A 57,671-nucleotide genomic window follows, 5' to 3' on the forward strand; every position below is an offset into this window, starting at 1 on the left:
TTTCCTTTTTCGTCGATTAAAAAAGAAAAATTGGTCTCGCTCTTTTTTCATTTAGAAGATCGTTCCGGTACCCTTTCGAAATTGCTAAGTGTTGTTGCTTCGTCAGGCTGTAACTTGTTAACGATTCACCAAACCATCCCGCTCCAGGGCCGGGCGAATGTGACGCTTTCCATGAATACGGGGAACATGATCATGGAAATTGATGAGTTATTAACTGAATTAAAAAAGCTCGAATTTGTAGAGAATGTGGAAGTGCTGGGAACAGGTGCATAAGGGGCAGGAGTGTTCCTTGTGAAAGCTGTTCTCAGCTTTCTTTTATTAGAAATGACAACGAGGGAGTGGAGAAAAAGTGAAGGTAGGTTTCTTAGGACCAAAAGCAACGTTCACTGAAATTGCGGTAATGAGTGTTTTTTCAGAAGATGAGCTTGAACCGTTCCGGACGATTCCGGAATGCATGGATGCGGTTGCCGATGAAAGAGTAGATTTAGCGGTTGTTCCAATTGAAAATGCCCTTGAGGGTTCTGTAAATATTACTTTGGATTATTTAACTCGGGTAGTGGATATCCCGATTGTCGGGGAAATTACCATTCCGATTAAACAGCATTTGATGGTGCATCCTGCGAATCAGGAGCATTGGCAAGATGTATTGCTTATATACAGCCATTCCCATGCCATTGCCCAGTGTCATAAGTTTTTACATACGCAGTTTAAGGGGGTTCCATTTGAAAGTGTAACATCGACGGCTGCCGCGGCAAAAATGGTAATGGACCATCCGGAATGGAAGGCAGCGGCGATTGCCAATGAGTTAGCTGCGAAAGAATACGGACTGCAGATTGTTCAAAGAAACATCCATGATTTTAACTTTAATCAAACGAGCTTTTTTATTCTTTCTAATAAAGATTTGGAATTACCGTTAATGGAAGCTGCGAACGCTACTTACAAAACGACGATCATGGTGACTCTTCCAGCCGACCATGCAGGAGCGCTCCATCAGGTATTATCTGCTTTTGCCTGGAGGAAATTAAACCTTTCGAAAATTGAATCGAGACCGATGAAGACCGGTATCGGCAATTACTTTTTCATTATTGATATCGAAATGAAGCTTGATGAGGTGTTGATTCCTGGAGCGATGGCGGAGTTAGAGGCGCTCGGCTGCGGTGTAAAGGTTTTAGGAAGCTATCCTTCGTTGATGGTGGATTTGGATTAGGTAGCTTGTGAGTTTTCAGAGTTTTAAAAAAAGGATCCGGGAACATGTTTCCGGGTCCTTTTAAGATTCCATTAAAAAGCCTTCTCTTTTTAAGGCTGCTTCTGCTTCGTCAAGTGTCTTTTCACTTGGAGCTGAAATGGTATGAAGATGGATGCCGCCGGTTAATTCCGACAATAATGCTGCTTTGGTCGATTTTAGATTTTCGATAAATTGTTTGACTTCCTTGCGGTTTGAAACCATTACAGATGCCGTTAAATCCCCGTATATCGCATGTTCGATTTTAACATCCTTGACCAATACACCAAGGTCCACCAACAGGTTGAGCTCCTTTTCAGTATCTTCCGGTTTATGAAAAGAGGGAATTGTTCTTTCAAATGCAGGGTTTCCGGCATTTTGATGTAAATATAGGTAGCCTTGGCTTGTGGCGATAATTGGTTCATTTTTTGCCTTGAGAAGGGTAATATCTCCAACGATGACCTGCCTGCTGACGTTTGTCCGGTTAGCTAAATCACTGCCAGTCAGTGGCTCTGTACTGTCTTTAAGCAGTTGAAGGATCAGGGTTCGCCGTTCCTCCCCTAAGATTTTCTTTTGTTCCATACAAGACCTCCTAGAAATTTCAAAGGGTTTACTATTTTGAGTTATTAGTCCTTAAACCTTCAAATAGTAAGCCCATCAACCTAATATCTATCGTTTTTAGCATAACATAATTTACTCTTTTTAAATAACTACCGTGCCTTTATATTCCTTAACAATCCCAACGAGCGCTTCCCCAACCTTCAAAACATCCTCTATGCTGGTTGACCGCCCAAAGGATATCCGAATAAATTCCTTCGCCTGCTCATCGCTAACTCCCAAAGCCTTCATCACCTTCGATGGGGACTGCATCCCCACTTGGCAGGCACTTCCGGTAGAAATTGCAAATCCGAGACGATTACATTCTAACATCATCCATTGTCCCTCAATCCCTGCGATTCGAAGACCTATAATCGAAGGCAACTGAGCACCCTCCGCCTCAAAAAACTGTACCCATTGCTGAATCGGATTAAGTGCTTCTAGTAATGCCTTCCGGAGCTCCACATAATGATGATAAGTTTCCGAAATAGAAGCAAATATTTTTTGAGCAGCTGCCGTCATGGCGGCAATCCCAGGCACGTTAACCGTTCCCGGTCTTAACCCTTTCTCATGTGAGCCCCCTGGGAAAAAGGGTTGCCAAAAAATGCTGGGATCAATATAAACGCCCCCGACTCCTTTTGGACCATAAATTTTATGACCGGAAAATGAAAAGCTGCTGACTTGCGGTGCCAACGTACTAATATTGATTTTTCCAAATGACTGAACAAAATCGCTATGAAAATGAATATTTTTTTCCTTGCAAATTTGAGCAATTTTTTCAATTGGCTGGATCGTACCAATTTCTGAATTTACATGCTGGATCGTGATTAACACTGTATCTGGCCTGATTGCATCTACGAGTTTCTCGTGATCAACCAATCCAGAGGTATGAAAGGGAAGGAAGGTTATTTCATACCCTAATGCCTTGAGACGATTTAAAGCACCATGAATCGATGAATGTTCTGCCATACCTGAAATAATATGTTTTCCTTGTTTTTTAGGAGCGGACAATAAAGCTTCGATTGCTAAAAAATTGCTTTCCGATCCGCCGCTGGTAAAAAATAACCCGTGTTTATCGACATTTACTAGATTGGCCAACTCTTCCCGGCAGTTTTCAAGTAGTGCAGAGGAGTTTCCGCCGATGTCATGGAGGCTGCTGGAATTCCCAAAAAACTCTGTAGCTGCTTGAACGTAAACCTCGGCTGCTTTCGGATCGATAGGCGTTGTCGCTGCATAATCAAAATAAATCATTCTCGGATTCTCCTAACCTTAAAAAATACTTGATATTAGTGTAAATCTGTGTAAATATATATGTCAAGACACCTGTAAAACCAGGAGGGTCAAAATATGACTTATACTGATGTGTTAATTATTGGAAGCGGAGTAGCAGCTTTACAGCTGGCAGTCCGTTTAAATAAGGAATTAAATGTGAGAATTATCACAAAGTCAAAAATTAGGACAGCGAATTCTTACTTGGCCCAAGGGGGGATTGCAGCTGCACTTGGTGACAACGACCATCCTGACAAGCATTTTATGGACACGCTTGAAGCGGGAAGATTTCACAATCATCCGGAAACGGTGCAAGAAATCATCAACGCTGCTCCCAAGTTGATTAGAAATCTTTCAAGTCAAAGTGATGTATTTGACAGGGATCAAAATGGTGAGTTACTGCTAGGAATGGAAGGGGCCCACTGTGAAAAAAGAATTGTTCACGGTGGCGGGGATGCAACAGGAAAAAACGTCATGGAACATCTTATCAGCAAGGTAAAAGAAAATGTCCAAATTGAAGAAAATACCTTCGCATTTGAATTAATCATAAAAAATAAACGTTGTATGGGTGTCAAAGCGAAAAAATTAAATGGATACATTGAGCATTACTACGCCAGCCATGTAATCCTGGCAACGGGAGGCTGCGGTCAGCTTTACCCGTACACTTCGAATGCTGAAACCGTCAGCGGCGATGGGATTGCTATGGCGTATTTAGCGGGTGCTGAAATTGTAGATATGGAATTTATCCAGTTTCATCCCACGCTTTTATATATCAATGGGGAAACAAAAGGGTTAATATCTGAAGCCGTACGTGGTGAAGGTGCCATCTTGGTTACAGAAGATGGAAGTCCCATCATGGAAGGAATTCATCCATTAAAAGACCTGGCACCAAGGCATGTTGTTTCGCAAACCATTTATAGCTATCTCAAACAGGGAGTGAAAATTTATTTAGATATAAGTAAAATTAGCAATTTCAAAAATAGATTTCCAACCATTACTTCGAATTGTGAGGAAAACGGAATTGCCATTTCTGAAGGTAGAATCCCAGTGGCACCGGGAAGTCATTTTTTAATGGGAGGCATCAAAACCGATCTCATTGGACGTACTTCGATTGATGGTCTCTATGCCATTGGCGAAGCGGCTTGTACCGGTCTTCATGGAGCGAACCGTTTAGCAAGCAATTCTTTGTTAGAAGGGTTATTTCAAGGGGAAAAACTTTCAGCTTGGCTGAATAAGGCAAAAATGGAGATGAGGTTGCCTGACCCAAATTACTCGCATTATTCAACAACAAACCCAGAGAGGGTAAAACTTCCGGATGTCCGGATCTTAAAAGAACGGATGATGGAACGAGTCGGGATTGTCCGTAATGAACTCGATTTGAAAAAACAAAAAGATTGGCTGAATCAATGGGAAACGGTTGATCAATTAGACTCATACAGCATGGAAGACATAAACAAAATGTTTATGCTGACGATTGCAAAACTCATCACGGACTCGGCATTAAGAAGAACGGAAAGCCGCGGCGGTCACTACCGAAGTGATTACCCTTATGAGGATGAAATAAATTGGTTAAAGAAATCAATCATTCAAAAACGGGAAGTGGAGAAGAAAAATGAACATATTGAAACTGCGGTCGCAACTTGAACAATTTTTTATAGAAGATATTGGAGAACAGGACATCACAACCGATTTAATTTTTCCGAACGATACCAATGGGGAAATTGTCTTCTTATCAAAAGATAACGGAATTTTTTGCGGAGAAGAAATCATCCGAACCGGCTTTCAGGTATTAAACCCGCAACTCACGACTCAAGTTTTTGTAAGGGATGGCGAGGCCATTGAAAAAGGGCAGCAGCTCGCAACTGTCACCGGAAAAATTGCAGACCTATTAAAAGGGGAGAGGGTTGTTCTAAATTTGCTCCAGCGGATGAGTGGAATTGCCACCTTAACAAAGAATGCAGTCACAACACTGGGCAGCACTCATACAAAACTATGTGACACAAGAAAAACAACACCGGGACTTAGAATGTTTGAAAAATATGCGGTTCGCTGTGGCGGCGGCTACAATCACCGCTATGGATTATACGACGGAATCATGATCAAAGATAACCATATTTCCTTTGCAGGCTCGATCACAAAGGCTGTTGAAGTAGCAAGAGAAAAAGCCGGTCATATGGTAAAAATCGAAGTCGAGGTAGAAACGGAAGAACAGGTAATCGAAGCGGTAAATGCTAAGGCGGATATCATTATGTTTGATAACCGTACACCTGAAGAAATCAAGGAATTAATTAAATTGGTACCGCCTGGAATCATCACCGAAGCTTCCGGTGGAATTCAATTAAGTAACCTGGCATCCTATCAGGATACTGGTGTGGATTATATTTCTTTGGGCTTTTTAACCCATTCGTATAAAGCGCTTGATATCAGTGTAAAAGTAAAATGGAATTAAGGGGTGGAAGAAGATGAGCATTCTAGCAGCCTTACAAAAAAACCGAATGATACCGGAGATCTATAAACAAATGTCAAGAGAAGCATTGGAAGAGCGGGTACGGGAAGTAAAAAATAGACTTGGGTCAAAACTGTTTATCCCAGGACATCATTATCAAAAGGATGAGGTTATTCAGTTTGCTGATGCCACTGGAGATTCCTTAAAGCTGGCGCAGCTCTCGGCTGAAAATAAGGAAGCAGAGTTTATTGTATTTTGCGGAGTCCATTTTATGGCGGAAACTGCCGATATTTTGACAAGCGAGCAGCAAAAGGTACTTTTACCGGATATGCGTGCCGGCTGTTCGATGGCGGATATGGCGGATCTTCAGCAAACGGAACGTGCCTGGGATATGCTTAAAGAAATGTTTGGAGACACAATTCTTCCATTAACTTATGTAAATTCAACGGCAGCAATCAAATCCTTTGTTGGGGCACATGGCGGGGCAACCGTTACCTCTTCGAATGCACATACTATGGTAAAATGGGCATTCACCCAAAAGGAACGGATTCTTTTCCTTCCAGACCAGCATCTAGGGAGAAATACGGCTGTCGATTTAGGTGTCGGCTTGGACGAAATGGCTGTTTGGAACCCCATCACAAACACGTTGGAATATGATGGTGATTTTTCAACGATTAAGGTCATTCTATGGAAAGGTCATTGTTCTGTCCATGAGAATTTCACAGTTCAAAATGTTATTGATGTAAGGTACCAACATCCAAAAATGAAGATTATTGTTCATCCGGAATGCCGAAGAGAAGTTGTGGAACTATCAGATATGGCCGGATCGACAAGTTATATAATCAAAGCTATTGAAAATGCAGAACCTGGAAGCGAATGGGCAATTGGGACGGAAATGAATCTTGTAAACCGAATTATTCATGACCATCCGGATAAAAAAATAATTTCGCTTAATCCTCATATGTGTCCGTGTCTTACAATGAATCGGATTGATTTGCCACATTTAGTCTGGAGCCTTGATACCTTAGAGGATGCATCTAATCATAATCTTATTAAGGTGGATGCAGAAATTGCCGAGAATGCAAAATTAGCTTTAGAAAGAATGCTAGCAAATTCATAAATAACAGTTAAAAGGGATGCATTTTTAAAATGTATCTCTTTTTTTATATAGAAGAAGATTTTATCAGCGGATTGAAGAGATTTATCAGCGAATCAAGCCACTTTATCAGCGAATTGTAGAGATTTATCAGCGAATCGAGCCACTTTATCAGCGAATCGAAAAAATCGATCAAATCAACATCTATAAAAATAATTCATCAGGGTCCAATTCATATTTTTCCAAAAAAAAGCATATGTTTTTGTGAAGAATAATAGCACTTTGCCCATTTCCACATAGACTATATGGACTTATGCATAGGAGGGAAATCAGAGTGAAGATCCATATCGTACAGAAAGGGGATACTCTTTGGAAGATCGCCAAGAAGTACGGCGTGAATTTTGAAGAGCTGAAAAAGATGAATTCCCAGCTCAGCAACCCTGATATGATTATGCCCGGTATGAAAGTGAAAGTCCCGACAACAGGGGGAATGGTAAAGAAAGAAGCACCTGTAGGGAAACCGGAAGCTGCCATCAATTTAGGAGCTAAGAAGGAAATGCCGCTTGTTGAACACCCATTTGCCAAGGAAAAGCCTATTGTGAAAGAAATGCCAGTGAAAGAAATGCCAATTAAAGAAATGCCGATTAAGGAAGTTCCAATAAAAGAACAGCCAATCATTAAGGAAGCACCAAAAGTACCTTATACTCCAAAAATGCCTCTCCCAGTTGTCCCAGAAATCGATATTAATAATTATTATATGACAAACATGACAAATATGACGGTAAAACCGGAGCTGCCGCCAAAACCGGCAAATATTTTACCTGAAATAAAGGAAGTACCGAAAAAAGAAGTACCTGTACCTCCACCTGTGGAGGCACCAGTTGAGCAGCCATGTGTTCCGATCACACCTGTAATGCCGGGACCAGGATTCTGTCCGCCAATGGAATACTACCCACAGCCATATATGATGCCGTATTCTCATGGTGGCGGCTACCCGGGTATGCAAGGCGGCTATCCAGGTATGGCAGGGGGGTATCCAGGAAATCCGGGAGCTTATCCAGGAGCACCTGGAGCAGGAGCCTATCCGGGCGCTTTCCCAGTACCTGGTATGGCACCAACTGTTGCAGGAGCATCCTTTGCACCGCATTTTGCTGATGAATCCTCATCCTTTATGCCGCAAATGCCGGTTATGAACCCGGGCTTTAATCCGGGTGCAGTGATGGGGGCACAAAATCCTGCCCAATACCCGGGAGGAGGTTACCCGCTTGCAGGACCCGCAGCGCCAACGGGTTATCCAGATGGGTTTCCGGGAGCAGCAGGATACCCGGCTTCTCCGGCAGGATATCAAGGGGGCATACCTGCAGGATATGAAGGTTATCCGGGAGGAATGCCTGGAGGATACCAAGGAGCACCTGCAGGATATGAGAGTTACCCGGGAGGAATGCCTGGAGGATACCAGGGAGCACCAGTAGGATATCCTGAGGGGTACCCAGGAGGAATGCCGCCGGGATACCATGGAGGACCAGCGGGATATCCTGAGGGGTACCCAGGGGGAATGCAAGCCGGTTACCCGCAAGCCGCCGGATACCCAGGTGGGCCACAGATGGGCTTTCTAGGAGAATATCCGACCGCACCGGGAGCTGTTAACCCCGCTACAGGAGGAACACCATACGGCCCAGGATCGCCTTATGGGCAAACCCCTTACGGTTACCCGCCAATGGGATCTGCTTTTGAATCACCGGAAATGACAGGAGCGGCAGGTGGATTTCCTGTCGGAACAGGAGCAGGAGGGGATTGTGGATGCGGCGGACCAGCTAAGGGAGCAGTTTCAAATTTCGTCCCAACTACTCCACCTATCTATAGCGCACCCTATACTGGACCAGTCAATGTCGCGCAACCACCGTATATGAACCCTTATGGGATTGGACCAGAAGGAGCAGGTGCCTACGGGATGCCCCGTTTTGATGATGAGAGCAATGGCGAGAACTAACAAAATGGGAGACGATGCTTATTTGGATCGTCTCCTCTCTTATTTTCAATCAAAGTTCCATGAAAAAATTAAGCAATTTGTTCCTATTCGAAAGAAAGTCTTTTACGTAAAAACGAAAAAAAATATTTATATCATCAAAGGTTATCGTTCAAATAGAAGACTGAAGCTACAGGAAACCTTTGCAACAACTTTAAAAAATGAGGGCTTTAGCAAAACGTATCTGTTTGTCCAGCCTGTCAAAGAACCCCTTTATTTTGAAGGGACTCATTATGGTGTGATCGAGTATATTGAGCCCCATAAAACGGCTTTTTCGTACAATTCGAAAGAAAACATTGTCGAGGGTTTAAAGTTGTTAGAAGAATTTCACAAAGTCACCGCAGCCTTCGAGACACGCTATCGGACTTTAATTTCAAAAGGCGACCTGATTGGGAAATTTCAGGAGCGTTCCGCTATTTTTATGAATAATCTTCCCATTTTAGAGTATTTTATCAACCAAACCTATCTTACTGAAATGTTAGAATGGGCAAACTGGGCCTTGGATGGGATTACCGCAAATCATACTTTTTTTGAAAAAGAACCTTTTGTCATCCTTCATGGGGATGTAGCGCATCATAATTTCTTACGCGATGCCTCCGGGGCTTTAAATTTAATTGATTTTGATTTAATTCAAGTTGGTCCTGATGCCTTAGACTATTTACAATACGCTAACAGGATTTTGCCCTACTTGGACTGGTCCTTCGAGCGGCTTTATGAGTTTGATCCATTCCAAAAGTTTTTAAAGGAAAAAGCCTTTTTATATGCATTGGCATACCCATCCGATATTTTTCGTGAATGGAACCGTTTAATCAGAGAAAATTCTCATACAAAACCTTCAAAGACAAAGTATGTGATGGAATTGACGATCAACCAATTTCATTTACGAAGAAAGTTTTTCAACGAGCTGAAAAAAATGGTCAAATAAGATGCTTCCGCTTTCTGGCAGAATGAAAATCCCTTCTGAGAACAACCTAAGAATGAGCATTTTTTCTATGCTCATGATGTTCTTCGAGGGGGTTTTTCGCTTGAACAAGAAACCGTGGATGATTCCTCTTTCTGCCCTGTGTATCATGGGGCTGGCAGGTTGTGCAAATTCAGATCGAGCTGGTGTAAATAACAACAATGATAATAACGTAGCAAGCCCGATGGGGTATTACTCAAATGAAAAACATCCAAATAATAACAATGGGTTTCTTATCGATAACGACGGACCACTGACCGAAATGATGGATCATACGCTAGGGGACGAGGGGAATTACCAAAGGGATCAACGGAGACAGCTGCTCCAGACAAGGGATGAAAATGGAAACCCTCCGAATCCAACCAAGCCTCTTGCGAACCATGATCATAATTTTTTCATGAAAGACAATCGATTTAGTACGGGAGATGTGAATTACCACAATCACTTAAATGTGAAGTACAGTGGCAATGATGCTGCACATGATTCAGCAACGCTTGGAAGAATTACCAATCAGATCAAGCAACAGGCCGAATCGGTGAACAACGTCCAAAATGTTCATTCTGTAATCTATGGTAATTCGGTCTTGATTTCGATTGATTTAGTTGATCATAGCCGATCAGCCGAAACGAAAAAAGCGGTTCAAGATGCTGTAAAACCATATGTGAACGGTAAAAAGGTCTCGGTCATCACCGATGAAGGAACGATTAGTCGCGATCGTAACACGACAAATGAACTCCTTGAAGGTAAACAAATACCTTAATGAAAAAGGGTAAAGCTACGGCTTTACCCTTTTTATTTTTTAAGGATAAAAAGGCAAAAAAAGGCTAAACTAGGACTGAATGAATAAAAAGAAGAGGTGATTTGCATGAAGTTCAAATGGATGGTAATGGCTGGTTTTCTCGCTATTATTTTGGGAATGGCCCCTGGTATGGACATGACAGGATCCGCCGCACAACAAGATCGCCATCTTGAACAGCAAAAGACGGTGCCTCTGAAATTACAGGTTACATTACAAAGGGTTTATTTGGATGGCGAGCTAAGCGAGGAAGTAGTTCAGGAAATAAGCTGGTCCCCTGAAAATTTTTGGACGAAATACGATCAATGGCAGCTGATTACAAGAGATGGAGAAAATTTGGTTTTTCGTAAAAACGTAGACGATATTTCACCATTGCTAAAGGCAAACGGTTATTTCGGCATTACCAACGAAGGGGTATTGACTATTTTTAACGGCAGACCGGGCCAATCTAGAATTATCCAATCTTTTTTTCAAATAGATATTAAGAAACTCGAAAGTAAAAAGCAGGAAGAGCTCCTGCATGGCATACCTATCAAAACAAAGGATCGTTACGTAGAAGTTTTAGAAACCTTTAAGCACTACTCGACAGAGGCAGCCTCAAAAAATTAATGATTTGAACATAAATTCAGACTGATGTCATTAAATCAGCCTGTTTTTTTTCGTGAAAATTAAGTTTTGTCATATTAAATGATTTCTATCAGCGAAACGAACCATCCAATTTGCGAAAAATCATTCCCATTCAGCGAAATGGAGCATTCTATCAGCGAAACCAAAATCCCTGCAAAGGAAAACAGGTTAATTTCTTAAACACCCCTAAAATTTTATGTTAAAATGAAATTTAGTCCAACTTGGGGAGAGAAGATCATTGTTTGAATTTATTAAGGGGACCGTTGAATTTGTCGGGCCAGAATATATCGTCATTGAGAATGGCGGAATCGGGTATCAAATATCAACCCCTAACCCGTTTATATACTCCGGCAAAATGGAAACGATGGTAACAGTATATACTTACCATTACGTCCGTGAAGATATCATGGCCTTGTACGGCTTTACTACAAGGGAAGAAAAAAGACTTTTTACAAAATTATTAAATGTTTCCGGGATTGGACCTAAAGGGGCGCTTGCCATACTTGCCTCCGGTGAAGTGCAGCAGGTTGTTTCCGCCGTTGAAAATGAAGACGAAGGCTTTCTTGTTAAATTTCCGGGAGTCGGCAAAAAAACAGCGAGACAGATGATTCTTGATTTAAAAGGGAAATTACAGGATATTGTCCCCGATTACTTTCCAAATTTATTTAATGCCGACCAATTTGCGGCACAGCAGGTACCGGCTGCCAACACCGCCTTGGAAGAAGCAATCCTTGCTCTTAAAGCCCTCGGCTATTCTGAAAAAGAAATCAAAAAGATTTCGCCGGAATTACAAAAAGAAAAACTTTCAACAGACCAATACATTAAAAAAGCCTTGCAGCGGCTTTTAAAATAAGGTGATGATTCATGGAGGAAAGAATTATTTCGAGTGTTGCGGATCAGAGCGAAATAAGTTTGGAACAAAGTCTTCGGCCGCAAAATTTAAAGCAATATATCGGTCAGACCCAGGTAAAAGAAAATCTGGAGGTTTTTATTGAGGCAGCGAGACTCCGAAAAGAAACCCTTGATCACGTTCTCTTATACGGACCACCTGGTTTGGGGAAAACTACGCTTGCAGTCATTATCGCCAATGAAATGGGCGTTAACATCCGGACTACTTCAGGGCCAGCAATCGAACGCCCGGGGGATTTAGCAGCCATCCTTACAGCTCTTGAACCGGGGGATGTGCTTTTTATTGATGAAATTCACCGGCTTCCGCGATCAATTGAAGAGGTGCTTTATCCGGCTATGGAAGATTTTTGCCTTGATATTGTTATCGGCAAAGGACCAAGTGCCCGTTCCGTCCGCCTCGATTTACCGCCTTTTACACTTGTCGGGGCGACCACAAGGGCTGGTTCATTATCCGCGCCTCTCCGGGACCGATTTGGAGTTTTAAGCCGTCTCGAGTATTATAAGGAAGACCAATTAAAAAACATTGTCCTTCGTACTGCAGAGTTATTCCAAACAGAGATTGACGAGCCGTCTGCGATGGAAATTGCAAGGCGGGCAAGAGGGACCCCGAGGATTGCCAACCGGCTGCTCAGAAGGGTTCGAGATTTTGCTCAGGTAAAAGGAAACGGGACGATTCATCTCACACTTGCCATGGAAGCCTTGGACCTACTACAGGTCGACCGGCTTGGACTTGACCATATTGACCATAAATTGCTGAAAGGGATAATAGAAAAATTCCGCGGCGGGCCTGTTGGTCTTGATACCATTGCTGCATCGATAGGGGAAGAGTCAGAAACAATTGAAGATGTGTATGAGCCCTATCTCTTGCAAATTGGTTTTTTACAAAGAACCCCCAGAGGAAGAGTTGTGACCCAGGCTGTATATGATCATTTTGGCATGGAGGTGCCTGAGAAGTGACCGGTCTATCCAAAGCACTAATGATTATCGGTGCGATTATTTTTATTATTGGTTTCCTTATGCCATATTTGCATTTGGGTAAGCTTCCGGGTGACATTGTCTTTAAAAAAGGGAATGCAACCTTCTTTTTCCCGATTGTTTCATCGATTATAGTAAGTATTGTCCTATCATTAATTTTTTACTTCATAGGAAGATTTCGATAAAAGGATGTAATAACAATGAAAGTAGATTTATTTGATTTTCACTTGCCAGAAGAATTGATTGCTCAAGTTCCACTCCAAAATCGGACAGACAGTAGATTGATGGTGTTAAATAAAGAAACAGGCGAAATAAACCATGAGATTTTTAAAAATATTACTGAATATCTGCGTGAAGGGGATTGCCTTGTATTAAATGATACAAAGGTACTTCCAGCACGCCTTTTTGGCATTAAAAAGGACACTGGTGCAAAAATTGAAGTGCTTCTGTTAAAACAGCTTGAAGGAAACAAGTGGGAAACACTTGTGAAACCTGCAAAAAGAGTCAAGGAAGGAACCGAACTTGATTTTGGCGACGGTCTGCTTACTGCTGTTTGTGCAGAAACTTCTGAGCATGGCGGCCGGGTGCTTGATTTCAAGTATGAAGGAATTTTTTATGAGGTGCTGGATCAACTGGGCGAAATGCCGCTTCCCCCATATATTAAGGAGCAGCTAGAAGATCGTGACCGCTATCAAACCGTGTATGCCCGCGAACCGGGATCTGCAGCTGCCCCGACAGCAGGTCTTCATTTTACCGAGAAATTATTAGAGGAAATCAAGAGCAAAGGGGTTCATATCACGTTTATTACCCTGCATGTTGGTCTTGGTACCTTTCGCCCGGTAAATGTTGATGATATTTTGGAGCATGATATGCATTCTGAGTACTATATGGTAACCAAAGAGACTGCTAAGGTTTTGAATGAAGTGAGAAAGAACGGGGGAAGAATTATTACCGTTGGAACTACTTCAACCCGCACACTTGAAACCATTGCCTCCCAAAATGACGGGAAATTTGTTGCAGGCAGCGGCTGGACGAGTATCTTTATTTACCCGGGATATGAATATAAAGCGATTGACGGTTTGATTACAAATTTCCATTTGCCAAAATCAACCTTAATCATGCTTGTTAGTGCCTTGGCGGGGCGGGAAAATATATTGCATGCCTACAATACAGCCGTTGAAGAGAAATATCGTTTCTTTAGCTTTGGCGATGCGATGCTGATTATCTAGTCAGTGGATTAGGAAGGAGAAAAAATTTTGACAGCGATTCGCTATGAATTAATTAAAACATGTAAACAAACTGGGGCACGACTTGGCCGCGTCCATACACCCCATGGTTCTTTTGATACACCTGCATTTATGCCCGTTGGTACACTCGCAACTGTAAAAACGATGTCGCCTGAAGATTTAAAAGAAATGGGTGCAGGAATTATTTTAAGTAATACCTATCATTTATGGCTCCGTCCGGGCCATGAGATTGTTAAGGAAGCCGGCGGCCTTCATAAATTTATGAATTGGGACCGGGCAATTTTAACGGACTCAGGCGGTTTCCAGGTATTCAGCTTAAGTGAATTTCGTAAAATTGAAGAAGAAGGGGTTCATTTCCGCAACCATTTAAATGGAGACAAATTATTTCTGTCACCTGAAAAAGCAATGGAAATCCAAAATGCCCTTGGCTCTGATATTATGATGGCATTTGATGAATGCCCGCCATTTCCGGCGACCTTTGAATACATGAAAAAATCAGTGGAAAGAACTTCAAGATGGGCCGAGCGCTGCTTAAATGCTCATCAACGTCCCGAAGATCAAGGTTTGTTTGGGATTGTTCAAGGGGGAGAATATGAGGACCTAAGGAAGCAAAGTGCGAAAGACCTTGTTTCCCTTGATTTCCCGGGTTATGCAGTCGGCGGGTTGTCGGTTGGTGAACCAAAGGATGTAATGAACCGGGTGTTAGAGTCCACGACACCGTTATTACCAACGAATAAACCGCGTTATTTAATGGGAGTTGGTTCACCTGATTCATTAATAGATGGGGCCATTCGCGGGATTGATATGTTTGATTGCGTCCTGCCAACTAGGATTGCACGAAATGGAACGTTGATGACAAGCGAAGGCAGATTGGTAGTGAAAAATGCAAAATATGCAAGAGATTTTGGTCCGATCGATCCAGATTGTGATTGCTATACATGCCGAAATTACTCGAGAGCCTACATACGTCATTTAATTCGCTGTGAAGAAACGTTTGGAATTCGATTAACTTCTTACCATAATCTCTATTTTCTGTTAAGATTAATGGAGAAGGTCAGACAAGCCATCATGGAAGACAGGCTTGGTGATTTCCGAGAAGAATTTTTTGAACGTTATGGTTTTAATAAACCGGACGCGAAAAATTTCTAATAGATGTTACTTGAAAGGAGGGAAATGTAAATGCAAGGAATTGGTACACTTTTACCATTAATTTTAATGTTTGTGTTGTTTTATTTCTTATTAATTCGCCCGCAGCAAAAGCGTCAGAAAAACGTACAGAATATGCAAAGCAGTTTAAAAAAGGGTGATAAGATTGTCACGATTGGCGGCCTTCATGGCTTTATTGATTCAATCGATGACAATAAAGCAGTTATTAAATGTGGAGACGGCAGCCGTCTTACCTATGACCGCTCAGCGATTCGTGAAGTAACGGAAGCGGGCAAAGAAACTCCAAAAGAAGCTTCAAAAGAAGTTAACCTTGAAAAATAATTGTGTAAAAAAGGAAGCCGATCCATACTAGGCTTCCTTTTTTACATTGAGAAATTTTCATGCTGTTCTGGAATTATTGTTTGTGGCGATATTCACTCCAAGAATGCCGCCCATCATTGCAATCAGTGTATAGCAGGAGTGATAGATAATCTGGTCAAAAGAGAATAGTTTATCATAACCTAAGTATTGAAATAAGAAGACCACGAGAGAATAAATTAGGCCTGTTACTCCCCCGATTAACCATCCTTTTTCCTTTCTTTTCCCTCCGGATAGAAATCCGCCGCCAAATAATGCGATAAAGGATAGGGCGGTGACAATGTATTGGAGTGATACTTCCCGTGTGGAGGTAAATTTAAGAATTAACGAAACAATAAGGCTGCTAATTGCTGCAAAAGTGAAGATAAAAATAAGCCCATATAAAATGGATGTACCAAAGCTTTTTGATTCGATTTCAACTCTCCCCCTTCATTGCCTTATGGCAGTCTATATCATTCCTGTATAAATTCCTTCATTTGGAAGCTATACAGTAACCTTCTTAGTACAAGTTATTCAGAATGACTGGAAAGTAGAATCAAAAAAATCTGCCTATCTTTTTAAATCACTCCCTTTGGGTAATTATTCCACTTGTTATTCCCATTACTTTGCAAATAATAGATTTGAATGTACAAAAAGGGGAGACAAACAGTGGATGTTTATTTGAATATTGCGTTTCGGACTATTTCTTTATATGTTGTGATTCTTGTGATTTTCCGCTTAATGGGCAAACGGGAAATTGGCGAATTAAGTATCTTGGACTTAGTGGTTTTTATTATGATAGGTGAGATGGCAGTCATTTCAATTGAAAATACGAAAGATCCCTTGTCACATACGATGGTTCCAATGGTCCTATTAATGTTAATTCAAATCACCCTTGCTACGATTTCCTTAAAAAGCAAACGATTTCGGAATTTGGTTGATGGGCAGCCGACCATCATTATAAACCGAGGAAAAATCGATGAACATGCAATGAAAAAACAACGGTATAATTTCGATGATTTAATGGCTCAATTAAGAGAAAAGGATATTCGCAGCATCGCGGATGTTGAATTTGCCATTTTAGAGGCTTCAGGGAATTTGTCAGTTATCGAAAAACTACAGGATCCTAATAAACCGAATAAAAATGGGGATATTACAATTCCATTAATTATGGATGGTCAGATTGATGAAGAAAATTTAAAAAGAATTAATAAAACCAATCTTTGGCTAAGACAAGAGCTAAAAAAGAAGGGGCATCATGACATAAAAAAAATTTCCTTTTGCAGCTATGAAAATGGAAAGTTTTTTATTGATTTACAGGATGAATGAGGAAAAGCCACGTAAAACCCGTGGCTTTTATTCATTATCGAAAAACTAAGTTGCCAATGATAGGAATTCGTTTGAGTTCCTCTTTTTTTATCAACCCTAGGACCAAGAGCAGGAGGATATAAAGAATAGAGATTCCTGCAGTAGATATTACCACACGAATGGCTAAAAATTGGTTAATCAGGAAATGTCCAAACAGCCAATAACCGCACCAACCGGAAATCCCCATGGCGATAAACGCTTTTGCATAATCACGAATATAAAAAGAAAAAGCAATTTTCTTTAAGACGGTGGCAAAATGCAGGATCGTTACCAAAACAAAACCAACGATTATTCCTAATGCTGCCCCAGTTATGCCAAAAGAAGGCTGGGAGGCTAGCAAAAAGATAACGGCTGTTTTGACAACAGCTCCGATTAGGCTGTTAATCATCGCAGCTCTTGCTAAATTTAATGCCTGCAAAACGGCTTGAAGCGGACCCTGATAGTAATAAAATAAGAAAAATGGTGCCATTAATCGAATAAAGTATGAACCATTTGATTTACCATACATGATGGTCATTAGTGGGTCAGCTAGTACATATAGGATCACAACTGCAAGACCACCGGATAAAAACGCCAACTTTAATGCCTGCTGCAGACGGTATTCGATTAATTTATGATTGTTTTGCGAATTAGCCTCACTGATGGCTGGGACTAGGGAGGTTGCCAATGAAAACGTAATAAAAGAAGGGAGCATTAATAAAGGCAGCGCATATCCCGTTAAGGCACCATATTGTTTAGTTGCTTCCACTGCCGCCACACCGGCTAGTGCTAAGCTATTGGCCACCACAATCGGTTCAAAAAACCAGGCCACCGAACCAATCATCCTGCTGCCCATCGTCGGTACGGCAATTTCCATTAAATCTTTGAAGGTGTTTTTTCCGGAAAAAACAAATTTAAAAAAATTCCTTCGAAGTCTAAATCGTTTTTTGAGCTTAAATGCAGTCATTAAATAGACAAGGGAAAACAATTCCCCGATTACCGCCGAAACCATTGCTGCTGCTGCGGCATATTGAATTCCATAAGGAATAAACGCTTTTGTCATAACCGCAATCAAGGTAATTCTCACAAGCTGCTCTAGTATTTGGGAGTTAGCAGACGGACGCATGTTCTGTCTCCCTTGAAAATATCCCCGTAAAACGGAAGATACAGCGATAACCGGAACAACCGGTGCAATTGCAACAAGTGGATAGTAGGTTCTCGGATCAGTGAAAAGCGTTGTTGAAAGAGTCGGCGCAAGTAATATTAATGCCGGAGTAAATATAAAAGATAAGGATAGAGTTGTGGCAAGTGAAACAACTAATATTTTTTTTATTTCCTTATGATCGCCCCGTGCTTCTGCTTCAGCAATATTTTTCGATATGGCAACAGGCAGCCCGAACTGAGTGATGGTTACAGCCAGAATGAAAGTCGGAAATGCCATCATATAGAGGCCAACGCCCTCTTCTCCAATACTTCTCGCTATTACAATCCGATTAATAAAGCCCAAAACTCTTGTAATCAGGCCGGCTATTAATAGGATGAAAGTCCCTTTTAAAAACTTCGACATTCAACTTCCCACCTTCTCAAAAAAGAAGAATTCATATACAATTAACTATATGCACCAAGGTGGACAAAGCATGACAAGCAGAATTGTTTTTTTAGAAAAACAAATGAAATGGATGACCTTTATGGAGGAGGCAGTTGGGATGGAGAATAGCCACGCATATGATCATTTTCGTACATTGGTAAAGCCGGCATTAGCAAGTAAACTTTCGGAATTTCAGATTCTTGGTTATGATTCGGTTACGGAAAGCAGCTTGTGGGGATACTTGCAAAAGAAAAAATGGAAAAAGGTAAAGGATGAAATTTTTTTACATGAAATTATCCAGGATATTCTCAAGGTTAAAGTAAGTGATTACATGAGTTTTGCAACGATAGAGGCCTATAAATCACCAGAATTCTCTTTACAGGATAAAAATGAATGGAAGGAACTGCTAAAATAGAACTCCAACCTTGAATCTAGTCTTATTCAGTCTTCATATTTTTGTAAATTGACAGCCTTTCCATCTTATTTCATAATGAAGGCAATGGATTTTTCATTATTGTACTAGGCTTGTACGTTATATTGCTTTGTTCAATGCCCTAAGGAGGAAGAAATACATAATGGTAAAACGCAGTAGAATCGTTGCTTTCCTGCTTATTATTGTACTGTTGGGAAGCACAATGGGTATCACTTCGAAAGATATTTTACACAAAATTAAGCTCGGATTGGACCTACAGGGCGGTTTTGAGGTTTTGTATACGGTTGAGCCTGCCAAGAAAGGACAGATTATTGACAAAAAGGTTTTGGCAGATACGGCTGAAGCTTTGGACCGACGGATCAATGTTCTCGGAGTTAGTGAACCGAGTATTCAAACCGAGGGAAATAATCGAATCCGTGTCCAGCTAGCTGGTGTAAACGATCAAAATAAGGCTCGTGAGATATTGTCCACTCAGGCGAATTTATCTTTCCGTGATGCCAATGACCGCTTGATGATGGATGGGTCCGACCTGAAGCAAGGCGGTGCCAAACAAACCTTTGACGAAAATGGTAAACCCAGTGTTTCTCTAACATTAAAAAGCGCTTCCAAGTTTGCAAAGGTAACAAAAGAAGTTCTTAATATGGCACCAAACAATGTTCTTGTTATTTGGCTGGATTATCAAAAAGGGAAAGATTCCTTTAAAACGGAAGTAACGAAGAAAAACCCTAAATACCTATCTGCTCCAAGAGTTAGCCAGGTATTTAATCAAGATACCGTTTCCATTGTCGGTGATTTTAAAGTCGAAGAAGCACAAACTCTTGCAAAACTTTTAAACGCCGGCGCCCTGCCTGTAAAACTAAAAGAAGTTTATTCCACTTCAGTAGGAGCTAAATTTGGTGAGCAGGCATTGCATGACACCATTTTAGCGGGGATTATCGGGGTTGCGCTGGTCTATCTATTCATGCTTGTTTATTATCGTTTCCCTGGTTTTATTGCGATTCTTTCTTTAAGCATTTATATTTATCTGGTCCTCTTGATTTTCGATTGGATGAATGGGGTCTTAACCCTGCCGGGAATTGCGGCTATTATCCTCGGGGTTGGGATGGCCGTCGATGCGAATATCATTACCTTTGAACGGATAAAGGATGAGCTTAAAGTTGGTAAATCCATTAAAGCAGCATTTAAGGCTGGTGAAAATCATGCATTTAGGACCATTCTTGATGCCAACTTGACAACGATGTTGACAGCAGCTGTTTTATTTTTCTATGGGACAAGCTCAGTCAAAGGGTTTGCTACAATGTTACTTGTGAGTATTTTTATGAGCTTCTTAACTCAAGTTTATGGATCTCGTCTATTATTAGGTCTTTGGATCCATAGCAGTGTACTGAATAAGAAAATAAGCTGGTTTGGTGTGCGTCCGTCTAAAGTTAAGGATCTTGCTGAAAACTATGATACAGTAGATCTCCCAACTAGATATGATAAATTAGATTTCGTAAAAATGAGAAAGAAATTCTTCATTTTATCAGGAGTGCTATTTGTTGTAGGTATAATCGTTCTTTCTGTTTTTAGGTTGAACTTAAGTATTGACTTTACAAGCGGTACCCGTGTTGAGATTCGATCAAATACGCCTTTGACAACTGCACAAGTTGAAAATGCCTTTACTAAACTTCATTTAAAAACAGATGATGTTACCATTTCTGGTGATAAAAAACAAATGGCCGGCGCAAGAATGATAGGTGTTTTATCTAAAAATGAAATTGCCCATTTAAAAGATGAGTTTAAAAAAGAATTTGGCTCGGAGCCAAATGTCAGTACCGTTTCTCCAACAGTTGGTAAAGAGTTGGCGAAAAATGCCTTTTTATCTGTTTTGATTGCATCCATCGGAATTATTCTATATGTTACAATCAGATTTGAAATGTATATGGCGATTGCGGCTGTGATTTCCTTGCTCCACGATGCGTTCTTTATGGTTGCCTTCTTTAGTATCACTAGACTTGAAGTCGATTTAACCTTTATCGCTGCAGTCTTGACGATTGTTGGTTATTCAAATCACGATACAATTGTAACCTTCGACCGGATTCGTGAAAACCTTCATAAGAAAAAACGTCTCAAAACCGTTCAGGAGATCGCTGAAGTAGTGAACGTAAGTATTCGTCAAACATTAACACGTTCCATTAACACTGTTTTAACTGTATTAATTACCACAGCCGCTTTAATGGTTTTTGGTAGTCCATCGATCCGAAATTTCTCCATCGCATTGTTCGTTGGTCTCATTGTTGGGGTGTACTCTTCGCTCTTTATTGCTAGTTCATTATGGTATGTAATGAAATGTAGAGAGTTAAAGAAAAAGGGTGTTATTAAAACAGAAAAAGTAAAGAAAAAGTACACTGATCAACCTCAAGTGTAATAATCGTGAAAAAACCGCAGAAAATCTGCGGTTTTTCTTATATACGCATTTCTGATTGAAACGTTTATTCCACTCCTGTATAATATTAAAGTCTGAGAGGTGACGCTTACGCATGTTAAAGTCAAAAACAAGATGGATTGTTCGAGAGTCCGACCAAGCGAAAACAAAAGAAATCGCAGCTGAATTGAAAATTACACCTCTTGTAGCATCGCTGCTTGTTAACCGCGGATTAGATACCGTCGATTCTGCACGGTTTTTTTTATTTGGCAAGGAACAGTTTCATGACCCTTATCTTTTAAAAGGTATGGACCTTGCTGTAAAAAGAATAAATGAGGCTATAGAAAAACAAGAACCGATCTTAATTTTTGGGGATTATGATGCGGATGGTGTAAGCAGTACGACAGTCTTAATGATCACCCTTCGTGATTTAGGGGCCAATGTTCAATTTTACATTCCAAATCGTTTTACTGAAGGCTATGGCCCGAATGAAAATGCCTTCCGACATGCAGCTGAAATTGGAATAAAATTAATTATAACGGTTGATACAGGAATTTCTGCAATACATGAAGCAAATATAGCAAAAGAACTGGGACTTGATCTCATTATTACTGATCACCATGAACCGGGTCCAATCCTGCCTGAGGCGCTTGCCATAATCCACCCAAAGCTGCCGGATAGCGTTTATCCTTTCCGTGAGCTCGCCGGTGTTGGCGTTGCCTTCAAACTGGCCCATGCACTTTATGGCCGGCTCCCGGAACATTTATTTGAAATTGCAGTAATTGGAACGATTGCTGACTTAGTATCCCTGAAGGACGAAAATCGTCTTATTGCCAAAAAAGGTTTAGAAAACCTTAAAATAACAAATAATATTGGTTTAAAAGCGATTTTTAAATTAGCAGGAGTTGACAATAAGTCGATTAACGAAGAAACGATTGGATTTACTCTGGCGCCGAGAATCAACGCAGTTGGGCGCTTAGAAAATGCCGATTTAGCTGTAGAGCTTCTTCTTTCACAGGATCCTGAAGAGGCTAAAAACTTGGCTGAGGAAATGGATTCTTTAAATAAGTCAAGGCAGTCCATTGTTAATACGATTACAGCTGAAGCCATTGAAGAGGTAGAAAAGAATTATCCGATTGACTCAAATCATGTTCTAGTCATTGGTAAGGAAGGCTGGAATGCCGGTGTAATCGGGATTGTCGCATCGAGATTGGTTGAGAAATATTATCGACCGACGATTGTTTTGAGTTTTGATAAGGAAAAGGGTCTTGCAAAGGGCTCTGCACGAAGCATTTCGGGGTTTGATTTATTTAAAAATCTTTCAACCTGTCGTGAAATACTGCCTCATTTCGGCGGGCATCCAATGGCAGCAGGGATGACCCTTACGATTGATGATGTGGCTGAGCTTCGTTCAAGGCTTAATTCACTGGCTAAGGAGCAGCTTTCTGATGCCGACTTTATTCCAGTTACGTATCTTGACCATGAAGTTAGGCTAGAAGACATCAACCTTTCAGCTTTAGATGAATTGAATTTATTATCACCGTTTGGGATGGACAATCCAAAGCCAAAGGTGTTAATTAATGAAGTGGCCATTTCGACGATGAGAAAAATTGGCAGTGATCAGAATCATCTAAAGGTTCTCGTGAATGAAAATGGTGCGAATCTTGATGGAGTTGGATTCGGATTAGGGACTTTGGTGGACCATATTTCTCCTTCTTCTAAAATTTCATTAATCGGAGAATTATCCATCAATGAGTGGAACAATATCCGAAAACCACAAATTTTCGTCCAAGATATTGCCGTCGGTTCCTGGCAATTATTTGACCATCGCGGCGGAAAACGCTTAAGCCATCTTGCTGGTTCCGTACCGAAGGAAAATAGAAAGTTTATTTTGTTTAAAAAGGAACTTTATGAGAAAATAGATTCTGAACTAATTGACGATGTTGTGATTATAGATCATTCCGAAGCGGCAAAGAATTTGGATCTTACTGAAACGAATACGGTTTTAGTTGATTTCCCGACCTCAAAAGAAATCCTCTTTGATTTATTTAGAGGAAAACAGCCTGCAAGGATTTATGCATATCTTTATAAACAATCAAGTGATTTTTTAAGCACTATTCCAACGCGGGACCATTTTAAATGGTTTTATGCCTTTTTGCTAAAGAAAGGGCCGATTGATTTGAGACGATATGGTGATGAAATTGCGAAACACCGTGGATGGTCGCAGGAAACAGTCACTTTCATGGCAAAGGTATTTTCCGATTTGGAATTTGTTACAATAACCAATGGATTTATTACATTGAATAAACAAGCGCAAAAGCGTGATTTAACTGACTCAATTACCTATCAAACTAAACAGGCACAACTTTTACTTGAGAAGGATTTATTATTTTCATCTTTTCAGCAATTGAAGGACTGGTTCGACCAGGTCATTCATGAGTCGGTTGAAACTGAGGAGGAAAAGACGAATGGATTTAAAACAATTTATTAGTATCGTCGAAGATTACCCAAAACCAGGAATTAAATTTAAGGATATTACTCCCTTAATGAATAATGGAGAAGCGTATAAATATGCTACTGACCAAATTGTAGCATATGCCAAAGATAGAGAAATAGATTTGATTGTTGGACCGGAAGCACGCGGGTTTATTATCGGCTGTCCGGTGGCATATTCACTAGGTATAGGCTTTGCACCCGTTCGTAAGGAAGGAAAGCTCCCTCGGGAAACCATTAAGATCAACTATGGATTGGAATACGGAAAAGATGTTCTAACTATCCATAAAGACGCGATTAAACCTGGCCAGCGCGTCCTGATTACGGATGATTTATTAGCGACAGGCGGAACAATTGATGCTACGATTCAACTAGTGGAGCAGCTTGGCGGTGTTGTAGCCGGGATTGCCTTTTTAGTCGAATTATCTTATTTGGATGGCCGTAAAAAGCTTGATGGATACGATGTATTAACATTACTTCAGTATTAAATAGATTCGAGGGCACTCAGCAATTGAGTGCTCTCTTCTTATAGGGATTTAGGGCTACATTTACCAAAATGTTTCGACATTTACGGAAAAATTACGTCAATCTCTTTACATCTTCGTGTTTTTTTTCGATAATAGTAACAATCATTCTAATTTAGGAACAAGTTTATGAATGATATTTTTATAATAAATGAGAAGAAAAAAAAGGTGATTTTATGGCGAACGATCAAGTGTTAACCGCCGAACAAGTCATCGACAAAACAAGGGCATATTTAAATGATGAGAATGTTGACTTAGTCAAAAGGGCATATGAATATGCTAAACATGCTCATCGTGACCAATATCGAAAATCTGGCGAACCATATATTATTCATCCCATACAGGTAGCTGGCATTCTAGCTGACCTCGAGATGGACCCTGCAACGGTCGCTGCTGGTTTTCTCCACGATGTTGTTGAAGATACTCCTGTAACGTTAAAAGATTTGGAGCAGGAATTCAATGATGAAGTGGCCATGCTTGTCGATGGTGTAACAAAGTTGGGGAAAATTAAATATAAATCGCACGAAGAGCAGCAGGCTGAAAATCATCGAAAAATGTTTGTGGCCATGGCTCAGGATATCCGGGTTATTTTAATCAAGCTTGCAGACCGTTTGCATAATATGAGGACGTTAAAACATCTTCCTGCTGAAAAGCAGCGCCGGATTTCAAATGAAACATTAGAAATTTTTGCACCTCTTGCTCATCGACTTGGGATCTCCAAGATCAAATGGGAGCTTGAGGATACCGCCTTACGATATTTAAATCCGCAGCAATATTACCGCATTGTTAACTTAATGAAAAAGAAGCGTGCGGAACGTGAGCAATATTTAGATGATGTCATTGATGAAGTCAAAGGGCGTTTGGATGAGGTATCCATTAAGGCAGATCTTTCAGGGCGGCCAAAGCATATTTATAGCATCTATCGAAAGATGGTGCTGCAAAATAAACAGTTCAGTGAAATTTATGATTTGCTGGCAGTTCGGATTGTTGTAAACAGCATTAAGGACTGTTATGCCGTACTTGGAATCATTCATACCTGCTGGAAGCCAATGCCTGGCCGTTTCAAGGACTATATTGCCATGCCGAAACCCAATATGTATCAGTCCCTTCATACAACGGTAATCGGCCCAAAAGGGGATCCGCTCGAAGTGCAAATTCGAACAACGGAAATGCACCGAATTGCTGAATTCGGGATTGCGGCCCACTGGGCATATAAAGAAGGTAAATCATTAAATGATAGTGCCTCCTTTGAACAAAAATTAACCTGGTTTAGAGAGATTCTTGAGTTCCAAAATGACACTGCTAATGCGGAAGAATTTATGGAGTCGTTAAAAATTGATTTGTTCTCTGACATGGTGTTCGTCTTTACGCCAAAAGGTGATGTGATTGAGCTGCCATCCGGTTCCGTTCCGATTGATTTTGCTTATCGAATCCACTCCGAAATCGGTAATAAAACGATTGGTGCGAAAGTGAACGGCAAAATGGTAACCCTCGACTATACACTAAAGACGGGCGATATTGTCGAAATTTTAACATCCAAGCATTCCTACGGACCTAGCCAGGATTGGTTAAAGCTTGCCCAAACCTCGCAAGCGAAAAATAAAATTCGTGCATTCTTTAAGAAACAGCGCCGCGATGAGAATGTGGACAAGGGCAAAGAACTTGTAGAAAAAGAAATTCGGGCAATGGAATTTGATGCAAAGGAGATTTTAACTCCTGAGAACCTAAAAAAGGTTGCTGAAAAGTTCAATTTTATGAATGAAGACGATATGTATGCAGCTGTTGGCTATAATGGCGTTACTGCTCTTCAAGTGGCCAACCGATTAACGGAAAAATGGCGTAAGAAACGCGATCAGGAGCAGTCGGCGAGCATCGCAAATGCCATTACCGATTTAAAATCCTTTCCTTCTTCTAAAAAGCGCGAGTCCGGTGTCCGCGTTCAAGGGATTGATAATCTTTTAATTCGCCTATCAAGATGCTGTAATCCTGTTCCTGGCGATGAAATTGTCGGATTTATCACAAAAGGACGCGGGGTTTCCGTTCATCGATCTGACTGTACGAACATAGATTCAACCGATGCTCAATCAAGATTGATTCCTGTTGAATGGGAATCCTCCTTGAATGACCGGAAAGAATATAATGTTGATATTGAAATCAGCGGTTATGACCGCCGTGGCCTCCTAAACGAGGTATTGCAGGCAGTAAACGAAACCAAAACGAATATCTCAGCTGTTTCAGGCAGATCTGACCGCAATAAAATGGCTATGATTAATATGTCAATTGCGATTCACAATGTGAATCATCTGCATAAGGTTGTTGAGCGAATTAAACAAATTCCTGATATATATTCTGTTCGCAGAATGATGAATTAAAGGGGTATAAGTATGCGAGTTGTTGTACAACGCAGTAAAAAGGCAAAAGTGACGGTTAACGGTGAGATTACAGGTCAAATTAACAGTGGACTTGTATTACTTGTCGGAGTTACGCATGATGACACCGATGAAGATGCTGCTTATTTAGCCGACAAAGTTGCAAACTTGCGCATTTTTGAGGATGATGCAGAAAAAATGAATTTATCCTTATTAGATGTTGGCGGGGAAATTCTTTCTGTCTCACAGTTCACTTTATATGGGGATTGTCGGAATGGAAGAAGGCCAAGCTTTGTTAATGCGGCCCGTCCGGAACAAGCGATTGGTCTATATGAAACCTTTAACCGCTTGTTACGCGATAAAGGAATCCACGTTGAGACAGGCCGTTTTGGAGCGATGATGGAAGTAGAGCTGACAAACGACGGCCCTGTCACGTTAATTGTAGATAGCAAGGCATAGAAAAATATAAAAATTTTGTTGTTTATTGCGTTATGGGCGAAAGTTTGACTGAGAGATTGATGGATGTTGTCGCATATAGAGGTTATAGACGACAGTTTGACCGAGGGATCGATGAATGTTGTCGCTTATAGAGGTTATAGGCGACAATTTGACCGAGGGATCGATGAATGTTGTCGCGTATAGAGGTTATAGGCGACAATTTGACCGTGGGATCGATGGATGTTGTCGCGTATAGAGGTTATAGGCGACAATTTGACCGGGGGATCGATGGATGTTGTCGCGTATAGAGGTTATAGGCGACAGTTTGACTGAGAGATTGATGGATGTTGTCGCGTATAGAGGATATAGGAGACAATTTAACAGAGAGATGGCTGGATGTTGTCTCATAGAGAGGTTATAGATGCAATTTGGCTTTGGATCTCAATAAAAAAACTTGGCACTCGACTGCCAAGTTTTTTTATTATCAATTTTCTTTAAAATAGCGGGTCAGCCCGTTATATAGGCCTGTAGCGGCATTTTCTTGGTATTGGTTTGAATTTAAGGTCATTTCTTCTTCAGGGTTGCTTAAGTAGCCAAGCTCCATTAAAGCCCCATTTTGACTATTTTCCCGGATAACATGATAATCGCCAAAACGAACTCCACGATAATTCAGCTTTGTTTGATTAATTGTTGATGAATATAGATATTCAGCAAGCGATTTTTGATAGGTATGATAGTAATAACCAGTCATGCCCCGGACACTACTATTACCATTTGCATCATAATGTATGCTGACAAAGGCATCAGCTTGGTAGGCACGTGCAATACTGACTCTTTCAGGGAGAGAAATATAGGTATCGCTATTTCGCGTAAGGATTACGTTCGCACCGCTGGCTGTTAATTTATCATACAAAAGCCTTGCCGTTCGTATGGTTAGATTCTTTTCAAGTGTTCCGCTTGCACCGGTTGTCCCAGTGTCTATTCCACCGTGGCCCGGGTCAAGGACAATCGTTTTATTTCGTAAATCCGATCCTGCTCCTTTTTTCTTAATTGATGGAGAAGTACCGTTAGTGGAAACTAACCAGCCCGCTACATAACCGGTCGAACCGTTAGCGAGCTTAATCAAATACCAATCGTTTTCCTCTCTTTTTACGGCAAATGTATCTCCTTCATTTGCTCTGAGTAAAACATCCGATTGGACATTAGGTCCCTTGCGAATATTGGTTCCATTATTGACAATCGTGACCTTGTTAGCTTTTGAGACTGGTTCGGAACTGACATTTGGTGTTGTTACATCCATATACCAACCAGCTACCCAGCCATACCGATTCGGCTCATATTCAATCTTTATCCAATCATTCTTCTCCCCTAAAAGGGAAAAGCTCTGACCTTTATGTACTGAACCAATTATCGCTGCATTTAACGATGCCTCGCTGCGAACACTTAGGCCGCCTGCAGTTACAGTGCCAATCGTCCCTGACGTGCTTGAAGTCGTGTCATTGCCCTTTTGAGTATTCGTTTGAAGATCAAGAAATTGACTGCTGACCCAGGCAGCTTGTCCGTTAAATTGGATTTGAGTCCAATTATTTTGGGTTCCGTAGACGGTGACCGTCATACCCTTTGATAGGTTTCCTACCGCTGCACTGGCTGATGATGGGGAAGTGCGGACGTTTAAGGACGGTACTGTAACAACACCGACACTTGTTTTGTTGGATGTAACGCTCGTATCATTGTTCGCTTTAGAAACTACCCAATCCGCCACCCAGCCAGATTGGCCGGCAGATAGTTTTACCTCAATCCAATCGCCTTGTTCCCTAATTATTGAATACTTTTCCCCTTTATTTGCTTGTTTCACCAATGGATAGCTTAATCCGGGACCTTCTCTGATGTTGATAACCGCGGAGGAAATGGTAATCGTTCCACTAGCAGCCATACTATTTCCTTGCGGCAAAAATCCCGCTATCAAAGTAAAACAAAATACGAGAATAATGAATTTTTTGCCCATCCTGTTTCCTCTCTTACTTTTGCACTTTTCTATTATTTTATCGTAAAGGGGAATGGAAATCATTCCTTTCTTGTAAAAAAAGTCCAATATTCTTCTATCGGAGGTTCATAATTCTTTCTTTAATCCTGCAATTTTTCTCTATGATTGGTAACAATAGAGAGTATAGAAGAGGATTCGAGGTGATTGGTTTATGAGAGCAAGTGAAAAAGGAATGAACGTCCAATCGATGGAAGGCCGGATTTTTGGGGTTGATTTTCATGATTTTATTCAAAAAGAGCAGCATGCTGGTACAATTGAACTTGCTTCCGAATTTGGATTGAATATGGGAGATGTCAGAAGGTTAAAAAAACATCTTGGAAGGTCTTAAAACTCACTTGACAATCTTCCTGATGCTCCGTATTATTATATAAATAAAATGTCATATTAATGATAACTAATGATGGAGCACAGTAGTTAAGCATAAAGCATGAAAAGAGAGGAAATGCCCCAGGCTGAAAGCATTTCTGCATGAATCTTAATGAAGGAACACTCCGTAGGTTTCTCTCTGAAAAAGGTATACTCTAGTAGGAGAAGAACGTTAACAGGCGTTAACTGTACGAGCGGAAGAGTCTAAAATTTGGCTTTTCAACTAGGGTGGCACCACGGGACTATAACTCTCGTCCCTTGTATTTATACAAGGGATGGGAGTTTTTTTATTTATTTTTTACATATTTGTTAGGAGGAAAATGGAAATGTCGATTAGCATTCCACGGGGAACGCAGGATATTTTACCCGGTGAAATTGAAAAGTGGCAAATGATTGAAGCAAAAGCACGCGAACTTTGTGAGAAATACCAATACCATGAAATTCGTACACCGATTTTTGAACATACTGATCTCTTTTCAAGAGGTGTGGGTGATACGACCGATATTGTTCAAAAAGAAATGTACACCTTTGAAGACCGGGGCGGACGGAGCATCACACTGAGACCGGAAGGAACTGCTGCGGTTGTAAGGTCTTTTGTTGAGAAAAAAATGTTTGGCTATGCGAATCAGCCGGTAAAACTTTATTACATGGGCCCGATGTTTCGATATGAGCGCCCGCAGGCTGGACGTTTTCGCCAATTTGTTCAGTTTGGCATTGAAGCACTAGGAAGTAACGATCCCGCCATTGATGCAGAAGTCATTTCTCTAGCAATGAACTTGTATAAAGAAATGGGTTTAAAGAAGCTGAAACTTATCATTAACAGCCTTGGCGATAAAGAAAGCCGGATTGCACATCGGAATGCATTAGTGAATCACTTCCAGCCACGGATTGGCGAGTTTTGCCATGACTGCCAAAACCGTCTTGAAAAAAACCCACTACGGATTCTTGATTGTAAACAAGACCGCGATCATGAGCTGATGAAAACAGCCCCGTCCATTCTTGATTATTTAAATGATTATTCAAAAGCTTATTTTGAAAAGTTGCAGCAATATCTTACACAATTGGATATTCCGTTTGAAGTAGATGCGAACCTGGTCCGCGGCTTGGATTATTATAATCATACTGCATTTGAAATCATGAGTAATGCCGAGGGATTTGGCGCGATTACCACATTATGCGGCGGCGGAAGATATAATGGTTTGGCGGAGGAAATCGGCGGACCTGAAACACCGGGAATTGGCTTTGCCCTAAGTATTGAACGATTCATTGCTGCCCTAAATGCTGAAGGTGTCGACCTCGAAATCAATCAAGGCATTGACTGTTATCTGGCAGCACTTGGCGAAGAGGCAAAGGATTATACGGTAGGACTATTACAGCAATTAAGAATGGCTGGCTTTTCGGCTGAAAAAGACTATTTGGATCGAAAAATTAAAGCCCAATTTAAAGCAGCTGACCGATTAAATGCCCGCTTTGTTGCCATTCTTGGCGACGATGAATTAAAAAATAATAAAATCAATGTAAAAAATATGGCGACAGGTGAACAGGTAGAAATAGACTTAGATTCATTTATTCAACACTTTCAAAGGTTGCAATCATAAGGGGGAAAAACAATGTTTGGCAGATCGTATTTTTGCGGAGAGGTTCCGGAAACAGCAGTTGGAGAGAAAGTAATATTAAAAGGATGGGTACAAACAAGACGCGATTTGGGCGGAGTCATTTTTATCGATCTTCGTGACCGTTCTGGGATTGTACAGGTCGTATTTAATCCGGATTTATCACAGGAAGCACTTGAAATAGCTGAAAAAATCCGTAGTGAATATGTTCTAGATATTCAAGGAACAGTGGTTGCCAGAGAGGCTTCAACCATTAATGAAAAAATTAAAACAGGTAAAATTGAAGTACAGGCTGAAAAAGTAACCATTATCAATGAAGCGAAAACACCACCATTTATGATTACTGATACAACTGATGTTTCAGAGGATGTCCGTTTGAAATATCGCTATTTAGATTTCCGTCGTCCGGTTATTTTTGAAACCTTAAAAATGCGCCATCAGGTGACAAAACAAATTAGAGACTTCTTAGATTCCGAAGGTTTCTTAGATATTGAAACACCGATTTTAACAAAAAGCACGCCTGAAGGTGCCCGTGATTATCTAGTACCAAGCCGCGTTCATCCTGGTGAGTTTTATGCGCTGCCTCAATCACCGCAGTTGTTTAAGCAATTGTTAATGGTTGGCGGTGTAGAGCGATATTATCAAATCGCCCGCTGTTTCCGTGACGAAGACCTTCGTGCAGACCGTCAGCCTGAATTTACTCAGGTCGATATTGAAACAAGCTTTTTAAGCCAAGAAGATATCATGGCCTTAATGGAAAAAATGATGAACCAAGTCATGAAAGAAGTTAAAAGTATTGAGATTCCTGCTCCATTCCCGCGGATGACTTATGATGAGGCAATGAGCCGCTTTGGTTCAGATAAACCGGATACCCGTTTTGGTTTAGAGCTTGTTGATCTTTCTGAAATTGTGAAGGATTCAGGCTTCAAAGTCTTTTCAGCTGCTGTGGCAAATGGCGGTCAGGTAAAAGCTATTAATGTAAAAGCTGCTGCGGATAAATATTCTCGGAAAGATATTGATGCCTTAACAGAATTTGTTGCTGTATACGGCGCAAAAGGTCTTGCTTGGTTTAAGGTTGAAGCTGAGGGGATAAATGGTCCAATCACAAAATTCTTCTCTGAAGAAGAAGTAAACGCGATGAAAGCGACGCTTGAAGCTAGTGTTGGTGATTTAATTCTATTTGTTGCTGATAAAAAGAGTGTTGTCGCTGATGCATTAGGTGCACTAAGAATTAAACTTGGTAAAGAATTAGGATTAATTGACCAAAGCAAGTTTAATTTCCTATGGGTTACTGATTGGCCGTTACTTGAGTATGACGAAGAGGAAGGTCGCTATTTTGCTGCCCATCATCCATTTACAATGCCATTCAGGGAAGATCTTGAATACTTAGATACGGATCCAGGAAGAGTTCGCGCTCAAGCCTATGACATTGTTCTTAACGGCTATGAGCTTGGCGGAGGTTCTTTAAGGATTTTTGAACGGTCCATTCAGGAAAAAATGTTTAAGGTACTAGGTTTTACACCTGAAGAAGCGAACGAGCAATTCGGATTCCTGATGAATGCCTTTGAATATGGAACGCCGCCGCACGGTGGGATTGCCCTTGGCTTAGACCGTTTAGTCATGCTCTTAGCAGGCAGCTCTAACCTTCGTGACACGATTGCTTTTCCGAAAACAGCAAGTGCAAGCGACTTGTTAACGGATGCACCAGGTGAAGTTTCTAAGGCACAATTAAAAGAGCTATATTTAACACTAAATGTAAATAAATAACAATAAAACGCTTTCATGAACCCTTGAATGCCGATTTATTTTATGCTATTATAAAACCAATCCAAAAGAGTCCTGAAGTGTACGTTGTATTACCTGAAATATTGACCGAACATTATTCCTTCGGGAGTCCAGAGTTTTTCGGCAGCGCAAATGCCTCGGCCCATAGCGGATTAGAGGACTTGCAAAACAGAGAACAGGACACCCACCTGCTAAGTGCGGGATCAATATGAAGGACACACGAGCGACGGCACGATTGGGACTCTTTTCAAATTAACCTTGATTAACCTCCTATATGGGAGGTTTTTATTTTCCCTTATTTTTAATAAATCTTATCTGAATACTTGTTTTTAAATGTTGGTATGATATATTTTTATTCGGGAAAAAGATACCTAATGAAATTAACATAACTGGAGTGAAATATATGCTGCATCAATTTTCTCGTAATGAGCTGGCGGTTGGTAAAGAAGGAATGGATATCATGAAAAACAGCACGGTTGCTGTTTTAGGAATCGGGGGCGTCGGTTCTTTCGCCGCGGAGGCGCTTGCTCGTTCGGGTGTCGGCCGTCTTATTTTGATCGACAAAGACGATGTAGACATTACCAATGTCAACCGTCAGCTTATTGCTTTATTATCAACAATTGGCAGACCAAAGGTGGAAATCATGGAGGAGAGGATTAAGGATATTAATCCGGATTGTGAAGTGATTTCACTTAAAATGTTCTATACGGAAGAAACCTATGAAGAAATTTTTAACCATAATATCGATTTTTTTGTAGACGCCTCCGATACGATTATTTATAAAATCCATTTAGCGAAGGAATGTTTAAAGAGAAATATTCCAATCATTTCAAGTATGGGTGCAGCAAATAAAATGGATCCAACCCGCTTTCAAATTGCTGATATTTCTAAAACCCATACAGATCCAATTGCAAAGGTGATCCGGACTAAACTCCGTAAGGAAGGAATTCGCAAGGGGATTCCGGTTGTTTTTTCCGATGAGAGTCCGATCGTGATTCGTGAGGATATCCGCCAGATTGTCGGGAATGACAAAGCGGAGATTCGTAAGGCTAAGATGCCGCCAGCTTCCAATGCCTTTGTTCCGTCTGCCTGCGGTTTAATCATGGCAAGTTATGTGGTAAGAGAATTATTAAAAGATATCAAAATTCAACGCGTGTCAGACGAGAAATAAGTTTTAGGCCCTGAACTTTGTTCAGGGCCTTTGGGTTTTTATTTTAATGGTATGGTTAAAATCTCCGTTTTTGATCCGTCTTTCGCTGAATAAACAAATAGTTCGAAAGTTGCCCCTGTTTTTTCAACAAGTGATTGATCAACAGAAATCTCAAAATTCCCCCACGCTGGAGCCCCTTCAGTTTGATAATGATTTTGAAGAATTGTTTTATTACCGGAAGTTACCGCATATTGAAAGACACCTTCAAATACTCTTGCCTGCCCTTTTACCATGATTTTACCGTCTTTTTCAGATAAGACTACGTTTCTAAAGGAATTGTTTTGATAGACCTTTGGATCATCCTCCTTAGGAGGCTTCTTGGTCCCGGTAGAAGGCTTATTTGGATCGGCCGGGGGTGTTGTTGTTTCACCTGAAGGCTTCGATGGAACACTTTTTGGAGGTTTGCTTGTTTCATGTTCGGTTACACTGGGTTTCTGTTTAACATCCACATGGACTCTGACACCTAAACTATAGGCAATCACCCCTAAAATCACAATGATACACAGCATGAACAAGTTTGATAGTTTCATTCACTTCACCTCCAAAACCGCTTGAGTTTTCCATCCATCTTACCCTATTATATTCACCAAGGTCTCCATTTCCACACAGTACCGTAAATCTTTTCGTACGTCGCAGGTCTTAGAGTAAACTCATTCTCGAGCCGTTTTAATCGGGAATGAGACCACTATATAATAAAAATGGAATGTAGGGCGTCAAAAACAGGAAAAATTACCAAATCTACGTTAAACTGGTAAGGTGGCGTTTTTTAAGGAGAGATATAGAGAGGAGAAGATGAGTTGGAATCGATTGTAGAATTAAAAGATGTGACGAAAATAATCAAAGGGAGAAAGATCATAGATCAAATTAGTTTCCAGGTAAACAAAGGGGAGGTTTTTGGCTTTTTAGGGCCAAACGGGGCCGGGAAAACTACGACCATCCGGATGATTGTGGGCTTAATGGGCATCACTTCGGGTGATATTACCATTGGCGGAGCCAGTATTAAAAGTAATTTTGAGGATGCTGTCCGCCATATTGGTGCCATTGTTGAAAATCCGGAAATGTATAAATTCTTGAGCGGATATAAAAACCTTGTGCATTATGCAAGAATGTCAAAAGGAATAACGAAAGAGAAAATTGATGAAGTGGTCAAACTGGTCGGGTTAACAGACAGAATCCACGACAAGGTAAAAACGTACTCACTGGGAATGCGGCAAAGATTAGGTTTGGCGCAATGTCTTTTACATGATCCAGAGGTACTCATCCTCGATGAACCCACCAACGGTTTGGACCCGGCTGGAATCCGGGAAATCCGCGACTATTTACGCCTCCTTGCAAGGGAAAAAAATATGGCTGTCATTGTATCAAGTCATTTGCTTTCAGAAATGGAAATGATGTGCGACCGCATTGGAATTATTCAAAACGGCCGTTTAATAGATGTACAGCTTGTCCAAGAATTTGTGCAAGGAAATGAAGTCACATATGAACTTGAAGTAATTCCGAGTGAAAAAGCACGCACCCTCATCCAAAACCATTATTCAGACGTTAGAGTGTCCCATTCGAGAAATGGCATAAATTTGGAGCTGGCCAAAGAAGAAATTCCGAATTTAATAAAGTTACTGGTGGAAGGTGACGTTCAGGTCTTTGGGGTTAAAGAAGTGGCAAAAACATTAGAGGACCGCTTCCTTGAGGTTACTGGTGAAAAGGAGGAAGCTAGAATATGATGAATTTAATTCAAAATGAATGGATGAAAATTTTTAAGCGCCCAGGAACGTTTGTCATGATTGCGATCTTACTTGTCGCAGCGTCGATTGTGGCCGGCTTTTTTAAATATCAGGAGTCAGGAAATAAAGCAGGCGTTGACCCAAAATGGGAGCAAAACCTGAAGCAGGAGAATGATGCTTTAAAGAAGCAGTATGACCGAAGCGGATCAAAAATCGAAAAACAATTCCTTAAAAGAGAGATTGCCATCAATGATTACCGGATTGAGCATCATATTGCTCCACAGGAAAGCTATGATGTTTGGACCTTTGTGAAGGATGCTTCGCAATTAATTTCATTAGCAGGGCTGTTTACGATTATTGTTTCCGCCGGGATTGTTGCAAGTGAATTTAATTGGGGCACGATTAAGTTGTTGTTAATCCGGCCGATTAATCGAACGAAAATTTTACTATCTAAATATTTAACAGTTTTACTTTTTGCATTATTCCTGCTGGCCGTGCTTTTTGTATATTCAACTGTCATTGGCGCGATTTTATTTGGGATGCCTGACCAGGCTGTGCCGTATTTGAATTACAATAATGGTACGGTGACTGAGCAGAATATGGTGGTTCATTTAATGAGTTATTATGGTTTAAGCTCGATTGGAATGATTATGCTGACAACCATGGCGTTTATGATTTCGTCTGTGTTTCGAAACAGTTCACTTGCCATTGGTATCTCCATCTTTTTAATGTTTTCCGGAGGAAACTTAACTCAATTATTAGCATTGAAATTTGAGTGGGCTAAATATATCTTGTTTGCTAATACGGATCTCATGCAATATTTTGAAGGTTCTCCGATGGTAGAGGGAATGACCTTATCATTTTCCATCATCATGCTGATTGTTTATTTCGTTGTTTTCCAATTTCTGGCCTTCTTTACTTTTAAAAAGAGAGATGTGGCGGCGTAAAATTGTTGATATCCGCTAAAAAGTGTTGATATAACAACAAAAATTGTCGATATCCACCCAAAAAGTGTTGATATCGGCAGAAAAAAATAGCCTCCGCGTAGCGCGACGGCTATTTTTTTCTGCCTGTTAGTTTTGCATAGACCGTGGCCAGTGCTTGTTCAAACTTTCCAGTCTTTTTCGGTACATAGTATTGTTTATTTTTTAAGCGATTCGGTAAATATTGCTGCGGGACCCAGCCATTTTCATAGTCGTGCGGGTATTTATAGTCAATTCCCCTGCCCAGCTCTTTAGCTCCTTTATAGTGGGCGTCGCGCAAATGGTCAGGAACTTCTCCAACATTGCCTTTTTGAATATCCTCCAGCGCGGCATGAATCGCCAGCACAGCTGAATTGGATTTCGGTGATAAACATAATTCAATCACTGCGTTTGCAAGAGGGATTCTTGCTTCCGGGAAACCGATTCGTTCTGCTGTTTCAATCGCAGCCAGGGTCCGTGCCCCTGCCTGTGGACTGGCAAGACCAACATCTTCATAGGCGATGACAAGCAAGCGTCTGCTTATGCTGATTAGGTCACCTGCTTCAATTAACCTGCCAAGATAATGAAGTGCAGCGTCTACATCACTGCCACGAATTGATTTTTGGAAGGCGGAAAGAACATCATAATGGCCATCTCCGTCTTTATCTGCGGCAAAGCTCTTCTTTTGTAAGCATTCTTCTGCTGTTGCTAAGTCGATATGAATGACGCCCTCATCGTCCTTGTCGCTCGAAAGTACAGCTAATTCCAGGGCATTTAAGGAACTTCTAACATCACCGTTTGATCCGACTGCAAAATGATTTAGAGCTTCATCTGTCAGGACAACCTTTATGTTTCCAAAGCCTCTTTCCGTGTCTTCTAAAGCTCTGGTTAATGCTATTTTTACTTCTTCCGTCTCGGGCGGCTTTAACTCGAAAATTTGGCATCGGCTGCGGATTGCCGGATTAATCGCATGGTATGGATTGCTCGTCGTTGCACCTATTAAAGTAATTAATCCATTTTCCAAATAAGGGAGCAAATAATCCTGTTTCGCTTTATCGAGGCGATGGACCTCATCCAACAGAAGAATTACCTTTCCGGACATTTTTGCTTCGGCTACGACAATCTCCATGTCTTTTTTATTATTGGTTACGGCATTTAGGGTGCGGAAAGCATATTTAGTACTTCCGGCAATTGCACTTGCAATCGAGGTTTTGCCAATTCCAGGCGGTCCATATAGAATCATCGACGTCAGCTGTTTAGCTTTTACCATTCTGGCAATAATTTTTCCATCGGCAACAAGATGCTGCTGTCCGACAACCTCTTCAATGGTTCTGGGACGCATCCGAAATGCTAGAGGCTTTTGCTGCATAATCATCTCTCCAACTGAATACTGCTTTTCTTATTACGATATCATTTTTTCTTCAAAAAGCATATTAAAGAACAATATGGTATAATAAATAAATGCCTATCAAGTTACTAAGGATTTGATTCCTGTTGACATTATAAAAAATAATTTTAAAATAGAAAAAGTTGAAATGAGGTGCCTTTAAATGAAAATATCGACAAAGGGCAGATATGGTCTGACCATTATGATTGAACTGGCAAAAAAATACGGTGAAGGTCCGATTTCACTAAAAACAATTGCCCAAGCAAATGACTTATCGGAACATTACCTTGAACAATTAATTTCACCGCTTCGCAATGCCGGATTGGTAAAAAGTATTCGTGGAGCATATGGCGGTTACATTCTTGCTGATGAACCTTCAAAAATCACTTCCGGTGATGTGATTCGTGTTCTTGAAGGACCGATTACACCGGTAGAGGGTATCGAGGATGAAGAACCGGCAAAACGTGAGCTTTGGATTCGTATTCGCGATGCGATTAAGGATGTATTGGATAATACAACATTGGAAGATTTAGCGAGCCATAGCGATGATGGTGAGTCAGAAGCTTATATGTTTTATATTTAATGTCAAAGGTAATTGTATAGATTTCATTTGAATGAAGGTGGAATTATGGAACGAATCTATCTCGACCATGCCGCTACAACACCGATGCATCCAAGAGTTATGGAGAAAATGCTTGCAGCCATGAATGAAACCTTCGGGAATCCTTCAAGTATCCATTCTTTTGGAAGAGAAGCTCGGCACAGAATCGATCTCGCACGCGAAAGCTTGGCAAAAAGTATCGGTGCAAAAGAGGTAGAGATTATTTTTACAAGCGGTGGAACCGAAGCGGATAATATGGCCCTATTTGGCGTTACTGAAAGTTATCAAGCGAATGGGAAACATATTATAACCACACAAATTGAGCACCATGCAGTCCTTCACGCCGGTCATAAATTAGAAAAAATGGGTTATGAGGTTACCTATTTGCCTGTAGATGAAACTGGAAGGGTGTCTGTGGCCGAATTAAAAAATGCATTAAGAGAAGATACTATTCTCGTCTCAATCATGTACGGGAACAATGAGGTAGGGACACTTCAGCCAATTGCTGAAATTGGGGAGCTCCTGAAAGATCATCAAGCAAAATTTCATACCGATGCGGTACAAGCCTACGGTGTTGAAAAAATAGATGTTAACGAATGTAATATTGACTTGTTATCCGTTACAGCTCATAAAATCAATGGCCCGAAAGGTATCGGCTTTTTATATGCTCGCGAAAATGTTAAACTAGCTCCGCGTCAATTTGGCGGTGAGCAAGAGCGAAAAAGACGTGCCGGTACCGAAAATGTTGCCTCAATTGTAGGTTTTCACGAAGCTGTGTTAATTTCGGCGGAAGAACTGTCTGAAAAAAGGAATAAGTACATGGGGTTTAAGGAGACGTTTGTTCAAAAACTCCGAGAGCACAGAATCAATTTTGCCCTAAACGGAACACTTGAACATTCGCTTCCACATGTATTAAACTTAAGCTTTCCAGGGACAAATGTCGAGCAAATGCTTGTGAATCTCGATTTGGCGGGAATAGCGGTCTCTAGCGGTTCAGCATGTACGGCGGGATCCATTGAGCCATCCCATGTGCTGGTTGCTATGTTTGGAAAAGGATCTGAGCGGTTAATCAATTCGATTCGCTTTAGCTTTGGTTATGATACAACCACAGAGCAAATAGTGAGAACGGCTGAAGAAACAGCAAGAATTGTAATGCGCTTAAAAAAATAGATGCAAGAAAAACTTATATGAGATAGAGAGGTGAAAAAAGATGGAGACTAGAGAGCCAAAAGATATACGAGTGGTGGTGGGCATGTCCGGTGGAGTCGATTCTTCGGTTGCAGCTTTACTTCTAAAACAGCAAGGTTATGATGTTATCGGGATTTTTATGAAAAACTGGGATGATACAGATGAGTTTGGCGTTTGTACGGCAACAGAGGATTATGATGATGTAATCCGTGTTTGTAACCAGATTGGTATTCCATATTATGCCGTTAATTTTGAAAAACAATATTGGGATAAGGTATTTACCTACTTTTTAGAAGAATATAAGGCCGGCCGAACCCCGAATCCGGATGTCATGTGCAATAAAGAAATAAAGTTTAAGGCTTTTCTTGAGCATGCGGTGAACCTTGGTGCTGATTATCTGGCAACAGGCCATTATGCACAGGTTGAGTACCGGGATGGAGAATATAAAATGCTCCGTGGTCTTGACGAAAACAAGGACCAAACCTACTTCCTAAACCAATTGACCCAGGATCAGCTTAGCAAAGTCATGTTCCCGATTGGTAATCTTGAGAAATCGAGGGTAAGGGAAATTGCTAAGGAAGCTAATCTTGCGACTGCAACGAAAAAGGATAGTACGGGTATTTGCTTTATTGGGGAAAGGAACTTTAAAGAATTCCTAGGTCAATACCTGCCTGCCCAGCCGGGGAATATGGAAACCTTTGACGGAAAAGTTATGGGAAGGCATGAGGGCCTTATGTATCACACCATCGGTCAACGCCACGGACTCGGAATTGGTGGTGCCGGTGACCCATGGTTTGCGATTGGAAAGGACCTAAAACGTAATGTCCTTTATGTTGGACAAGGCTTTCATAATGAAATGCTTTATTCCGATTCCATTATTGCGGATGCCGTTAGCTGGGTTTCCAATCAAGAAAAACCTGCTGAATTTGAATGCACTGCAAAATTCCGCTATAGGCAGGAAGACCATAAAGTAACCGTCCAGCTTCTCGAAGACAACAAGGCAAAAGTAGTCTTTCATGAGCCAATCCGCGCCGTAACCCCAGGACAAGCCGTCGTCTTCTACAACGGCGACGAATGCCTCGGCGGCGGAACCATCGACGAAGTCTACAAAAATAACGAGCGCATGACCTACGTCGGCTAATCAAAATCCCTGATTCCCTTTTCGGAATCAGGGATTTTTTCGACAAATTTCGGGTGGTGCCTGTCACCGCCCGAAATTTGTCGAATGAACTAACCAAAGAAAAAAATATGGTATACTCTCAATAGAATGGAGTTGACTAGTTTGGATAAGAACCAATTGGGTGTTCAATATATGCAAGAGGGTAATTGGGAGGAAGCGGCGAAGGCTTTTAATGAGGCGATTTCTGAAAGTCCGCAGGATCCGGTTGCTTATATTAATTTTGGAAATGTGCTTTCTGCTGTTGGGGATGATGAGAAGGCTTTGAAGTTTTATGAGAAGGCGATTGAGCTTGATGAGAATGCTGCAGCAGCTTATTATAGTGCGGGAAACCTCTATTTTAGTAAGGAAAATTTTGAGCAGGCGAAAAAAATGTTTGAAATGGCATTGAAAAAAGGGCTTGAATCCAGTGATAACTTTTTTATGCTCGGTATCACCCTTATTCAGCTCGATCAAGGGAAATTTGCCCTGCCTTATTTACAAAGAAGTGTGGAATTAAATGAAGAAGATGCTGAGGCACGCTTTCAATATGGATTATGTCTCGCTCAATTACAATTCATTGATGAGTCAATCGTCCAATTGGAAAAATGTTTAGAGCTTGATTCCCAGCATGCAGATGCCTGTTATAATTTAGGTGTTGCCTATGGCTTTAAAGAAAATCCAGAAAAAGCAGCAGAAATGTTCGATAAAGCACTTGAAATTCAGCCGGATCATTTGCTTGCCGGTTACGGAAAAAAACTAATTGAGAATGAAAAATAATTATTAACCCTTATGTCTCGAGTCCATGGAAGGAGGGAGTGTAATGGAAAAGCAGGACTCACTTGATTTATTTGCCGAACAAGGAAAGTTCGTTAAGGGGAAGCATCTTGTAACGATTTTTCATAATGAGCAAAATCTATACACTGTCCTGAGAATTCGTGTGGAAGAAACTAATGACCAATATGAGGACAAAGAAGCAGTGGTAACTGGTTATTTTCCGAAAATTCACGAACAGGAAACGTATATTTTTTACGGTGAATTTAAGGAGCATCCGAAATTTGGTCTTCAATTTCACACCAATCATTTCCGAAAAGATATTCCTCAAACCGAACAAGGTGTTATTACTTATTTATCAAGTGAAATGTTTAAAGGGATTGGCAAAAAGACGGCGGAGAATATTGTTAAAGTATTAGGAGAAAATGCAATTTCAAAAATTCTTAATCAGCCGTCATTGCTCGATTCTATTCCAAAGCTGCCTCCTGAGAAGGCGAAAATGCTTTATGATACGTTAATGGAACATCAGGGACTTGAACAAGTCATGGTCGCCTTAAATCAATATGGCTTTGGTCCGCAGCTTTCGATGAGAATTTATCAAGCTTATAAGGAAGAAACCCTTGGGATTATTCAAAAAAATCCTTATAAATTGGTTGAAGATATCGAAGGAATCGGCTTTGGCCGGGCAGACGAGCTAGGGTATCAGCTTGGCATCTCCGGAAATCACCCAGACCGAATCAAAGCAGCTTGTCTTTACACGCTTGAAAATGAAAGCATGCAGACAGGTCATGTTTACATACCTGCAAAAGACTTATTAGAAAAAGTAAAAAACCTTCTCGAAGAAAACAAACGAGATCAAATTGAATTTTTGGATATCTCGAATGAAGTTATTAAGCTTGAGGAAGAGGGGAAAATAATTGGCGAAGAGCAGCGTGTTTACCTCCCCTCCTTATATTTTGCTGAAAAGGGACTTGTGACTAATATTCATCGAATTTTAGAGCAATCCGAGTACAAAGAACAATTTCCTGAATCCGAGTTTTTACTTGCACTTGGAAACCTTGAAGAAAGACTCGGCGTGGAATATGCCCCCTCGCAAAAAGAAGCGATCCAAACGGCCTTAATGTCCCCAATGCTTATTTTAACAGGCGGTCCCGGCACTGGTAAGACGACCGTCATCAAAGGGATTGTCGAGCTTTATGCCGAACTTCATGGCTGCTCCCTAGAGCCAAAGGATTATCAAAAGAAAGATGAGCCCTTTCCTTTTTTACTTGCCGCACCAACGGGCAGAGCAGCGAAAAGGATGAGTGAGTCGACAGGTCTTCCTGCTGTTACAATTCACCGTTTACTTGGTTTTAATGGAACAGAAGGTTTTGACCGTGATGAAACAACACCGCTTGAAGGAAAAATTATAATCGTAGATGAAACGTCCATGCTCGATATTTGGCTGGCCAATCAGTTGTTTAAGGCGCTTCCGGAGCATATACAAGTCATTTTAGTCGGTGATGAAGATCAATTACCATCTGTCGGACCAGGGCAGGTATTAAAAGATCTGTTGAACTCAGAAAGAATTCCGACGGTTAGATTAATCGATATCTATCGTCAGGCAGAAGGGTCTTCGATCATTGAACTTGCCCATGATATTAAAAAGGGGTTTATACCGGCTAATGTAACAGTCAAACAAGCTGATCGCTCCTTTATCCGCTGTTCAACCACACAGGTTGCGCAGGTAGTGGAAAAAGTCGCATTAAATGCAAAAAACAAAGGATATTCGGCAAAGGATATCCAGGTGTTGGCACCGATGTACCGTGGACCCGCAGGAATTGACCGCTTAAATGTTTTACTACAGGAAATTTTTAATCCTAATCCGGATGGTTCGCGTAAAGAAATTACGTTCGGTGATGTAAAATACCGAATCGGCGACAAAGTGCTTCAGTTGGTCAATCAGCCGGAAAATAATGTTTTTAACGGTGATATTGGCGAAATTATTTCGATTATTTATGCAAAAGAAAATACGGAAAAACAAGATATGATTTACATTTCCTATGAGGGTCATGAGGTAGAATATACAAAGCAGGATTTGACGCAAATTACCCATGCTTATTGCTGTTCTGTCCATAAGTCGCAGGGAAGCGAATTTCCGATTGTCATTCTTCCGATCACCAGAAGCTACTACCGAATGCTGCGGCGGAATTTAATTTATACAGCCATTACCCGTAGTAAACAATCATTAATTCTCTGCGGTGAAGAAGATGCCTTAAGGATGGGCGTCGAAAGAGCGGATGAGTTAAGCAGACTAACGACCCTTTGCCATAAGCTGCAGGAATCCATCCCTGCCAATGGAATCGAAACAAATTCGGAAACACAAATTCCCGATGGGCTGACATTAGAGGAAATCTTAATGAAGGTTGATCCAATGATTGGAATGGAAAACCTTACACCTTATGATTTTATGGTTAATAACTGAAACTATAAATGTTCGGAAAGGTGGGACACTTTTTGCGGACATTTTCTTTATTAAAAAATCAACCGGTGTTTGACATCAAATCAGGGACGAAAATCGGTGAAGTAAGTGATTTGTTTATCACCAGCAATGGAGTCGTAAAAGGGTTATTGGTCAAAAAAGGCGTTTTCAAACAAACCGTTTTTTTGGACATTCAGAACATCGCTTCCTTTGGGGCGGATGGGATCATGATTGAAGATGCTGATCATTTAGAAAAGCTTAAAACACCTCCGGAATATACTTTTTCGCATCAACATCCCTTAAATGGGCACATGATTGTATCAAAGAGCGGAGATTCAATCGGCTTATTAAAGGATGTATATTTTCTGGAAGAATTGGGCACAATCGTAGGGTATGAAATTACGGATGGCTTCTTTTCAGAAATCACTGAAGGGAAACAGGTTATTCAATCCGAAAAGCCCCCGGCGATTGGAAGAGATGCCATCATCGTAGATGTTAACCAAACGTGAGGTGTCTTTTTCATGTTAAAGTGTCCCAATTGCCAGAGTAAGGATATCGGAAAAATTGGTATTAACCAATATTATTGCTGGAATTGTTTTATTGAATTGTCCCTTTCTAAAGGCATTATTAATACCCATCAAGTCGAGGAAGATGGGACTCTTAGTTCCTTAGATGATTTGTTTGAAGAAGAAGAGCGTCGTTACACCATTTAATTTTAATTACCTAGCACCTGTTCCTAGAATTCCTATCTTAAAGAAGAGGTGATACGTGTGAATAAAATGATGACGACTGTCGTAGCTTTTGGGGCGGGAATGGCAGCTTACAACTTGGCACAGCGAAACAATGTTATGTCAGCCCGCAATATGAAAAAAATGCAGAGGAAAGTTAAACGAGCGATTTTTTAAACCGAAGCCCCCTCCATTAGAGGGGGTTTTTAATGCATAATTCCTACCTCCCCCTCCAACACTAACCAAAAAGGGGTGAGTAGGTTGGATATTCGTATGAAATGGTATTACCGAATTGGGTTCTTGCTCCTTTTATTAGTGGCGATTTATTTGTTTTTTAAAATTCGTTTTGTCTGGCTGCCAATAGTAAAGGTTGTATTTTATATTTTATTACCCTTTCTAATAGCAGGTTTTATTACCTATCTGCTTCATCCGATTATTGAAAAGCTTCATGAAAAAGGGCTTCACCGCGGCCTTGCGATATTCCTCATCTACTGCCTATTCTTTGGAGGTCTCGGCTTTGCTTTATACAAGGGAATTCCAGCTTTTATCAATCAGTTAAAAGATTTATCGGACAGTGCTCCACTTTTAGCGGAGCAATACCGCGAGTGGATTCATACTCTTCAATCTCATACACGGGAATGGCCGGATGGACTTCAAGGAAAAATGAATGATGGAATTGATGCTTTTGAGGAAAAGTTAAATTCTTTGCTTACCATTATCGTTGAAATTCTTTTAAACTTTCTTAATTCTGCTTTAATCGTGATGATTATTCCATTTATCGCATTCTATATGTTAAAGGATTTCCCCTTAATTAAACGAGTGGTGTGGTATTTAACACCAAGGAAATGGCGCAGACAGGGAAAACGCTTTTTAAGGGATGTAGACGAGTCATTGGGGAGTTACATAAGGGGGCAGCTCCTTGTTTGTATCATTATCGGTAGTGCTGCATCACTATTATTTTGGGTTTTTCATTTGCGTTACCCGCTCCTATTAGGATTTATAGTCGGGATTACCGATGTCATCCCTTATTTTGGTCCTATTTTAGGTGCAGTTCCGGCAGTTATTATTGCCGCTACCCTTTCAGTAAAGCTTGTGATCGTTACAATCGTAATTATTTTAGTGCTACAATTTCTTGAAGGGAATATTCTATCCCCTTATATTGTCGGAAGAAGTCTTCATATGCATCCGCTTCTTATTATGCTCGCCATTACGGCCGGTGGAGAAATTGGCGGTGTTATTGGGCTCATTTTGGCTGTCCCGGTACTTGTTGTTTTAAAGGTGGGAGCTATTCATGCAAAAAATCATTTTATCCAAAAAAATACGAAGGATTCCCCGTCCTAATTGACAAACAATTTTAGAGTGGCTATAATTCGTCATATAGTATGAATAAATGTATGTAACATGTTGAAGGATCGAGTATGTTGTAGACCATTTGTAACGCCTAAAGTGCGTGAAGAGAGGAGCTTCCATGGCTGAAAGAAGCTCTAAATGAAGGATGACAGAAAGCTAATCCAGAGTGCAGCTAATCCCTGCCGTTTTGCCGCGTTAAGGCAGCTGAGAGATGAATACAGCTTTTTGTATTCATAATCAGGGTGGTACCGCGAGTCAAGTCCTCGTCCCTGTTTTAGGGATGAGGGCTTTTTTGTATTTTTTTAAATATATTAGGAGGTCTAAACAAATGAAAAATTTAACAGGCTCTGAAATCCGCAAAATGTTTTTAGACTTTTTTAAAGAAAAAGGTCATTCCGTTGAACCAAGTGCACCCCTTGTACCGATTGATGATCCATCGCTTCTTTGGATTAACAGCGGGGTTGCAACCTTAAAGAAGTATTTTGACGGCCGGGTCATTCCGGAAAATCCAAGGATTACAAATGCTCAAAAATCAATCCGTACCAATGATATTGAAAATGTTGGTCAAACAGCCCGTCACCACACATTCTTTGAAATGCTTGGGAATTTCTCCATCGGTGATTATTTCAAAGAAGAAGCGATTATTTGGGCATGGGAGTTTTTAACCGATCAAAAATGGATTAATTTTGATCCAGAATTGCTTTCCGTTACCATCCATCCGGAAGACGAAGAAGCATATGAAATTTGGAACAAAAAGATTGGGATTCCTGAGGAACGTATTATCCGCCTTGAAGGCAACTTCTGGGATATCGGGGAAGGTCCAAGCGGTCCAAACTCAGAGATTTTCTATGACCGCGGTCCGGAATATGGTGATGACCCGGCAGATCCAGAGCTTTATCCTGGAGGAGAAAACGATCGATATCTTGAAGTATGGAACCTAGTATTTTCGCAATTTAACCATAATCCAGATGGAACCTACACCCCGCTGCCTAAGAAAAATATTGATACCGGCATGGGCTTAGAAAGAATGGCGTCTGTCGTTCAAAATGTTCCAACAAACTTTGATACGGATTTATTTATGCCAATTATTCGTGCAACAGAAGAAATTTCAGGCGAAAAATATGGTGCAGACAAGGAAAAAGATGTTGCCTTTAAGGTAATTGCCGATCATATTCGGACAGTTGCATTTGCTGTTGGTGATGGTGCATTGCCTTCTAATGAAGGTCGCGGTTATGTATTGCGCCGCTTGCTTCGCCGCGCGGTCCGTTATGCAAAACAAATCAATATTAACCGTCCGTTTATGTATGAACTTGTTTCTGTTGTAGGGGAAGTGATGCATGACTTCTATCCTCAAGTAAAGGAAAAATCAGAGTTTATTCAAAAGGTAATTAAAAATGAGGAAGAGCGTTTCCATGAAACACTTCATGAAGGCTTAGCGATTTTATCAAATGTCATTAAAAAAGAGAAAGAAAAGGGAAGCGACACGATTACTGGCGCAGATGTTTTCCGACTGTATGACACATACGGATTCCCTGTTGAATTAACGGAGGAATATGCTTTAGAAGACGGGATGAAAATTGATCATGACGGGTTTGAAGAGGAAATGGAACAACAGCGCGAACGTGCCCGTGCCGCTCGTCAAGATGTTGATTCCATGCAGGTTCAAGGCACTGTTCTTGGAAACCTGAAAGTTGAAAGCCAATTTATTGGCTATGGAAATCTTCAAACAAATGCTAAGGTTGTTGCGATTATTAAAGATGGTGAATTAGCCCAGGAAGCAGCAATTGGAGAAGAAATCCAGTTTATCCTAGATGCTACTCCGTTCTATGCAGAAAGCGGTGGACAAATCGCAGACCATGGTGTACTTCAGGCTGATGGTGTTTCTGTAAAAATTAAAGATGTTCATAAGGCTCCAAATGGCCAAAATCTTCATAAGGCTGTGGTTGAAGCGGGAACCCTAAAAACAGGTCAAACGGTTACAGCTGTGGTTGACCAAGTAAACCGTGTGAAAATTACAAAGAACCATACGGCTACCCATTTGCTTCATCAAGCATTAAAGGATGTACTTGGAACCCATGTTAACCAGGCAGGATCATTAGTTGAACCTGATCGGCTTCGTTTTGACTTTTCTCATTTTGGTCAGGTAAACCCGGAAGAACTTGAGCAGGTTGAGCAAATTGTGAATGAAAAGATTTGGCGAAACATGGAGGTAGATATCAATTTAAAACCAATCGCTGAAGCAAAGGCAATGGGTGCGATGGCCCTATTTGGCGAAAAATACGGTGATATTGTCCGTGTGGTAAAAGTTGGTGATTACAGCCTTGAACTTTGCGGTGGCTGCCATGTTCCGAATACTTCCGTTATTGGTTTATTTAAAATAGTCTCAGAAGGCGGTATTGGTGCCGGGACAAGAAGAATTGAAGCGGTTACTGGTGAAGCGGCATATCTGCTTTTAAATGAACAGGTTGGATTGTTAAAAGAAGCAGCTGAAAAATTAAAAACCAATCCTAAGGATATCGTATCGCGTATTGAGGGTCTTTCTGCTGAAATTAAGCAGCTGCATCGTGAAAATGAATCATTGGCTGCAAAGCTTGGAAACATTGAAGCAGGAAATCTTGTTTCCAGAGCAAAGGAAATTGATGGTGTCAACGTATTGTCAGCAAAGGTTCAGGCAGCTGATATGAATAACTTAAGGAATATGGCTGATGATCTGAAACAAAAACTTGGATCTGCTGTTATTCTTTTAGGAAGTGTTCATGAAGGAAAAGTGAATTTAATTTCTGCTGTTACAAAGGATTTAAATGAAAAGGGCTATCATGCTGGAAAACTGATAAAAGAAGTGGCAACACGATGCGGCGGCGGTGGCGGCGGTCGCCCTGATATGGCTCAGGCAGGCGGTAAGGATCCTGAAAAACTTGATTCTGCCCTGCAATTCGTCGAAGAATGGGTAAAATCCATTTGATAATGGGACAAAGTAGTGTAAAATGTAGGTAACTGAACTAAAAAGCTCCAGCGACTTATCGAGACACTGGAGCTAGATTAGACAATTTTCTCCTTATCACGAATGCGAGGTGCAATAAAATGAGCTCATTTGACAAAACGATGAGGTTCAGTTTTCCTGAAGAGCCTTTTGAACACGATGTAAACGATGTTCTTTTCCAAGTATACGAAGCCTTACAGGAAAAGGGGTACAATCCAATTAATCAAATTGTCGGCTACCTTTTATCCGGTGATCCTGCGTATATTCCAAGGCATCGGGATGCCCGCAACATTATTCGCAAGCTTGAACGGGACGAAATTATTGAGGAATTGGTTAAATCATATTTAAAACAACAGCGTGAGGTTTAATGAATGCGCATCATGGGATTGGATGTAGGCTCAAAAACTGTCGGGGTGGCCTTAAGTGACGAACTTGGCTGGACTGCACAGGGTTTAAAAACGCTCAAAATCAATGAAGAAAAGAACGAGTTTGGTTTTGATGAAATTGGTCAAATAATAAAAGAGAATCAAGTCAGCCAGGTTGTCATCGGACTCCCCAAAAATATGAACGGCACAATTGGTCCGCGCGGAGAAGCAAGTCAAAATTTTGCAGCCGAGCTTGAAAGACGCTTTGATGTTCCGACCGTTTTGTGGGACGAGCGTCTTTCCACCATGGCCGCCGAGCGCGTGCTTCTTGAAGCAGATGTAAGCCGGAAGAAACGGAAGAAAGTAATTGATAAAATGGCTGCAGTGATGATTTTACAAGGCTATCTAAATAGCAAAAATTAATGAGGTGAAAAAATGGATCACGGCGAAAACAATATTACAGTAGTAGATGAGAATGGAAATGAACAATTATGTGAAGTATTATTTACCTTCGATTCAGAAGAATTCGGTAAATCATATGTTCTTTATTACCCATTAGGTGCGGAGGAAGATGATGCAGATGATATCGAAATCCATGCTTCTGCCTTTATCCCGACTGAGGACGGAGAAGACGGCGAATTAATGCCAATCGAAACCGATGAAGAATGGGATATGATTGAAGAAATGCTCAATACCTTCCTTGAAGAACAAGAGGACGAAGAATAAGTGTAAGAAAAATGACCTATTTTATAGGTCTTTTTTTTTGCCGAAAATCCTACTTTTTTCTGCAATTTCACTGAAAAATTGACATTTTTCGCTGCGTATGATGAAATTACTACGATATCTTATTATAATATTTTATTTATTATGGGTTATTTTGTGAACGTTTTACTGGCACAGGGGGGAGACTATTGGCAACTGAAGATAAAGGGCCAAATAAAGAAGCAATTAGAAAAAAATTATTGGAACATCAAAGTGAAGCAAAAATTGTCAGACGTATTGTCTTAATCATTTCGATCATCATTATTTTACTCATTGTTGTCATTGGCGGCGGCGGATATTTATACATTCAATCAGCACTCAAACCAGTGGATCCAAAGAGTAAAATATCAAAAAAGGTCGATATTCCAATCGGTTCATCTGTCACAGGAATAGCTGAAAGATTAGAGTCGAATGGAATTATTAAAAATGCAAAAGTATTTAAATACTATGTGAAATTAAAAAACGAGGGCGGATTTATGGCCGGAAATTATGAGCTAAGCCCTTCGATGGATATCCCGGAGATTGTCGGCCGTCTGAAAACAGGGAAGGTTCTCCAGCAGGCAGCCTTTAAGATTACCATTCCGGAAGGAAAGCAATTAAAAGAAATTGCTCATATTATGGCTAAGGTAGTCCATAAAAAAGATCAGGATGTATTCAATCAATTAAATGATAAAAATTTTGTTAAAGGATTGATGGCGAAATACCCAATGCTATTAACAAATGAAATTCTAAATTACAATATCAAGTATCCGCTTGAAGGATACCTGTACCCGGCAACCTATTCCTTTTATAAGAAAAATCCATCCGTCGAAGAAATGGTATCGGCGATGCTCGAGAAAACAAAAACAGTGTTATCGCAATATACAGCTGAAAGTGAAAAGAAAAAACTTTCGGTTCATCAACTGTTAACAATGGCATCGTTAATTGAAGAAGAGGCTACCGAAAAGGCAGACCGAAAAAAAATATCAAGTGTTTTTTATAATCGGCTAAAAAAGGGAATGCCGCTGCAGACGGACCCGACCGTGCTTTATGCACAAGGGAAACATAAGAAGAAAGTCTATTATGCAGATTTAGAAGTGAGTTCACCTTATAATACCTATAAAAATACAGGTTTACCTCCAGGTCCCATCTCGAATGCTGGGAAAATCTCCATAGAGGCCGCACTTCGCCCTGAAAAAACAGATTATTATTATTTTCTTGCTACAGCTGATGGATCGGTTATTTTTACAAAAACACTTGCTGAGCACAATCAGGAAAAAGCCAAGCATATTTCCAATAAAAAATAGGTATAATTTAAGGGGGGAAATTAGCATTCCCCTTTTTTTTATGATAAAATAATTCAAGTGTTTTAATAAATCTTCCCATAGCGTTTCTGTGAACGCTATTTTTTCATGTCTAAAGAGAGCATTATGCTTTTAAAGGATTGAGGTGAGTAGCTTGCATTACGAAAAGCTACATTCTTATATAGAAAATTTAATTTTGGATCGAATTCCATTGCTACAGGAAATGGAAGAATTTGCAAAGGGTAACCATGTCCCGATCATGGAACTAGCAGGAATTGAAGCGATACTGCAACTTCTCAGGATACAGGATTCAAAAAAAATCCTCGAGGTTGGTACTGCGATTGGCTACTCGGCACTGCGAATGGCATATACCTTACCCCATGCCAAAATTGTCACAATTGAACGGGATGAGGAGCGCTTTGCATTAGCAGAAGCCTTTATCAACCGCTCCGGAAAAAATGAGCAAATTTCCCTTATTAAAGGGGATGCTCTGGAAGTCGAAGGCCTTGTGGCTGGACATGCTCCATTTGATGCGATTTTCATTGATGCCGCAAAGGGCCAATATAAGAGATTTTTTGATATTTATTCAAAGTTCCTTTCTCCAGGTGGAATGATTATCACGGATAATGTCCTTTTTAAAGGACTTGTTTGTGAACCAGAAATCGAATCGAAACGAACAAGAAATCTTGTAAGAAAAATAGATGATTTTAATCGCTGGCTCATGGCCCATCCTGACTATGATACGATCATACTCCCAGTTGGTGATGGTGTGGCTATTAGTAAAAGAAGAGGTGAAAAAGAATGAAAAAACCAGAAATTTTAGTGACTCCTTTATCTGTAGAGGATATTCTGCCACTTGCAGAAGCCGGTGCAGATGCATTTGTAGTTGGAGAACAACGCTATGGTTTGCGGTTAGCCGGTGAATTCAACCGTGAACAAGTTCAAAAAGCAATTGAACTTGGCCATTCTAAAGGAAAAAAAGTATATGTAGCTATGAATGCCATTTTTCATAATGAAAAAGTGGCTGAATTAAATGATTATATCCGTTTTGCTGTAGAGGCAAATGCGGATGCAATTATTTTCGGTGATCCTGCAGTATTATTGGCGGCTCGGGAAACTGCCCCAAACATGAAGTTACATTGGAGCACAGAGACAACCGGAACAAACTGGTATACCTGTAATTATTGGGGGAGAAAGGGCGCAAAACGGGCCGTTCTCGCACGTGAAGTAAATATGGATGCAATCGTTGAAATCAAAGAAAAAGCGGAAGTGGAAATCGAAGTTCTTGTTCACGGAATGAGCTGCATGTTCCAATCGAAGCGTTCCTTACTTGGTAACTATTATGAGTACCAAGGAAAAGTCATGGAAATCGAAAATCGTAAAATGCAAAGGAATATGTTCCTGCATGACAAAGAACGTGAAAATAAATATCCGATTTTTGAGGATGAAAACGGTACGCATATTATGAGTCCAAATGATATTTGTATCATTGATGAATTGCAGGATATGTTAGAGGCTGGTGTCGATTCCTTTAAAATTGATGGAATCCTGAAAAGCTCCGAATATATCCTTGAAGTGACAAAGGCATATCGAGAAGCCATTGATTTATATTTTAAAGATGAAGAGCTTTATGAAGATAAAAAAGAAGAATTATTAGCGGCCATTGAAGAAATTCAACCGCCTAATCGTCCTTTAGATACAGGGTTCTTTTTCAAAGAAACGGTTTATTAAAAGGAGGGAAATTGAATATGAGTATTGTTAAAGATAAAATATCAGAGATCATTGATGGTAAGCGCGTAATTGTTAAGAAACCCGAGTTGCTTGCACCTGCAGGAAATCTTGAAAAATTAAAAATCGCTGTTCAATATGGGGCAGACGCCGTATTTATCGGTGGTCAGGAATACGGCCTCCGCTCGAATGCTGATAACTTTACATTTGAGGAAATGAAAGAGGGCGTAGAATTTGCTAAAAAGTATGACGCAAAAATCTACGTAACCACGAATATTTATGCCCATAATGAAAATATTGATGGATTAGAACAATATTTAATGGGCTTAAAAGAAGCCGGTGTAGCCGGAATTATCGTCGCAGACCCGTTGATTATTGAAACATGTAAAAGAGTAGCGCCGGGTATTGAAATCCATCTTAGTACACAACAATCTCTTTCTAACTGGAAAGCCGTCCAATTTTGGAAGGAAGAAGGCTTGGAACGGGTGGTATTAGCACGCGAAACAAGTGCGGAAGAGATTAAAGAAATGAAAGAAAAAGTGGATATCGAAATTGAAACTTTTATTCATGGCGCCATGTGTATTGCTTATTCAGGACGTTGTACGTTAAGTAATCATATGACAGCACGGGATTCCAACCGCGGCGGCTGCTGTCAATCATGCCGCTGGGATTATGATTTATATCAACTCGAAGGCGGACAAACGGAAGCACCGCAATTTGATGAGAATGATTCGCCATTTGCGATGAGTCCGAAAGATCTAAATTTGATCAAAGCTATACCGCAAATGATTGAAATAGGAATCGACAGCTTGAAAATTGAAGGTCGGATGAAATCGATTCACTATATTGCCACAGTGGTTAGTGTATATCGTAAAGTCATTGATGCCTATTGTGCAGATCCCGAGAATTTTGTCATCAAGCGTGAATGGTTAGAAGAGCTTGATAAATGCGCAAACCGTGAAACGGCACCGGCATTTTTTGAAGGCGTTCCAGGGTATAAAGAGCAAATGTTTGGTAATCATAGCAAGAAGACAACGTTTGAATTTGTCGGTCTTGTGTTGGATTATAACGAGAAGACGCAAATGGTTACCCTCCAGCAGCGTAATCATTTTAGACCGGGAGATGAAGTTGAATTCTTCGGTCCGGAAATTCAAAACTTTACGCATGTCATTGATAAAATATGGGATGAAAAGGGTCAGGAATTGGATGCTGCAAGACATCCGCTTCAAATTGTACAATTTAAATTGGACAAACCGGTTTACCCTAACAACATGATGCGAAAGGAGAACTAAGATGCGCAAACCGGTTGTTATTGGTGTAACCGGCGGCTCCGGCTCCGGAAAAACCAGTGTAACAAAAGCTATTTATGATAGCTTTAAAGGCCATTCCATCCTTATGCTTGAGCAGGATTATTACTATAAGGATCAGAGCGAGCTACCATTTGAGGAACGGCTGAAAACGAATTATGATCATCCGCTAGCATTTGATAATGATTTACTAATTGACCATATTGAAAGGCTTTTGCGCTATGAACCAATAGAAAAGCCAGTATATGATTACGCGCTTCATACCCGTTCAGATAAAATCATTCCTGTTGAACCAAAAGATGTTATAATTTTAGAAGGAATCATGGTTCTTGAGGACGAACGTCTACGTAATTTAATGGATATTAAACTCTACGTGGACACTGATGCCGATTTAAGAATTATCCGCCGAATGCAGCGTGATATTAAAGAACGGGGCCGGACATTGGATTCGGTTATTGATCAATATGTGAACGTTGTACGGCCAATGCATAATCAATTTATCGAACCTTCGAAACGGTATGCGGATGTTATTATTCCTGAGGGCGGACATAATCATGTAGCAATTGATTTAATGGTCACAAAAGTTCAAACAATTCTTGAACAAAAGTCATTTTTATGAAACAATAACAAAGAATAGCCTAATTGATTCCAATTTGGAAAAATATTATTGCGGCGCGCCCTTGATAAAAGGACGCGCTCCTATGCATTTACAAAAGATGCATACCACCTACATATATCTCAAACACAATCTTTTGGGGGATTGTGATACTAGAAGGAGTGAGAAGTTTTGGCAGCAGAAAAAGTATTTCCAATGACACAGGCTGGTAAAGAAAAACTCGAACAGGAGCTTGAATACCTAAAATCCGTTAAGCGGAAAGAGGTAGTGGAGCGGATTAAAATTGCCAGAAGTTTTGGTGACTTATCTGAGAACTCTGAGTATGATTCAGCTAAAGAAGAGCAAGCATTTGTCGAAGGCCGTATTACCACATTAGAAAACATGATTCGAAATGCAAAGATCATCGAAGAAGGCGAAATGGTAAGTGATTCCGTAACCCTAGGAAGATCTGTAACATTTATTGAACTTCCTGATGGTGAAGAAGAAACCTATACGATTGTCGGCAGCGCCGAAGCAGATCCATTCGAAGGGAAAATCTCGAATGATTCACCAATCGCAAAAAGCCTTATAGGTAAAAAGGTTGGGGACGAAGTCTCTGTACAAACTCCAGGCGGCGAAATGAGCGTTAGAATTATTACGATTAAATAATAAAAATAGAATAAATTGTTTGAAATTTCCAAACCTCGTCAAAACTTTTGACGAGGTGTTTTTTATGTGGAGAAGACGAGCAAAAGGATGGCTTTTCATCTGTATTTTCTTTTTAACGTTTTTATTATTCCGGCTTATGCAGATTCAATTAATGGATACAGAGTCTTTCTCCAAGCATCATATTAATTTGTTGGAGGAAAGCGTTAAACAGCGAACTCAGGAATTAGTGATTGACAATGGAAGAGGGGATTTTCTGGACCGGAATGGAAATATGCTGGGCTATAAAAAGGAATCTGTTCTTGTGCTTTTTCCTTTTTTAAAAAAAATGAATTGGGATGTTGAGAAAGTTTCGTCCATTACCGGTATTCCTCAAGAATCACTTCAGCAAACAGTTGAAACAGCTAAAAAACCATTTGCCTATGGGAATCCAGAACCCTTGGAATTAACCCATTCACAGGTAGAAAGAATCAATGCACTGGAAATTCCAGGTGTCTTTGCGATTGATAAAAAGTTTGAAAGGGCAACTGTTCCCGCTGAGCAATTAATTGGTCTTACAGGTGAGAATACAAAGGTATTGATGGAGCGTTATCCAAAAAAGGATCTTCCAAGAGAAACCTTAATCGGTGTGTCCGGCTTAGAGAAAAGCTTTGATGAATTCCTGCTCCCTGAAGGGAAATCCAAGCTTGTTTATCATGTTGATGGTGATGGAGCTCCACTATTCGGGATAAATGTAAAGTATGTTGATCCTGCCAATCCGTTTTATCCCGTTAATGTAAAAACCACGATTGATAAAACGATCCAGCATAGGGCAGAGGAATTAGTCGATCAATATCAAATTAAAAAGGGCGGTTTAGTCCTTTTAGATATTAAGGATAACAGTATTCTAGCAATGGTATCCCGACCTCATATAAATAAACAGGATCCATACAGTAGTTCAGGAGTCACAAATCGAATGTTGAAGCAGCAAATTATGGGGTCCGTTTTTAAAACTGTGGTAGCTGCTGCAGCCATTGATCATAACCTAGATAATCCGGCAAGACTTTTTAATTGCAGCGAGAAAATTAATGGTGAACCTGAGCTTAAATATGATTATGGTGAATTGAATTTTTCCGAAAGCTTTGCCAGAAGCTGTAATCGTACCTTCGGTGAGCTTGCAAAAGAATTACAAAAAATTGATCCAACCCTTTTAGAGAAATACGCAGCTAAATTATCATTATTAGGTCCAGTAGGCTGGATGGGTGATGTTTACCATACAAATGATTTTAAACAGCTGGGTGAAGAGGAGAAGGGCAGGGTATTTCTATCTGATGCCGCCAGAAAAGACCCTAATTATGCTGCGATGTCCGGCATTGGCCAACATGAGGTA

The 57,671-nt window shown here is 40.6% G+C and carries 56 protein-coding genes, 1 other RNA gene and 1 other annotated feature (2 of these 58 running past the window's edge); of the genes, 50 read left to right on the top strand and 7 right to left on the bottom strand.

Translation table 11 applies throughout. The features are described from left to right. Together M028_RS0101405 and pheA are read left to right on the top strand one after the other, a co-directional pair. Positions 1-273: the 3' portion of an ACT domain-containing protein gene (locus M028_RS0101405; protein WP_026572316.1), read on the top strand. Its footprint begins 183 nt before the window's first position; only the last 273 of its 456 coding nucleotides appear in the window; its start codon lies off the left edge, out of view; its stop codon occupies positions 271-273. 76 nt (positions 274-349) lie between these two features. After that, complete coding sequence (gene pheA, locus M028_RS0101410) at positions 350-1,207, top strand: prephenate dehydratase (protein WP_026572317.1); 858 nt, start codon at positions 350-352, stop codon at positions 1,205-1,207. Positions 1,208-1,267: 60 nt separating this feature from the next. Here pheA and M028_RS0101415 read toward each other — a convergent pair whose 3' ends face one another. Together M028_RS0101415 and M028_RS0101420 are read right to left on the bottom strand one after the other, a co-directional pair. Continuing rightward, positions 1,268-1,804 carry a transcription repressor NadR gene (locus M028_RS0101415; protein ID WP_026572318.1) on the bottom strand — a complete coding sequence of 179 codons (537 nt, stop codon included), beginning with the start codon at positions 1,802-1,804 and terminating at the stop codon, positions 1,268-1,270. 120 nt (positions 1,805-1,924) lie between these two features. Further along, the gene (locus M028_RS0101420) at positions 1,925-3,070 is read right to left on the bottom strand and encodes an IscS subfamily cysteine desulfurase (protein ID WP_026572319.1); all 1,146 of its coding nucleotides are present in this window, start codon (positions 3,068-3,070) and stop codon (positions 1,925-1,927) included. A 96-nt stretch (positions 3,071-3,166) separates the two neighbouring features. Here M028_RS0101420 and nadB point away from each other — a divergent pair, with 96 nt between their 5' ends. From nadB to yajC, 13 genes are all read left to right on the top strand, one after another. After that, the gene (gene nadB / locus M028_RS0101425) at positions 3,167-4,732 is read left to right on the top strand and encodes an L-aspartate oxidase (protein WP_026572320.1); all 1,566 of its coding nucleotides are present in this window, start codon (positions 3,167-3,169) and stop codon (positions 4,730-4,732) included. After that, positions 4,701-5,537: a carboxylating nicotinate-nucleotide diphosphorylase gene (nadC, locus tag M028_RS0101430; protein WP_026572321.1), complete on the top strand. Its 837-nt coding sequence runs from the start codon at positions 4,701-4,703 to the stop codon at positions 5,535-5,537. The genes nadB and nadC overlap by 32 nt, the downstream gene beginning before the upstream one ends. 13 nt (positions 5,538-5,550) lie before the next feature. Next, positions 5,551-6,654 carry a quinolinate synthase NadA gene (gene nadA, locus M028_RS0101435; protein ID WP_026572322.1) on the top strand — a complete coding sequence of 368 codons (1,104 nt, stop codon included), beginning with the start codon at positions 5,551-5,553 and terminating at the stop codon, positions 6,652-6,654. A gap of 310 nt (positions 6,655-6,964) precedes the next feature. Next, complete coding sequence (gene safA / locus M028_RS33805) at positions 6,965-8,620, top strand: SafA/ExsA family spore coat assembly protein (protein ID WP_051590882.1); 1,656 nt, start codon at positions 6,965-6,967, stop codon at positions 8,618-8,620. Further along, positions 8,595-9,581 (top strand): phosphotransferase, encoded by a 987-nt coding sequence (locus tag M028_RS0101445; protein ID WP_231510758.1) that lies wholly within the window; start codon positions 8,595-8,597, stop codon positions 9,579-9,581. Before safA ends, M028_RS0101445 begins: the two co-directional genes overlap by 26 nt. A 100-nt stretch (positions 9,582-9,681) precedes the next feature. Beyond that, positions 9,682-10,377: a YhcN/YlaJ family sporulation lipoprotein gene (locus M028_RS29210; RefSeq protein WP_051590883.1), complete on the top strand. Its 696-nt coding sequence runs from the start codon at positions 9,682-9,684 to the stop codon at positions 10,375-10,377. A gap of 105 nt (positions 10,378-10,482) precedes the next feature. Continuing rightward, on the top strand, positions 10,483-11,022 hold the full coding sequence (locus M028_RS0101455) for a BofC C-terminal domain-containing protein (RefSeq protein WP_026572324.1): 540 nt from the start codon (positions 10,483-10,485) through the stop codon (positions 11,020-11,022). 256 nt (positions 11,023-11,278) lie between these two features. Next, a complete protein-coding gene (gene ruvA / locus M028_RS0101460; RefSeq protein ID WP_026572325.1) occupies positions 11,279-11,893 on the top strand; it encodes a Holliday junction branch migration protein RuvA in 615 nt (204 codons plus the stop codon). Positions 11,894-11,904: 11 nt separating this feature from the next. Further along, positions 11,905-12,906, top strand: a complete 1,002-nt coding sequence (ruvB, locus tag M028_RS0101465) for a Holliday junction branch migration DNA helicase RuvB (protein ID WP_026572326.1) — start codon at positions 11,905-11,907, stop codon at positions 12,904-12,906. Next, complete coding sequence (locus tag M028_RS0101470) at positions 12,903-13,109, top strand: DUF2905 family protein (RefSeq protein WP_026572327.1); 207 nt, start codon at positions 12,903-12,905, stop codon at positions 13,107-13,109. Before ruvB ends, M028_RS0101470 begins: the two co-directional genes overlap by 4 nt. Before the next feature lie 15 nt (positions 13,110-13,124). After that, the gene (queA, locus tag M028_RS0101475; RefSeq protein WP_026572328.1) at positions 13,125-14,153 is read left to right on the top strand and encodes a tRNA preQ1(34) S-adenosylmethionine ribosyltransferase-isomerase QueA; all 1,029 of its coding nucleotides are present in this window, start codon (positions 13,125-13,127) and stop codon (positions 14,151-14,153) included. A gap of 27 nt (positions 14,154-14,180) precedes the next feature. After that, positions 14,181-15,320 carry a tRNA guanosine(34) transglycosylase Tgt gene (gene tgt, locus M028_RS0101480; protein WP_026572329.1) on the top strand — a complete coding sequence of 380 codons (1,140 nt, stop codon included), beginning with the start codon at positions 14,181-14,183 and terminating at the stop codon, positions 15,318-15,320. Positions 15,321-15,350: 30 nt separating this feature from the next. After that, positions 15,351-15,659 carry a preprotein translocase subunit YajC gene (gene yajC, locus M028_RS0101485; protein ID WP_026572330.1) on the top strand — a complete coding sequence of 103 codons (309 nt, stop codon included), beginning with the start codon at positions 15,351-15,353 and terminating at the stop codon, positions 15,657-15,659. Between the two features lie 57 nt (positions 15,660-15,716). Here yajC and M028_RS31780 read toward each other — a convergent pair whose 3' ends face one another. Further along, positions 15,717-16,061 (bottom strand): TIGR04086 family membrane protein, encoded by a 345-nt coding sequence (locus M028_RS31780; protein WP_231510759.1) that lies wholly within the window; start codon positions 16,059-16,061, stop codon positions 15,717-15,719. Here M028_RS31780 and M028_RS33515 point away from each other — a divergent pair. Continuing rightward, complete coding sequence (locus tag M028_RS33515) at positions 15,976-16,161, top strand: hypothetical protein (RefSeq protein ID WP_026572331.1); 186 nt, start codon at positions 15,976-15,978, stop codon at positions 16,159-16,161. The genes M028_RS31780 and M028_RS33515 overlap by 86 nt on opposite strands. Before the next feature lie 182 nt (positions 16,162-16,343). After that, entirely contained in the window at positions 16,344-17,003 is a 660-nt protein-coding gene (locus M028_RS0101495; RefSeq protein WP_026572332.1) for a DUF421 domain-containing protein, read from the top strand. Between the two features lie 34 nt (positions 17,004-17,037). On the opposite strand, the gene spoVB is transcribed toward M028_RS0101495, so the two are convergent. Next, positions 17,038-18,588: a stage V sporulation protein B gene (gene spoVB, locus M028_RS0101500; RefSeq protein ID WP_026572333.1), complete on the bottom strand. Its 1,551-nt coding sequence runs from the start codon at positions 18,586-18,588 to the stop codon at positions 17,038-17,040. A gap of 70 nt (positions 18,589-18,658) precedes the next feature. On the opposite strand from spoVB, the gene M028_RS0101505 reads away from it, so the two are divergent. The 6 genes from M028_RS0101505 to dtd all read left to right on the top strand — a co-directional run bounded on the left by M028_RS0101505 (position 18,659) and on the right by dtd (position 27,291). Next, positions 18,659-19,024, top strand: a complete 366-nt coding sequence (locus M028_RS0101505; protein WP_331280297.1) for a post-transcriptional regulator — start codon at positions 18,659-18,661, stop codon at positions 19,022-19,024. A gap of 160 nt (positions 19,025-19,184) precedes the next feature. Next, on the top strand, positions 19,185-21,449 hold the full coding sequence (gene secDF, locus M028_RS0101510; protein ID WP_026572335.1) for a protein translocase subunit SecDF: 2,265 nt from the start codon (positions 19,185-19,187) through the stop codon (positions 21,447-21,449). A gap of 112 nt (positions 21,450-21,561) precedes the next feature. Beyond that, positions 21,562-23,937: a single-stranded-DNA-specific exonuclease RecJ gene (gene recJ / locus M028_RS0101515; RefSeq protein WP_026572336.1), complete on the top strand. Its 2,376-nt coding sequence runs from the start codon at positions 21,562-21,564 to the stop codon at positions 23,935-23,937. After that, entirely contained in the window at positions 23,915-24,427 is a 513-nt protein-coding gene (locus M028_RS0101520) for an adenine phosphoribosyltransferase (protein WP_026572337.1), read from the top strand. The genes recJ and M028_RS0101520 overlap by 23 nt, the downstream gene beginning before the upstream one ends. Before the next feature lie 212 nt (positions 24,428-24,639). Then, the gene (locus M028_RS0101525; protein WP_026572338.1) at positions 24,640-26,835 is read left to right on the top strand and encodes a RelA/SpoT family protein; all 2,196 of its coding nucleotides are present in this window, start codon (positions 24,640-24,642) and stop codon (positions 26,833-26,835) included. A gap of 12 nt (positions 26,836-26,847) precedes the next feature. Beyond that, positions 26,848-27,291, top strand: a complete 444-nt coding sequence (dtd, locus tag M028_RS0101530; RefSeq protein WP_026572339.1) for a D-aminoacyl-tRNA deacylase — start codon at positions 26,848-26,850, stop codon at positions 27,289-27,291. Between the two features lie 463 nt (positions 27,292-27,754). Here dtd and M028_RS0101535 read toward each other — a convergent pair whose 3' ends face one another. After that, the gene (locus tag M028_RS0101535; protein WP_026572340.1) at positions 27,755-29,275 is read right to left on the bottom strand and encodes an SH3 domain-containing protein; all 1,521 of its coding nucleotides are present in this window, start codon (positions 29,273-29,275) and stop codon (positions 27,755-27,757) included. Between the two features lie 190 nt (positions 29,276-29,465). Between M028_RS0101535 and M028_RS33245 the strand changes: the two genes are divergently transcribed. The 5 genes from M028_RS33245 to M028_RS0101555 all read left to right on the top strand — a co-directional run bounded on the left by M028_RS33245 (position 29,466) and on the right by M028_RS0101555 (position 34,249). After that, positions 29,466-29,642, top strand: coding sequence for a hypothetical protein (locus M028_RS33245; RefSeq protein ID WP_026572341.1), 177 nt, complete (start codon positions 29,466-29,468; stop codon positions 29,640-29,642). A gap of 60 nt (positions 29,643-29,702) precedes the next feature. Next, positions 29,703-29,942 (top strand) — a binding site (T-box leader). Between the two features lie 64 nt (positions 29,943-30,006). Next, the gene (gene hisS / locus M028_RS0101545; RefSeq protein ID WP_026572342.1) at positions 30,007-31,278 is read left to right on the top strand and encodes a histidine--tRNA ligase; all 1,272 of its coding nucleotides are present in this window, start codon (positions 30,007-30,009) and stop codon (positions 31,276-31,278) included. Positions 31,279-31,290: 12 nt separating this feature from the next. Further along, positions 31,291-33,060 (top strand): aspartate--tRNA ligase, encoded by a 1,770-nt coding sequence (aspS, locus tag M028_RS0101550; protein WP_026572343.1) that lies wholly within the window; start codon positions 31,291-31,293, stop codon positions 33,058-33,060. A gap of 66 nt (positions 33,061-33,126) precedes the next feature. After that, positions 33,127-33,324: non-coding RNA, 6S RNA (gene ssrS, locus M028_RS31785), on the top strand. Positions 33,325-33,481: 157 nt separating this feature from the next. After that, positions 33,482-34,249 carry a tRNA threonylcarbamoyladenosine dehydratase gene (locus M028_RS0101555; protein ID WP_026572344.1) on the top strand — a complete coding sequence of 256 codons (768 nt, stop codon included), beginning with the start codon at positions 33,482-33,484 and terminating at the stop codon, positions 34,247-34,249. Between the two features lie 38 nt (positions 34,250-34,287). Here M028_RS0101555 and M028_RS31370 read toward each other — a convergent pair whose 3' ends face one another. Further along, positions 34,288-34,818 (bottom strand): Gmad2 immunoglobulin-like domain-containing protein, encoded by a 531-nt coding sequence (locus tag M028_RS31370; RefSeq protein ID WP_051590884.1) that lies wholly within the window; start codon positions 34,816-34,818, stop codon positions 34,288-34,290. A 267-nt stretch (positions 34,819-35,085) separates the two neighbouring features. Between M028_RS31370 and M028_RS0101565 the strand changes: the two genes are divergently transcribed. Both M028_RS0101565 and M028_RS0101570 read left to right on the top strand, forming a co-directional pair. Beyond that, positions 35,086-36,009 carry an ABC transporter ATP-binding protein gene (locus M028_RS0101565; protein ID WP_026572345.1) on the top strand — a complete coding sequence of 308 codons (924 nt, stop codon included), beginning with the start codon at positions 35,086-35,088 and terminating at the stop codon, positions 36,007-36,009. Further along, on the top strand, positions 36,006-36,956 hold the full coding sequence (locus M028_RS0101570; RefSeq protein WP_026572346.1) for an ABC transporter permease: 951 nt from the start codon (positions 36,006-36,008) through the stop codon (positions 36,954-36,956). The genes M028_RS0101565 and M028_RS0101570 overlap by 4 nt, the downstream gene beginning before the upstream one ends. 109 nt (positions 36,957-37,065) lie before the next feature. On the opposite strand, the gene M028_RS0101575 is transcribed toward M028_RS0101570, so the two are convergent. Continuing rightward, the gene (locus tag M028_RS0101575; protein ID WP_026572347.1) at positions 37,066-38,340 is read right to left on the bottom strand and encodes a replication-associated recombination protein A; all 1,275 of its coding nucleotides are present in this window, start codon (positions 38,338-38,340) and stop codon (positions 37,066-37,068) included. 181 nt (positions 38,341-38,521) lie between these two features. Here M028_RS0101575 and cymR point away from each other — a divergent pair, with 181 nt between their 5' ends. From cymR to M028_RS0101675, 20 genes are all read left to right on the top strand, one after another. Then, complete coding sequence (gene cymR / locus M028_RS0101580; protein ID WP_026572348.1) at positions 38,522-38,941, top strand: cysteine metabolism transcriptional regulator CymR; 420 nt, start codon at positions 38,522-38,524, stop codon at positions 38,939-38,941. A gap of 45 nt (positions 38,942-38,986) precedes the next feature. Beyond that, positions 38,987-40,129 carry a cysteine desulfurase family protein gene (locus tag M028_RS0101585; RefSeq protein WP_026572349.1) on the top strand — a complete coding sequence of 381 codons (1,143 nt, stop codon included), beginning with the start codon at positions 38,987-38,989 and terminating at the stop codon, positions 40,127-40,129. A gap of 40 nt (positions 40,130-40,169) precedes the next feature. Next, positions 40,170-41,288: a tRNA 2-thiouridine(34) synthase MnmA gene (mnmA, locus tag M028_RS0101590; protein WP_026572350.1), complete on the top strand. Its 1,119-nt coding sequence runs from the start codon at positions 40,170-40,172 to the stop codon at positions 41,286-41,288. A gap of 141 nt (positions 41,289-41,429) precedes the next feature. Continuing rightward, entirely contained in the window at positions 41,430-42,083 is a 654-nt protein-coding gene (locus M028_RS0101595; protein WP_026572351.1) for a tetratricopeptide repeat protein, read from the top strand. Positions 42,084-42,126: 43 nt separating this feature from the next. Continuing rightward, positions 42,127-44,541 carry an SF1B family DNA helicase RecD2 gene (gene recD2 / locus M028_RS0101600; RefSeq protein ID WP_026572352.1) on the top strand — a complete coding sequence of 805 codons (2,415 nt, stop codon included), beginning with the start codon at positions 42,127-42,129 and terminating at the stop codon, positions 44,539-44,541. A gap of 32 nt (positions 44,542-44,573) precedes the next feature. After that, entirely contained in the window at positions 44,574-45,047 is a 474-nt protein-coding gene (locus tag M028_RS0101605) for a PRC-barrel domain-containing protein (protein WP_026572353.1), read from the top strand. A gap of 12 nt (positions 45,048-45,059) precedes the next feature. Next, the gene (locus tag M028_RS0101610; protein ID WP_026572354.1) at positions 45,060-45,251 is read left to right on the top strand and encodes a hypothetical protein; all 192 of its coding nucleotides are present in this window, start codon (positions 45,060-45,062) and stop codon (positions 45,249-45,251) included. A gap of 66 nt (positions 45,252-45,317) precedes the next feature. Continuing rightward, positions 45,318-45,443 (top strand): YrzQ family protein, encoded by a 126-nt coding sequence (locus tag M028_RS31790; RefSeq protein ID WP_231510760.1) that lies wholly within the window; start codon positions 45,318-45,320, stop codon positions 45,441-45,443. Positions 45,444-45,527: 84 nt separating this feature from the next. Further along, positions 45,528-46,607: an AI-2E family transporter gene (locus tag M028_RS0101620; protein ID WP_026572355.1), complete on the top strand. Its 1,080-nt coding sequence runs from the start codon at positions 45,528-45,530 to the stop codon at positions 46,605-46,607. A 337-nt stretch (positions 46,608-46,944) separates the two neighbouring features. Continuing rightward, positions 46,945-49,578 carry an alanine--tRNA ligase gene (gene alaS, locus M028_RS0101625; RefSeq protein ID WP_026572356.1) on the top strand — a complete coding sequence of 878 codons (2,634 nt, stop codon included), beginning with the start codon at positions 46,945-46,947 and terminating at the stop codon, positions 49,576-49,578. A 119-nt stretch (positions 49,579-49,697) separates the two neighbouring features. Beyond that, entirely contained in the window at positions 49,698-49,964 is a 267-nt protein-coding gene (locus M028_RS0101630) for an IreB family regulatory phosphoprotein (protein WP_026572357.1), read from the top strand. 3 nt (positions 49,965-49,967) lie between these two features. Then, positions 49,968-50,384: a Holliday junction resolvase RuvX gene (ruvX, locus tag M028_RS0101635; RefSeq protein WP_026572358.1), complete on the top strand. Its 417-nt coding sequence runs from the start codon at positions 49,968-49,970 to the stop codon at positions 50,382-50,384. 12 nt (positions 50,385-50,396) lie between these two features. Beyond that, positions 50,397-50,687, top strand: coding sequence for a DUF1292 domain-containing protein (locus M028_RS0101640; RefSeq protein WP_026572359.1), 291 nt, complete (start codon positions 50,397-50,399; stop codon positions 50,685-50,687). Positions 50,688-50,872: 185 nt separating this feature from the next. After that, positions 50,873-52,009 carry an endolytic transglycosylase MltG gene (gene mltG / locus M028_RS0101645; protein ID WP_026572360.1) on the top strand — a complete coding sequence of 379 codons (1,137 nt, stop codon included), beginning with the start codon at positions 50,873-50,875 and terminating at the stop codon, positions 52,007-52,009. 151 nt (positions 52,010-52,160) lie between these two features. Further along, on the top strand, positions 52,161-52,811 hold the full coding sequence (locus M028_RS0101650; protein ID WP_026572361.1) for an O-methyltransferase: 651 nt from the start codon (positions 52,161-52,163) through the stop codon (positions 52,809-52,811). After that, positions 52,808-53,737: a peptidase U32 family protein gene (locus M028_RS0101655; protein WP_026572362.1), complete on the top strand. Its 930-nt coding sequence runs from the start codon at positions 52,808-52,810 to the stop codon at positions 53,735-53,737. The genes M028_RS0101650 and M028_RS0101655 overlap by 4 nt, the downstream gene beginning before the upstream one ends. 17 nt (positions 53,738-53,754) lie before the next feature. Next, positions 53,755-55,026, top strand: a complete 1,272-nt coding sequence (locus M028_RS0101660) for a peptidase U32 family protein (RefSeq protein ID WP_026572363.1) — start codon at positions 53,755-53,757, stop codon at positions 55,024-55,026. 1 nt (position 55,027) lies between these two features. Beyond that, on the top strand, positions 55,028-55,660 hold the full coding sequence (gene udk / locus M028_RS0101665; protein WP_026572364.1) for a uridine kinase: 633 nt from the start codon (positions 55,028-55,030) through the stop codon (positions 55,658-55,660). A gap of 168 nt (positions 55,661-55,828) precedes the next feature. Next, on the top strand, positions 55,829-56,305 hold the full coding sequence (greA, locus tag M028_RS0101670) for a transcription elongation factor GreA (RefSeq protein ID WP_026572365.1): 477 nt from the start codon (positions 55,829-55,831) through the stop codon (positions 56,303-56,305). 64 nt (positions 56,306-56,369) lie between these two features. Then, positions 56,370-57,671, top strand: partial view of a peptidoglycan D,D-transpeptidase FtsI family protein gene (locus M028_RS0101675; protein WP_026572366.1) — the 5' portion only. Its footprint extends 459 nt past the window's final position; the window shows 1,302 of its 1,761 coding nt (coding positions 1-1,302); it begins with the start codon at positions 56,370-56,372; its stop codon lies off the right edge, out of view.

Source organism: Bacillus sp. UNC438CL73TsuS30 (assembly GCF_000482325.1).
Classification (GTDB): domain Bacteria; phylum Bacillota; class Bacilli; order Bacillales; family Cytobacillaceae; genus Neobacillus.

Excerpts from the sequence above, each read along its gene's own strand:
- recJ (WP_026572336.1), top strand. The coding sequence starts at position 21,562 with ATGTTAAAGTCAAAAACAAGATGGATTGTTCGAGAGTCCGACCAAGCG.
- alaS (WP_026572356.1), top strand. The coding sequence starts at position 46,945 with ATGAAAAATTTAACAGGCTCTGAAATCCGCAAAATGTTTTTAGACTTT.
- M028_RS0101570 (WP_026572346.1), top strand. The coding sequence starts at position 36,006 with ATGATGAATTTAATTCAAAATGAATGGATGAAAATTTTTAAGCGCCCA.
- M028_RS0101525 (WP_026572338.1), top strand. The coding sequence starts at position 24,640 with ATGGCGAACGATCAAGTGTTAACCGCCGAACAAGTCATCGACAAAACA.
- ruvX (WP_026572358.1), top strand. The coding sequence starts at position 49,968 with ATGCGCATCATGGGATTGGATGTAGGCTCAAAAACTGTCGGGGTGGCC.
- M028_RS0101610 (WP_026572354.1), top strand. The coding sequence starts at position 45,060 with ATGTTAAAGTGTCCCAATTGCCAGAGTAAGGATATCGGAAAAATTGGT.
- udk (WP_026572364.1), top strand. The coding sequence starts at position 55,028 with ATGCGCAAACCGGTTGTTATTGGTGTAACCGGCGGCTCCGGCTCCGGA.
- M028_RS0101420 (WP_026572319.1), bottom strand. The coding sequence starts at position 3,070 with ATGATTTATTTTGATTATGCAGCGACAACGCCTATCGATCCGAAAGCA.
- M028_RS0101575 (WP_026572347.1), bottom strand. The coding sequence starts at position 38,340 with ATGCAGCAAAAGCCTCTAGCATTTCGGATGCGTCCCAGAACCATTGAA.
- M028_RS0101415 (WP_026572318.1), bottom strand. The coding sequence starts at position 1,804 with ATGGAACAAAAGAAAATCTTAGGGGAGGAACGGCGAACCCTGATCCTT.
- M028_RS33245 (WP_026572341.1), top strand. The coding sequence starts at position 29,466 with ATGAGAGCAAGTGAAAAAGGAATGAACGTCCAATCGATGGAAGGCCGG.
- secDF (WP_026572335.1), top strand. The coding sequence starts at position 19,185 with ATGGTAAAACGCAGTAGAATCGTTGCTTTCCTGCTTATTATTGTACTG.
- cymR (WP_026572348.1), top strand. The coding sequence starts at position 38,522 with ATGAAAATATCGACAAAGGGCAGATATGGTCTGACCATTATGATTGAA.
- hisS (WP_026572342.1), top strand. The coding sequence starts at position 30,007 with ATGTCGATTAGCATTCCACGGGGAACGCAGGATATTTTACCCGGTGAA.
- M028_RS0101455 (WP_026572324.1), top strand. The coding sequence starts at position 10,483 with ATGAAGTTCAAATGGATGGTAATGGCTGGTTTTCTCGCTATTATTTTG.
- recD2 (WP_026572352.1), top strand. The coding sequence starts at position 42,127 with ATGGAAAAGCAGGACTCACTTGATTTATTTGCCGAACAAGGAAAGTTC.
- nadA (WP_026572322.1), top strand. The coding sequence starts at position 5,551 with ATGAGCATTCTAGCAGCCTTACAAAAAAACCGAATGATACCGGAGATC.
- queA (WP_026572328.1), top strand. The coding sequence starts at position 13,125 with ATGAAAGTAGATTTATTTGATTTTCACTTGCCAGAAGAATTGATTGCT.
- M028_RS31790 (WP_231510760.1), top strand. The coding sequence starts at position 45,318 with ATGATGACGACTGTCGTAGCTTTTGGGGCGGGAATGGCAGCTTACAAC.
- aspS (WP_026572343.1), top strand. The coding sequence starts at position 31,291 with ATGTTTGGCAGATCGTATTTTTGCGGAGAGGTTCCGGAAACAGCAGTT.
- mnmA (WP_026572350.1), top strand. The coding sequence starts at position 40,170 with ATGGAGACTAGAGAGCCAAAAGATATACGAGTGGTGGTGGGCATGTCC.
- M028_RS0101640 (WP_026572359.1), top strand. The coding sequence starts at position 50,397 with ATGGATCACGGCGAAAACAATATTACAGTAGTAGATGAGAATGGAAAT.
- nadB (WP_026572320.1), top strand. The coding sequence starts at position 3,167 with ATGACTTATACTGATGTGTTAATTATTGGAAGCGGAGTAGCAGCTTTA.
- M028_RS31370 (WP_051590884.1), bottom strand. The coding sequence starts at position 34,818 with ATGAAACTATCAAACTTGTTCATGCTGTGTATCATTGTGATTTTAGGG.
- M028_RS33515 (WP_026572331.1), top strand. The coding sequence starts at position 15,976 with ATGTATTGGAGTGATACTTCCCGTGTGGAGGTAAATTTAAGAATTAAC.
- M028_RS0101535 (WP_026572340.1), bottom strand. The coding sequence starts at position 29,275 with ATGGGCAAAAAATTCATTATTCTCGTATTTTGTTTTACTTTGATAGCG.
- yajC (WP_026572330.1), top strand. The coding sequence starts at position 15,351 with ATGCAAGGAATTGGTACACTTTTACCATTAATTTTAATGTTTGTGTTG.
- M028_RS0101655 (WP_026572362.1), top strand. The coding sequence starts at position 52,808 with ATGAAAAAACCAGAAATTTTAGTGACTCCTTTATCTGTAGAGGATATT.
- M028_RS0101555 (WP_026572344.1), top strand. The coding sequence starts at position 33,482 with ATGCTGCATCAATTTTCTCGTAATGAGCTGGCGGTTGGTAAAGAAGGA.
- M028_RS0101445 (WP_231510758.1), top strand. The coding sequence starts at position 8,595 with ATGATGAGAGCAATGGCGAGAACTAACAAAATGGGAGACGATGCTTAT.
- spoVB (WP_026572333.1), bottom strand. The coding sequence starts at position 18,588 with ATGTCGAAGTTTTTAAAAGGGACTTTCATCCTATTAATAGCCGGCCTG.
- M028_RS0101505 (WP_331280297.1), top strand. The coding sequence starts at position 18,659 with ATGACAAGCAGAATTGTTTTTTTAGAAAAACAAATGAAATGGATGACC.
- M028_RS0101520 (WP_026572337.1), top strand. The coding sequence starts at position 23,915 with ATGGATTTAAAACAATTTATTAGTATCGTCGAAGATTACCCAAAACCA.
- nadC (WP_026572321.1), top strand. The coding sequence starts at position 4,701 with ATGAACATATTGAAACTGCGGTCGCAACTTGAACAATTTTTTATAGAA.
- M028_RS0101660 (WP_026572363.1), top strand. The coding sequence starts at position 53,755 with ATGAGTATTGTTAAAGATAAAATATCAGAGATCATTGATGGTAAGCGC.
- ruvB (WP_026572326.1), top strand. The coding sequence starts at position 11,905 with ATGGAGGAAAGAATTATTTCGAGTGTTGCGGATCAGAGCGAAATAAGT.
- M028_RS0101585 (WP_026572349.1), top strand. The coding sequence starts at position 38,987 with ATGGAACGAATCTATCTCGACCATGCCGCTACAACACCGATGCATCCA.
- M028_RS0101630 (WP_026572357.1), top strand. The coding sequence starts at position 49,698 with ATGAGCTCATTTGACAAAACGATGAGGTTCAGTTTTCCTGAAGAGCCT.
- dtd (WP_026572339.1), top strand. The coding sequence starts at position 26,848 with ATGCGAGTTGTTGTACAACGCAGTAAAAAGGCAAAAGTGACGGTTAAC.